Here is a 57,007-nt window from a genome sequence, read left to right as displayed (position 1 = left end):
CTTCCTGTTCGCCGAGTTGGACCGGCTGGGCTACCGGGGCTTCGTCGGCTGCGAATACCGTCCCCGCGCCGGCACGCTCGACGGGCTCGGCTGGTTCGCGTCGCAGCGGAAGACGGAATGATGCCGGAGCCGAAAAGCTTCAACTTTTCGGCTCTGCTACGGCCGCCGCGCGGGCACATGCCCGCGACGCCGAGGCCCGCGGCCCCTTTTGCCCGTGTCGGGCCGCCCGACGTTTGAGGGGCCGGAAAGTGCCGACCGAAGGTCGGAGCGTTCCGGCATTGGCAGGAGGGCGGCGGCCGCCGTCCTGAGCGGCGTCACGTCGGGATCTTTCCGATAATCCCGGCCGCTGGTTTCAGCCGACGATTTCGGTCCGCATCCGCCACACCCCCGGATCAGAGGGTGGAGATGTGAAACTTGTCGACCACACCGACCAAGGCATCCTCGCCGCGCAGGCGCTGCTTGAAATGGCACTCGGCGGCGACGGTGCCGCTCCGACTCAGAATGGAGCGGATCAGTTCGGCATGGCTGTCGGTGGAGGATTTCCGGTACTCGTCGGTTTGCAGGCGCAGGGCCACCATGTGTGCCCGCAAGGCAAAGTCGCGCATCTGGCAGCCGACCTCGTAAAGCTTACGATTGCCCGACAGCCGCATGAGTTCACGGTGGAACATCTCGTCGGCGTCTCCCCAGTCGCTGACGTTGCCGTCGGCGATCGCCTTCTCCATGCGGCGAACGGCTTCGAACAGGGTTTCCAACTGCTCGCTGGACGGGCGGCTGCGGGCGAGCACGGAAACCGCCACCACCTCCAGCCCCGAGATGACCTGATAGATCTCGCGCATGTCGGTACTGGACAGCGGCAGCACCCGGATGCCCTTGCCGCGCCCGATCTCCACGAAACCCTCCGTCTGGAGGCGGAGCAATGCCTCGCGGACAGGGGTACGCGAAATGCCCAGCCGTTTGGCAGTCTCCGCCTCGTCAATCAGCCCACCGGGCGGAACCTCACCCTGCTGAATCCAGCTTTTGATTTCACTGTAGGCGGAATCGGATGCGCGGGGCACGCTCACACTCCAAAACATCAACCGTGGCCGGAGTGACCATACGATGCATATACATATGTTCAAATATATTGCCTAGTGTTTCCCCGATGCGGAAAAGTCGCGTTGGGAGGCGCGAACGCATACCCGGTCGGGATGAAGATACGGTCGCGGCCAAGGACGATCGCATTGAGGGTGATGCCGGGCGCCTGCCTGCCTTCGCCAGCCACTTGTCCCGGTAGCCGAGGTCGCCCAGCGCCGGCTTCGGTCCCGGACGCGTCGAGCGCGTGCCGTCCGCTATCATGCGAGTTCCGTCGACACCTCGTCCACGAGGCGTCGACCTCGGCAAAGGCGTCTTAAAGAGGCCGGAAAGGTCTTGGCGGTTCTGACGGCTTTATGCTTCCAGCGAGTCCGGTCTATGGGCGCCCTGGTGAGGATTCATGGTTCCATCCGGCCCCCGCCAAGGTGACGGTCGGCCTTGGTCAGCGGTTCGGCGATGTCCTCCAGTCCCTTGCCTTCGGCGTCGACGCCGTAGACGAGCGCGACCACCCCGCCGACCATCATCACCACCGATCCCAGCACATAGCCCCAGAACAGCCCGTCGCGCTCCATCCCCTCCCCCACCAGCCAGCCGAACAGCAAGGGGCCGGTGGAGCCGACCACCTGGGCGATGGCGAAGAAATAGGAGATCGCCTGCGCCCGGACCTCCAGCGGGAAGATCTCGCTGACCGTCAGGTAGGCCGAGGACGCCCCGGCCGAGGCGAAGAAGAAGGAGACGCACCAGAAGATCGTGTGCGTGTTCGCCGTCAGCACCCCTTGGCGGAACAGGAAGGCGGAGACCAGCAGCACGCTTCCCGCCAGCAGATAGGTGCCGAAGATCATCCGCCGCCGCCCCACCGTGTCGAACAGCGGCCCCAGCAGCAGCGGCCCGATCAGGTTGCCGGCGGCGAAGGGGAAGAAATAGAGCGCCGTCTGCGACGGATCGAGATGGTAGAAATTCTGCAGCACCAGCGCATAGGTGAAGAAGATCGCGTTGTAGAGAAAGGACTGCGTCACCATCATCGTCACGCCCAGGACCGTGCGCGTCGGGTATTGCCGGAAGAACACGTCGACCAGCTGCGCGTAGGACACCGAATCCTCTGGGAGGATGTGCATGGCCCGCCTGGGGTCGACCGGCGCCAGCGTCTTGCCCTGGTCGCGCACGCTGGCCTCGATGCCGTCGACGATGCGCTCGGCCTCCGCCTCCCTGCCATGGGTGACCATCCAGCGCGGGCTCTCCGGGATGTGCCGGCGCAGCTGGATGATGACCAGTCCCAGGAGCGGACCGATGAAGAAGGCGATGCGCCAGCCGAGATTCTCCGGCACCAGCGCATGGTCGAGCAGGAAGACGCTGCCGACCGCGCCGATCATCGCGCCTGCCCAGTAGGTGCCGTTGACGGCGATGTCGACCCGGCCGCGGAAGCGCGCGGGGATCAGCTCGTCGATGGCGGAATTGACGGCGGCATATTCGCCGCCGATGCCCATCCCGGCGATGAAGCGCCAGAGATAGAGGAACCAGGGGGTCCAGGCGAAGCCGGCGATGCCCGATGCGATCAGGTAGAGCGCCAGCGTGGTGATGAACAGCCGCTTCCGTCCCCAGCGGTCGGTCAGCCGGCCGAAGACCAGCGCGCCCACCACCTGCCCGATCAGGTAGATGGTGCCGGCCAGTCCGACCTCGGCGCTCGACATGCCCAGGCTGTCCTTGTAGCCGGAGGCCGAGATCAGCTGGATTTCGATACCGTCCAGGATCCAGCTCACCCCCAGCCCGACCACCACCATCCAATGGAAGCGCGCCCAGGGCAGCCGGTCCATCCGGGCGGGCACGAGGCTGCTCACGGCGACGGCGCCTTCTCTTGCGGTCATGTCGGGTGGGCTCCTCGATGCTGACGGCCGGACGGCGTTCCGGTGAAACACCGCCTGTAGCCGGAAGGTTTCCGTACGGGCAGGGTCCCATCGAATATCCGGCATGCGAATTGTCGCGCCCCTCCTCATTTCCCGTTGCGCTTTTGGATCGATCCAATTACCGTATCCGGACAGTTGGAACGCAGGGATGACTCCTGTGCTCCGGGTGAGGCTTCCCCGGATCACGAGCCCTGAGCGGACAAAGGCGATCCGCGCGACGCCGGCCCCTTCGACGGGCGGTGCGACGCGGATGCGGAGGAACGCCCGTGACCTACGACTTTCAATTCGACGCGGTGTTCGCGTCGTGGGACTATCTGCTGGACGGCGCTTGGCTGACCGTCCGGCTGTCGTTCGGCGCCATGGCCATCGGCCTGGTGGTCGCCATCCTCTGCGCGCTCGGCAAGACCTCCGGCCCGAGGCCGGTGCGCTGGCTGATCAACGCCTATATCGAGGTCATCCGCAACACGCCCTTCCTGGTGCAGATCTTCCTGATCTTCTTCGGGCTGCCGACCGTCGGGCTCCGGCTGTCGCCGGATATGGCGGCGATGATCGCGATGGTGGTCAATGTCGGTGCCTACGCCACCGAGATCATCCGCGCCGGCATCGAATCCATCCACAAGGGCCAGATCGAAGCGGGGCTGGCGCTGGGCCTGCGGCCGCTCCAGATCTTCCGCTACATCGTGCTGAAGCCGGCCCTGCGCACGGTCTATCCGGCGCTGACCAGCCAGTTCATCCTGCTGATGCTGAGTTCCAGCGTGGTGTCCGCCATCTCCGCCGACGAGCTGACCTCGGTCGCCAACAACATCCAGTCGCAGACCTTCCGCAGTTTCGAGATCTACATCGTGGTGACCGGCATCTATCTGGTGCTGGCGCTGATGTTCTCGGCCCTGTTCGCCGGCATCTACCGGCTGGCCTTCGCCTATACCATTGATCGGCGCTAAGGGCGACCGGCGCTGAAGGGGACCGAGCGATGATCCGCGCCTTCGGGTACAACGAGTTCCTGTTCCTGCTCAGCGCCGTGCAATGGACGCTGATGCTGTCGGTCATCGCCTTCATCGGCGGCGGCATCGTCGGGCTGGTCGTCGCGCTCGGCCGCACGTCGGACGTGAAGCCGCTGCGCTGGCTTTCGACCGGCTACATCCAGATTTTCCAGGGCACGCCGCTGCTGATGCAGCTGTTCCTGGTCTTCTTCGGCGCCACCGTGATCGGCATCGACATGAGCCCATGGGTCGCTGCGGCGGTCGGGCTGACGCTGAACACCAGCGCCTTCCTGGGCGAGATCTGGCGCGGCTGCATCCAGTCGGTACCGCGCGGCCAGTGGGAGGCGGCCTCTTCGCTCGGCCTACGCTATCCCGGCCTGATGCGCTACGTGATCCTGCCGCAGGCGGTGAAGGTCGCGGTGCCGCCGACCGTGGGATATCTGGTCCAGGTCATCAAGGGCACCTCGCTGGCCGCCATCATCGGCTTCGTCGAGCTGACCCGCGCCGGCCAGATCGTCAACAACGCCACCTTCCAGCCCTTCCTGGTCTTCGGCATCGTCGCCGCGATCTATTTCGCGCTGTGCTGGCCTCTCTCGCTGCTGAGCCAGCGGCTGGAAGCCCGCTACGCCGCGCCTTCTCGCTAAGCCTCAAAAAACACCCGCACTCGGAGGAAACACCCATGGCCTTCACCGTCACCCGCCGCCTGATCGTCGCCGGCGCCCTTCTGACCGCCGCCGCTACCGCTTTCGGCGGCCTGACCGCCACGGCGAACGCCCAGAGCGTCGAGGACATCAAGGGCAAGGGCAAGCTGACCATCGGCATGCTGGTCGATTTCCCGCCCTTCGGCATCACCAGCGCCGACGGCAAGCCGGACGGCTACGACGCCGACGTCGCCAAGCTGATGGCCAAGCACATGGGCGTGCCGGTCGACATCGTGCCGGTGACCGGGCCGAACCGCATCCCCTACCTGCTGACCGGCAAGGTCGACGTGCTGGTCGCCTCGCTCGGCGTCACGCCGGAACGGGCCAAGCAGGTCGCCTTCTCCGAGCCCTATGCCGCCATCGAGATCGGGCTGCTGGCCCCGCAGAAGTCGCCGGTCAAGAAGGCGGAAGACCTGTCGGGCAAGAGCGTCGGCGTCGCCCGCGCCAGCACCCAGGACCAGTCGCTGACCGCGGTGGCGCCGAAGGATGCCCGCATCATGCGTTTCGACGACGACGCCAGCGCCGTGCAGGCCCTGCTGTCCGGTCAGGTCGATGCGCTGGGCGTCAGCAACGTCGTGGCCCAGCAGATCAAGACGATGGCGCCGCAGGCCAATTACGAGATGAAGTTCGTCCTGAAGAGCCAGGTGCAGGGCATCGCCCTGCGCCAGGGCCAGGACAAGCTGCTGGGCTGGGTCAACGGCTTCCTCGACACCGTGAAGAAGAACGGCGAGCTGAACGCCATCCATCAGAAGTGGCTGGGCACCGACCTGCCGGCGGCGGTCACCGCCAGCAAGTCGTAAATCAAAGCGATCGTATGTCTCGAGCGTTTGTGTCTCCCGAAAGCAAAGGCTTCTTCGACCGTCATTCCCGCGAAGGCGGGAATCCAGCCACCTCAGCGGCTCAACCGCGAAGTTTTCTGGATCCCCGCCTTCGCGGGGATGACGCGAGGTCGCTCTGTTTCCAGGGGTCCAACTTAGCGCAATCCCCGGTGGAGGGTACGACCATGGCACTGGCGACCGAACCGACGCGCGACGGCGTCGCGCCTCCGATGAGCGCGGATGTCGTCATCCGCATGGAAGGCGTCCAGAAATGGTACGATCAGTTCCAGGTGCTGAAGGACATCGACCTGGAGGTCCACCGGGGCGAGCGCATCGTCATCTGCGGCCCGTCGGGATCGGGCAAATCGACCCTGATCCGCTGCATCAACCAGCTGGAACGCCACCAGAAGGGCCGGATCACCGTCAACGGCGTCGAACTCGGCCCGCACCACCGCCAGCTCGACATGGTGCGGCGGGAGGTCGGCATGGTGTTCCAGAGCTTCAACCTGTTCCCGCATTTGACCGTGCTGGAGAACTGCATGCTGGCGCCGATGAAGGTGCGCGGCACGACCAAGGCCGAGGCGAAGGCAACCGCCCTGCGCTATCTGGAGCGGGTGCGCATCCCCGAGCAGGCCGAGAAGTACCCTGGTCAGCTGTCGGGCGGCCAGCAGCAGCGCGTCGCCATCGCCCGGTCGCTGTGCATGAACCCGAAGGTGATGCTGTTCGACGAGCCGACCTCCGCGCTGGATCCCGAGATGGTCAAGGAGGTGCTGGACACCATGATCGGGCTGGCCGAGGACGGCATGACCATGCTGTGCGTCACCCACGAGATGGGCTTCGCCAAATCGGTCGCCCACCGCGTGATCTTCATGGACCGCGGCGAGATCGTCGAGCAGAACACGCCGGAGGAATTCTTCACCGCCCCGAAATCGGAGCGGACGCGGAGCTTCCTCGGCCAGATCCTGGCCCATTGAGAGTCTTCTGTTCCATCAAGGACGAATTGCGATGAAGCCCGAAATCCTCCCCCCGGAAATTTTGCTCGTCGAACCCATGATGCCCGCCGTCGAGCAGGGTCTGGATGCGGCCTACACCGTCCACCGCCTGTCCGCCGCTGCGGATCGCGACCGGCTGATCGCCGAAGTCGGCGACCGGGTGCGCGCCGTCGTCACCGGCGGCGGGACCGGCGTGAAGAACGCGGTGGTCGACGCGCTGCCCAATCTCGGGATCGTCGCCATCAACGGCGTCGGCACCGACGCGGTCGATCTGGAGCATTGCCGCGGCCGCGGCGTGCGCGTCAGCAACACGCCGGACGTGCTGACCGACGACGTCGCCGACCTCGCGGTCGGGCTGATGATCGCCGCCTCGCGCCGGATGATGGTGGGCGACCGCTTCGTCCGCGCCGGGCAATGGCCGAAGGGCAAGATGCCGCTCGCCCGCAAGGTCAGCGGCAAGCGGCTGGGCGTGCTGGGGCTGGGCCGCATCGGCGAGGCCATCGCCAAGCGCGCCGAAGCCTTCGGCATGACCATCGCCTACACCAACCGCAAGCCGCGCGATGGCGTATCCTACCGCTTCGTCGCCTCGCCGGTCGATCTGGCGCGGGAGAGCGACATCCTGATGGTCGCGGCCTCGGCCGGGCCGGATGCCCGCAACATGGTCGGACGCGCCGTGCTCGACGCGCTGGGGCCGGAGGGTCTGCTGGTCAACGTCGCCCGCGGCAGCGTGGTGGACGAGCCGGAACTGCTGGCCGCCTTGACCGAGGGCCGGCTGGGTGGCGCCGCGCTGGACGTCTTCGCCGACGAGCCGAACGTCCCGGAGGGCTTCTACGGCCTCGACAGCGTCGTGCTCCAGCCGCATCAGGCCAGTGCCACGGTGGAAACGCGGACGGCGATGGGCCAGCTGGTGCTGGACAATCTGGAGGCGTTCTTCGCTGGCCGGCCGCTGCCGACCGCCGTGGTGTGAGGCAGCGTCGCCGTGGCCCCGCCGGCCGATAACGGCAAAGCCGCCGGTCAAAGGACGGGGAGCGTCACCTTGACGGAGGTCGCCGGCCACGCCGGGGTATCGCGCTCGACGGTGTCGCTGGTGCTGCGCGGCAGCCCGCTGGTGGCGGCGGAAACGCGGGAGCGGGTCCAGGCCGCCATGGCGGCGCTCGGCTACATCTACAACCGTGGTGCCGCCACCCTGCGCGCCGCCCGGACCCAGACGGTGGGGCTGCTGGTCTGCGAGTTGAACAACCCCTTCTATGCCGAGATGACGGCGGGGGTCGACGACGTGTTGGACACCGAAGGCTTCGTCGCCTTCATCGCCAACACCGCCGAACAGCCGGACCGCCAGGACCGCTTCCTTCAGCGGATGCGCGAGCACAATGTCGACGGGGTGATCCTCTGCCCCGCCGCCGGCACGCAGAGCGAGCTTCTCGACCGGCTGGACCGCTGGCGATTGCCCTGCGTGCAGGCCCTGCGCTTCGTCTCGGATCGGGGACGGGACTATGCCGGGGTTGATTACCAGGCGGGCATGGAGACGGTCACCGAGCATCTCGTCTCGCTCGGCCACCGGCGGATCGCCTTCGTCGGCGGCACTTTGGACCATTCCGCCTATGCCGGCCGCATCGCCGGCTTCGCCGCGGCGATGCGCCGGCACGGGCTGGCCGACGATCTGGTGCTGCGCTGCCCGCTGACCCGGCGGTCGGGTGCGGAGATTGCCGATGATCTGCTGAATAGGCCGCAGCCTCCGACGGCAGCGCTGTGCTACAACGACGTGGTGGCGCTCGGACTGATGCTGGGGCTGGAAGCGCGCGGTCTCAGGGCCGGGCGCGATCTGGCCGTCACCGGCTTCGACGACGTGCCGGAAGCGGCGCTCAGCCGGCCGGCGCTGACCACCGTCGCCACCTCGGCAAGGCAGATCGGGCAGGACGCCGCCCGGCTGCTGCTGCGCCGGATCGCCGACCCGCTAGGGCCGCCCGAGCGGATCATCCTGCCGAGCCGGCTGGTCGTCCGCGACTCCTGCGGAGCGCCCTCCCCCTCCCTCCACCACAGAGACCTGTCATGACCGATACCGTCGACGCCCTGATCGAGGCGCGCGAGACCCGCCAGTGGCTGACCGGGCTGGACAGCCGCCCCGCGACCGAAGCGGAGGCCTATGAGATCCAGGACGCCGTCGCCCGCCGCCTCGGCCCCGTCACCGCCTGGAAGGTCGGCGCCCGCACGCCCGACGCCGAGCCCTTCCGCGCACCGATCAACGCCGCCACCGTGTTCGAGAACACCGACCATCTGCCGGCGAAAATCTTCCAGGTCATCGGCGTGGAGGCGGAGATCGCCTACCGCTTCGCCCGCGACCTGCCGGTGCGCGAGCAGCCCTACAGCCGCGAGGAGGTTCTGGACGCCGTCGCCTCCGTCCATCCGGCCTGGGAGATCGTCGACACCCGTTTCGCCGGCTTCGGCAGCCAGGACGGGCTGAGCCATATGGCCGACCAGTTCAACCACGGCGCGCTGATCGTCGGCCCGGCCATCGCCGACTGGCGCTCGCTCGACCCGGTGAAGGAAGCGGTGACGCTGGAGGTCGACGGCGAGACCAAGGTGGATGTCGTCGGCGGCAACAGCGCCGGCGATCCGGTCCGCCTGCTGGTGTGGATGGCCAATGTCGGTGCCCGCAGCTTCGGCGGCCTGCATGCCGGCGAGGTGGTGACCACCGGATCCTGCACCGGCACCATCTTCGTCGAGCCGGGCAGCCGGTCGGTCGCCCGCTACGGCACCATGGGCACCATCACGCTGAAGGTGGATTGAGCGGAGGTTGAGCGGGCCGGCACCCACCGGCCCGCGACACACCTCAGGGCAGAAGGTGCCCGAGCCGCTGGCCCAGCGCGGTCAGGCCGCTGGAAGCCGGGACGTCGGCGCCGGCGACCAGATCGACCTCTCGGCGGACGGCGCCGTCAAAGTCGATGCGGAGCCGGCCGACGACGTCGCCGCGATGGACCGGGCTCGGCAGCGGCTCGGCCAGGGTGGCGACGACATGCAGGCTGTTGCGGTCGGCCGGCGCCATGGTCACGGTGACGTCGTCGGCGACCGTCACCGGCACGCTGTCCTCCTCGCCCATCCACACCGGGGCCTGTTCGACCAGTTCGCCCTGGTGCAGCAGGGGATAGAGTCTGAAGCTGTTCCAGGCCCAGTCGAGCAGACGGGTCGGCTCGTCGTTGCGGGCCTGCGGGCTGGGCATGCCGTTGACCACCAGAACCAGCCGGCGCCCGTTGCGCTCCCCCGACGCGGTCAGGCCGTAGCCGCCGACCTCGGTATGGCCGGTCTTGATGCCGTCGACGCTGACGGGATGGTAGAGCAGTGGGTTGCGGTTGCCCTGGCGAATGCCGTTCCAGGTGAAAGTCCGCTCCGATTCGTAATGGTAGAATTGCGGGAAGTCGCGGATCAGATGCGTGGCGAGGGTCGCCAGATCGCGGGCGGTGGTGTAGTGGTCCGGATCGGGCCAGCCGCTGGCGTTCATGAAATGGCTGTCGGTCATTCCCAACTGGCGCGCCTTGGCGTTCATCAGCGCGGCGAAGGCGGATTGGCTGCCGGCCAGCCCCTCGGCCAGCGCCACGGCGGCGTCGTTGCCGCTGTCGATCAGCAGGCCGCGCAGCAGATCCTCCACCCGCACCTGACTGCCCAGCTTCAGGAACATGCGCGAGCCACCCATCTTCCAGGCGGTCTGGCTGACCGGGAAGCCGGTATCCAGCGTCGTCCGGCCATGGACCAGCGCGTCGTAGGTCAAATAGGCCGTCATCATCTTGGTCATCGAGGACGGCGCCATGCGGGTCGTCCCGTTCTTGTCCAGCAGCACGGCGCCGCTGGACAGATCGACCAGATAGGCCTGCTTGGCCGCCGTTTCCGGCTGGGACAGCGCAAGCGCGGGGACCGGGAGCAGGATGGCGGCGGCGAGCGAGAGGCAGGCGGCCAAGCGGCGAATGAGGGCGGTGGAACGGCCTTCCGGCCGCGGATTGACGACGATCACCCTGTGGATCCCCTGAGGCGACGGATGGGTCTTGCGATGGCCGTTTCCATGAACCATCGCCGCACCGGCTTCACCCCTTATTTTCGTATGAACCTCAATTTTAATGTGGGACAGCCGGAAGGTCAGGCCCGGAATTCAGATTGAGAATTCAGGTTGGGAAGTCAGGCGGGGTCGAGCAGCCGTGGCCCGGCACCGCCGTCGCCAAGCTCGTCCCACGGGTTGCGCAGCGGGCAATCGCGGATCGACAGGCAGCCGCAGCCGATGCAGCTGTCCAGATTGTCCCGCAGCCTGGTCAGCTTGGCGATGCGGTCGTCCAGCTCCTCGCGCCAGCGCTCCGACATGCGGCGCCAGTCGGCGGTGCTGGGCGAACGGTCCTGCGGCAGGGCGTTCAGGGCGTCGGCGATGGAGGCCAGCGAGATGCCGAGCCGCTGCGCCACCTTGATGACCGCCACCCGCCGCAGCACGTCGCGGGAGAAGCGGCGCTGATTGCCGGGGTTGCGCCAACTGCGGATCAGCCCCTGCGCCTCGTAGAAATGGATGGTCGAGACCGCCACGCCGGAGCGGCGCGCCACCTCCCCCACCGTCAGATCCTTATCGTAGTCCTCCGGCGACAGCATTCCGGCCCCTCCCCGCTCCTGCAACCCTCCGTCCCGCCAGTCTGAAGGCTTTTCCGCTTGACCTCAAGTTCTGTTGAGGTTTTAGCCTGCCCCGACTTTGCCGCCCGAATGGGCAAAGTGCCGATTGGTTGGTCAGGATTATGGGCCGGAGGGATTGGGAGCGAATGACCAGGGGAAAGCTAGCCGCCTTGCGGGACCGTCTGGCGGGATTGGGTGAGTTCGTGTTCCGGCCGATCCTGCCGGGCGCCACGCTGCGCGACCGCATGATCGCCTGCTGCGGTGCGCTGCTGGGGATCGCCGCAACCGGGCTGCTCTGCCGCAACATGCTGACCTTCATCGCCAGTGCGCCGGTGCTGGTGGCACCGATGGGGGCGTCGGCGGTTCTGCTGTTCGCCGTGCCGGCCAGTCCGCTGGCCCAGCCCTGGTCGATCATCGGCGGCAACACGCTGTCGGCGATCGTCGGGGTGCTGGTCGCCAGCATCATTCCCGACCCGATGCTGGCGGGGGCCGCCGCGGTGGCGCTCGCCATCGCCACCATGTCGCTGACCCGCTGCCTCCATCCCCCCGGCGGGGCCGCCGCCCTCACCGCGGTTCTGGGTGGGCCGGCGGTGACGGAAATGGGCATCAAGTTCGCGTTCTTCCCCGTCGCGGTGAACTCCATCCTGCTGGTCACGGCCGGACTGATGTTCCACCGGCTGTCGGGCCACCGCTATCCGCACAAGGCCGCCAACACCCACCGCACCAATGATCCGCCGCCGCAGCTGCGCCCGGCCCTGATCCAGGGCGACGTGGACGACGCGCTGCGCACGCTGGCCGAGACGCTGGACGTCAGCCGCGACGATCTCGGCGCCCTGCTGGTCAATGCCGAGCTGCATGCGCTGGAGCGGCTGCATGCCGACATCACCTGCCGCGAGATCATGTCGCGCGATCTCGTCACCGTCACGCCGGATACCCATCCGCAGGTGGCCCGCGCCCGCCTGCTGGAGCATGGTTTCCGCACGTTGCCGGTGGTGGATGGGCAGAACATGGTGGTCGGCATCGTCGGGCACGAGCAGCTGTCGCATGGCGACACCCTCCACCACGGATCACGCGTCGCCGCCGTCATGGCGCCGGCCGCCACCGAGCTTCCCGACACGCCGGTCTTCCGCCTGCTCGGCCGCCTGTCCGACGGCCGCACCCATGACGTGGTGATCGTCGACCAGAACCGCCGGATCCTCGGGATGGTCACCCAGACCGACCTGCTGGTGGTGCTGGCCCGCGCCGCTCTGGCGCGTGCGGTGCAGACCGGGGTCGATGGGCTGAACGAGGCCCTGCCGCGCGGTTATCTGCGCGACGTGACGGCGGGGCGGGCATAGCGGCTCCAGGGCCCCCCTTTTTCAACACCAGGTCTGACGGGACCTCACGTCTCAGTCTGTCGTGACAGGAAAAGCTCTCTATGGCTGATTGACCCATGGGCCGGAACGCACCAATGTACATGGCATGTCCATGTCCAATCAGGAGAGTGTCATGGCTGCGACGGCGCGTCTGGTGGTGCAAATGACGCCTGAAGAGAAGAGACGGCTTGAGCGCCGCGCCAAATCCGCCGGCGTTTCGACAGCGGAATTCGTCCGGCGGCGGATCACCGATGATGATCTGGCGGAGCATCGGGAAGAGATCGAAGGGTTGCTCGATGCCCTTTCCGCGGCGGAGCCGGGCATCATCGCCCGCCTCGACGCAGCTCTCGCGGAGACCGAGGCACTGACGGCGGCTTTGCGGGAGCGGCGGGTGCCATGAGTTTCGGCGACAAGATCCTGGGCGGACTGCGATCGATCGTGCTGATCGAGGAGCGGGTGAAGCGGCTGGATGAAAATCTGGGGGCGTTGAAACGAGAGGCGACGTCTGCGGTGGCCGATCACGAAAAGCGCTTGATCCGTCTGGAAACGATCATCGAACTCCATCGGCCAGACGGGACGACGTTGCGCATCGCGCCGCCCGAAGGGCGATAGCGCTGGAGAGAACCCGCTTGAACTCTGGTGACGGGCGTCTGGCGGATGGAAGCGTCACCAGAGTTCAGGATTCCAGAAGATCGGCGTCACCAAAGTTCAGCGCCGGGATTCAGCGGCAAGATCCAGGCGCGTATCAGGCGCGTATCAGGCGATGCGCGCCATCGCCCGCTCGCTGATCGGCGGACGCGACGGGTAGAGGATCAGCCCTTCCCCCGATTCCTCGACCCGGGCGTCCGGGTAGGCGGCCATGGCGTATTTCAGATTCGGGATGAACTTGGTCTTGAACTGGCGCACCAGGGCGTAGCCGGCGCCGAACTGGCCGTGCAGGGCCGCCCAGGTGATCGGCGTCGGCTTGTCCAGCGAATGGAGGCGGTAGGCGAGCCAGATATAGACGTCGAGCGCCATCGACTTGCCACTGATCGCTTTCAGCGCCTCTTCCGCCACCGGCACCGGATGTTCGCGCAGGGCCTTGAAGAAGCTGTCGCTCAGCCGGACCGTCTCGGTGAACAGGGTTCCCTGGCGGTCGTCGGGACGGCGCAGCTGGATGGCGTCGGCGACGATCGATTCCTTGCTCTGCCGCCGGCCGCCGTCGGCGTCGGTGAAGAAGGTCAGGTGGCAGGCGGATAGCCTTGCGGCCTGATCCTCCACGTCGCGATAGGCCTTGCCGCAGATCGGGATGTCCATGCGTTTCAGCCAGTCATGCATGGAACCGCCCAGCTCCACCTCCGGATTGCCGGTCTGGATGGAGCGGGTCTGCAGATAGAGCAGGATCATGCGCGCCCGGCTGCCATAGGGAACGCCGATTCGGCGGGTGACGCCGTTGCGGTCCTCGATCACGCCGGGCTGGATCACCAGCTTCACCTTGTGGCCCGGCCGTTCCCAATGCTGGTCGTCGGGAAGCTGGCGATGTGGCAGTGCGGTCTGGCAGAATCCGGCGTAAGTGATGCCGAGCTTGCCATTTTCCGCGGCCTGGACCGCGGCGGCGATGTCGATCAGCGGCCGTTCCTCGTCCGAAACGAGTGCCAGCGCGCCGTCTCGTCCGTGAGTCTCGATCAAACGATGAATGCTGCCCATGCCGACCTCCAGCTTTTGGCCCACCGTGACGGTGCTGTGACCGTCCAGTGACCGAACCTGCCAGATACAACACCCCGGATCGCGCCGAAGGCAATTTGAACCTTGGTGACGCAGGCTAATTGGAAGCTATTTGGAACCAACTATTAGATTCGTCACCAAGGTTCAGGGGATAACTCCGAGTCGCGTCACCAGAGTTCAAGGCAGGCGTCACCAGAGTTCATGGGGGAGAATCGGCGGCCTGTGGACGAATCGCGCCGGTGGAGTGCCTGACGATTTGAACCTTGGTGACGCTCGGCTTGTCGATTCGGCGAGAATCGGGATGACGGACCCTACGGGGCGTCACCAAAGTTCAAGGATTCCAGCAGGCGCGATGGGTGGCGTTTCAGGCCTGCGAGAGGAGGCGGGTCGGTGGCCCGGGCTGCGGGCCATTGGACAGGGTGGACTTCCCGTTACCCCCGCGAAGACGGGCATCCGGGGAAATTGGCGGATAAGCGATTGAATTCTCTGGATTCCTGTCTTCGCGGGAATGACTCCGCCATGCGTGGAGGCTCGTCACGCGGCTCATCATTGACCGGGATTGCCCAGGCGTCACCAAAGTTCAAACGCCCGTTCGAGTCGATTCGGGGTGCCGGGCGGCGCCTGGGCGTCACCAAAGTTCAAGGCCATGGACGGCTCCGCGGCACCTTGGCGTCACCAAAGTTCAGGAGTCATGCCGAGTCGGTCGGGCTGCGTGCGTCACCAAAGTTCAAATCCGGGACGGTCGTTCCGCCCGGGGAGCGTCACCAAGGTTCAGGAGTCCCGCCGGCAGGGAACAGGCCGACCGCGCGGGAGTTGTCTTGCCCTGAGGCCTGATGGGGGGAGGAGACGCCATGGCGCGGCAAACGGCGGGATCGATGGGAGCGGCGTCGGGGGCAGAAGAAGAAGACCGGGAATCGGGAAAGGTCGTCTTCGCCGCCATCGCGGCCAATCTGGCGATCACCGTCACCAAATTCATCGCGGCGCTCCTCACCGGCAGTGCATCGATGCTGAGCGAGGCGGTCCATTCCCTGGTCGACACCGGGAACGAGGCGCTGATGCTGGTCGGGCTGAAGCGGTCGAAGAAGCCGCCCGACGAACGCCACCCCTTCGGCTATGCGCGCGAGCTGTATTTCTGGACCTTCGTCGTGGCGCTGGTGATCTTCGCCGGCGGTGCGGTGGTCTCCCTCTATGAAGGGGTGGAGAAAATCCTGCATCCGCAGCCGGTCGAGCAGGCCTGGATCAACTTCGTCGTGCTGGGCGTCGCCCTCGTGATGGAGGGGATCAGCTGGGTGGTGGCGCTGCGGGCCTTCAATGCCGACCGCGGCGAGGCCGGCGTGTTCGAGACCGTCCATGCCAGCAAGGATCCGACCGTCTTCATCGTGCTGTTCGAGGACAGCGCCGCCCTGGTCGGCCTCGTCATCGCCGCCGCCTGCCTGTCGGCCGACCTGCTGCTGGACCAGCCGGTCTATGACGGCGTCGGCTCGGTGCTGATCGGGCTGGTGCTGGCGGCCACCGCCGGCTTCCTCGCCTATGAGACCAAGAGCCTGCTGATCGGCGAGGCCGCCAGTCCCGACTTGGTGCGCGGGGTGCGCGCCCTGGTGCGGGAGGAACACGCCGTCGACCACGTGAACGAGGTGCTGACCATCCATCTCGGCCCGAAGGTGGTGATCGTCAATCTCAGCGTAGATGTGCGGGACGAGGTCAGCGCCGGGCAGGTGGAGCAGGCGCTGGCCCGCATCGAACGGCGGGTGAAGGAGCGGTTTCCCGAGATCCGGCGCGTCTTCACCGAGGTGAGGGCGGCGGGCGAACCGGCGAACCTTGCAAACAGCCGAGCCCACACCACTTGACCGGCAGCGCGCAATCAGGATGGAGCAACCCTGCCCGGCAGGCGGGGACCCGATGAACTCTTCGCCAAGCGGCCCCAGGTGGCCGCGGGGGACCGAATTTTCGGTCGTCCGCGGCGTATCCCCATCTTTCTGCATGGACGATCCGGTCGTTATCATGCGGCCCTGGGCGGCCGATGCCTGACGCGCTTTACGCTGCCGGCTCTCCTTTCCTCACTGGTCCTGTCGAACGCGGGGCGCCACCGGGCGCCGGCCGCGCGATGACTCATGCTCATTCTTTCAGGGAATCCTTGGATGCTCTCGTTTGAGATCGCCATCATCGTCGCGTTGACGCTCCTCAACGGGGTGTTCGCCATGTCCGAACTGGCCGTCGTCTCCTCGCGCAAGGCCCGGCTCCAGCATCTGGCCGACCAGGGCGACCGCGGCGCCCGGACGGCGCTACGGCTGATCGAGGAGCCGAGCCGCTTTCTCAGCACCGTCCAGATCGGCATCACCCTGGTCGGCGTCGTCGCCGGCGCCTATGGCGGCGCCACGCTGGGCGACCGGCTGGGCCAGTGGCTGGAGGGCTTCCCCGTTCTGGCCGGGAACGGCGAGATCCTCGGCGTCGGCGGCGTGCTGGTGGTCATCACCTATCTGTCCATCGTGCTGGGCGAGCTGATCCCGAAGCGCATCGCCCTGAAGAACCCGGAGCGGGTCGCCGCCCTGATCGCGCCGCCGATGCGCATGCTGTCCCGCATCGCCGGCCCCTTCGTCTGGCTGCTCGGCGCCTCGACCGACCTGCTGCTGCGGCTGCTTGGCCTGCATGGCGCCCGCGAGGAGACGGTCACCGAGGAGGAGGTCCGCTCGATGATCTCCGAAGGCACCCAGACCGGGGTCTTCGCCCCGGCCGAGAAGGAGATGATCGACGGCGTGCTGCGGCTGGCCGACCGTTCGGTGCGCAGCATCATGGTCCCCCGCCCGGACGTCGCCTGGCTCGACCTGGGCAAGCCGCAGGCCGAGCTGCTGGAGGCGATCCGCAGCTTCGGGCATTCGCGCTATCCGGTGTGCCGCGGCACGCTCGACGAGCTGGTCGGCGTCGTCCACACCCGCGACCTGCTGGGCGCCGTCGTCCAGGGCCGCCCCTTCGACCTGGAGGCCGGAGCCGCCAAGCCGCTGGTGGTGCATGACGGCACGCCGATCCTGAAGCTGCTCGACCTGATGAAGAACTCGGGCCACCATCTGGCGATGGTGGTCGACGAGTATGGCAGCATCGAGGGGCTGGTCACCCTGACTGACATCCTCGAGATCATCGCCGGCGACCTGCCGGAGGCCGGCGAGGCGGTGGAGACCGCGGCGATCCGGCGCGAGGACGGCTCCTGGCTTGTCGAGGGCTGGATGCCGGTGGACGAGTTCGAGGACATTGTCGGCGTGCGCGGACTGCGCGATGCGGGGGACTTCCACACGGTGGCGGGGTTGGTTCTGCACCGGCTGGGCCATGTGCCGCAGGCGGGCGAGATCTTCGACTGGAACGGCGTCCGCTTCGAAGTGGTCGACATGGACGGACGCCGCATCGACAAGGTGCTGGTGATGCCCAGGGTCGAGCAGCCGGACGAAACCGGGGGGTGAGACCCGCGGCCGGGCGATGGGGCGGGGTTGCATCTGTTGTTGCAACTCCGCACGGGCTCCATTGACAAAGTTCCGGCAACTTGCTCAGACTCCGCGCGGCCGCCGACGGGGGGCCGGAGTCCGGGGGAATGACGGGAGTGCTGTCGATGGGGAGCGGGGGCGACGACATGCGCCAGCTGCGCGAGCGCCGCGGCGAGAACCAGACGCAGTTCGCCGAATGGCTGAATGGGCAGCTCGGCCGCAGCTATACCAAGGCGCGGATCAGCCGCTGGGAAAGCGGGGCAGAACGGATCCCGCAGCAGCTCGTCGATTTCCTGACCCGCCACAAGGCGGACGAGCGGCCGCGGGTCGCCACATATCTGGCCGTCGCCAACCAGAAGGGCGGCGTCGGCAAGACGGCGACCGCCGTCAACCTCGCCTACGCCCTGACCGAGGGCGGGGCGCGGGTGCTGCTGATCGACTGCGATTCGCAGAGCAACGCCACCGTCCATGTCGGCATCGGCAACGCCGCCATCGTCGCTTTGGAGCAGCAGCGCAAGACACTTTATTACGTCCTGCGGTCGGAAGAGCCGCTGACCTCGGTCATCATGCCGACGACGGAGAGCGGGCTGGACCTGGCGCCGGCCGGGCTGTCGCTGGCCGATGCCGACGTCGAGCTGGCGGCCGATTCCACCGGCGGGCTGATCCTGCGCGAGAAGCTGGACGAGGTGCGCCACTCCTACGATTACGTGGTGATGGACTGCGCGCCCAACCTGGGGCTGGTGACCGCCAACGCCCTGTCGGCGGCCGAGCTGGTGGTGGTGCCGGTGCAGACGGAGGCGCTGGCTCTGCTGGGCGTCAAGCGGCTGATCGACACCATCGGCCGCATCCGCCGCCGGGTGAACCCGGCCCTGCGCATCGCCGGCATCATTCCGACCATGTACAACGACCGGCTGACCCAGGACCGCGCGACGTTGCAGGAACTGCACGAATCCTACGCCGGTCAGGTGCCGGTCTTCGACCCGATCCCGCGTGCCACCGTCTATGGCAAGGCCGCCGCCGCCGGCATGATCACGCTGGCCGGCGATCCCAAGGCGCCGGGGGCCGAGACCTTCCGCGAGGTGGCGCGCCAGATCCGCGCCTATGCCCAGAACCGGGAGACGTCGCATGTCGCGTAAGTTCGAACGCAAGACCCGCGAACTGCTGGGAACCGCCGCCGAGCCGGGCGGCGCCGCGATGGGCGGCGGGCTGACGGTGGGCACCGACCGGCTGTTCGGCACCTCGGCCGGCTTCCCGCACGTGGTGGAGCTGGACCTCGCCCGCGTCCACCGCAACCCCGATCAGCCGCGCCGCCATTTCGACGAGGCGGAGCTGCGCAGCCTCGCCTCCTCCATCGAGCGGCACGGGCTTCAGAACCCGATCCTGGTGCGCCCGCTGCCCCAGGGCGAGTATCTGCTGATCGGCGGCGAGCGGCGGGTGCGCGCGCACGAGATGCTGGGCCGCAAGACGGTCTTCGCCATCCTGACCTCCGGCGACCCGGACGAGATCGGGCTGATCGACAATGTCCAGCGCGTCGACCTGAATGCGGTGGAATATGCGGCGGCGCTGGCCCGGCTGATCGACAAGCACGGCTACACCCATGACGAGCTGGCCGCCGTGGTCGGGCGCGACCGCACCGACGTGACCAAGCTGCTGGCGATCATGGGCCTGCCGGGAGAGATCCGGGAGGAGTATGCGACCGAGTTCGCCCATGTCTCCCGTTCCGTGATGATCGAGATCGCCGCCGCCCCGGCCGAGCTGCAGGACCGGCTGTGGGAGCGCGCCAAGGAGGGCGCCAGCGTCAAGGCGGTGCGGCAGGCCAAGCGCGACCATGCCAAGGGCGGTGCCGATGCCGACGCTCCGCAGGAGGACACGGCCGGGGACGCGGATGCGAAGGAGGCGGTGCGGAGCCTGCAGGCCAGCGTGAAGCGCATCCTGCGCGACGTCGCCGTGGTGCGCGAGCAGCGCCGCTACCTCGACCCCGACAACCGCGACCGGCTGGTGCGGCTGCGGGCCGAGATCGATGCGATCCTCGATGGGGAGGAGGGCAACTAGACGCCCTCTCCCAGCAGCGTCTTGGGCTCCAGGAAGGCGTCCAAGCCGAAGCTGCCGTACTCGCGGCCGATGCCGGACTGCTTGAAGCCGCCGAAGGGGGCCTTCGGGTCGTGGGCCAGGCTGTTGATCAGCACCCGGCCGGCAACGATGCGGTCCGCCACGCGGCGGGCGCGGGCGGTGTCGCCCGACAGCACATAGGCCTGAAGGCCATAGATGGTGTCGTTGGCGATGGCGACCGCCTCCTCCTCGTCCCCATAGGGGATGATGGAGAGGACCGGGCCGAAGATCTCCTCGCGCGCGATGGTCATGTCGTTGCGGACGGCGGTGAACAGGGTCGGCCGCACGAACCAGCCGCCGACGCTTTGTCCCTCCGGCCGCCCTTCCCCGCCGGCCAGCAGGACTGCGCCCTCCTCCATTCCGATGCGGATGTAGCGCTGGACCCGCTCCCACTGGGTCCGGCTGACCATCGGGCCGACGGTGGTTTCGGGATCGCGCGGATCCCCGGCGCGCACCGTCTCGACCGCCGCCTTGGCCAAAGACTCGATCTCGGCAAGCCGGCTGCGCGGGGCGAGCAGGCGGGTGCCGGCAATGCAGGCCTGACCGCTGTTCATGAAGGCGGCGCTCACCGCCAGCGGGATCGCCCGGGACAGGTCGGCGTCGTCGAGGATGACGGTCGGCGACTTGCCGCCCAGCTCCAGCGTCACCCGCTTCAGCGTGTCGACCGCCGCGCGCAGGATCGCCTTGCCGGTGGCGGTGGAGCCGGTGAAGGAGATCTTGGCGACATCCGCATGGCTGGAGATCGCCGCCCCCACCCGGTCGCCGCGGCCGGTGACGATGTTGAACAGGCCGGGGGCCAAGCCGGCGGCATGCAGGGCCTCGGTGACGATCCGCGTCTGGCGGGCGCTCATCTCGCTGGGCTTGATCACCGCGGTGCAGCCGGCGGCGATGGCGGTGGCGAGCTTGCCGCAGATGAAGCCGGCGTCGCTGTTCCACGGCGTGATCAGCCCGGCGACGCCGAGCGGCTCCATGCTGACTTCGGCCGTACCCATCCGCCGGACAAAGGGATAGTCGGCCAGCAGGTCGGCGGCCTCGCGCAGGACGTTGACCGGGTGATCGGCCATGAAGGCGGCGCGCGAGACCGGAGCGCCGTATTCGTCGATTATGGCATCGAGCAAGTCGCCGCGCCGCTCGGCGACGGCATCGGCCATCCGCTGCAGCATCGCGATCCGCCCCGCCTTGTCGGTCCGGGAAAAGGCTGGGAAGGCCCGTTTGGCGGCGGCGATGGCGGCGCGTGCGTCCTCTTCGTCGGCGAGGCGGACACGACCGGTCACGGCGCCAGTCGCCGGGTTGTGCAGATCGAACAGCTCGGTTCCATGGGGGGTGACGAAGCGGCCGTCGATATAGATGGTGTCGATGTCGAGGATGTCTTCGTGGGGCATGACGGGTCTCACTGAATGGCCTGTGGGTGTCTGCCCATCCAGGTGGCATGGGGTCCGTCGGGTGATAAGATGGACAATCCTGCATGAATCGGTGAATGGACCGGGACAATGGCAAGCAGCGGGCTGGTGATTCCGGGGGTGGCGGAACTGGAGGCCGTGCAGGCCGTCGCCCGTCACCGCGGTTTCCGGGCCGCCGCGGTCGAACTCGGAATGTCGCGGTCGGCGCTCAGCCATGCCATCGCGGCGTTGGAGGAGCGGCTGGGGGTGCGGCTGTTCCACCGCACGACACGCAGCGTCGCCCTGACCCAGGCGGGGGAGCAGTTCGTTGCCGACACCGCCCCTGCCCTGCGCGACATCCGCGCGGCCATCGACCGGCTGGGCGACCACCGGGCGACGCCCACCGGAACGCTGCGGATCAACGGTTCGGCCGGTGCGGCGCGGATGATCATGAAGCCGGTCATCCTGGAATTTCTGCGCCGCTATCCCGCGATGACGGTGGACATCGTCACCGAAGGGAAGCTGGTCGATGTCGTGCTGGAAGGCTTCGATGCCGGCATCCGGTTGGCGGAGCAGGTTCCACAGGACATGATCGCCATCCCGCTCGGTCCCGACCTGCGCTTCGCGGTCGTCGGAACGCCGGACTATTTCGCTGGCCGCCCCCTGCCGGTGACGCCGGGCGACCTTGCCCGGCATCGCTGCATCCGCAGCCGCCTGCCGAGCGGCGGCCTCTATCGCTGGGAGTTCGAACGCCATGGCGAGACGGTCGCCATCGACGGCAGCGGCCCGCTGATCCTCGACGATCCGCTTCTGATGCTCGACGCGGTCCGGGCGGGGCTGGGGGTGGGGTATCTCGCCGAGTGGCATGTCGCCGAAGACATCGCCGCCGGCCGTCTGCTGCGCGTGCTGGAGGACTGGACGCCGCCGTTCCCTGGACTGTGCCTCTATTATCCGGGCCGGCGCCATCTGCCGCCGGGGCTGCGGGCGCTGGTGGATCTGGTGCGGGAACTCGGGGGTGGGCGATAGGGGGCGGGCGATAGGGGGCGATGTGGGACGTCCCACAGTTCCTTCTCCCCCCTGGGGAGAAGGTTAGGATGAGGGGGTTCGGCGCAGCCGAAGAGATCCTCGAAGCGGATCCCCCTCACCCCGACCCTCTCCCCGGGGGGGAGAGGGGGAATGTCAGCCGGCGGCTCCAGAAGGGGCGGTCTTGCCAGCGGCGTTCCAGCCCGTACCAAGCGTGCAGGTGGGCGCGGTAGGCGTCGCGGATCGGAGCCAGGCTTGCGGCATAGCCGGGCAGCGCGCCGGGATCGCCGGACAGGTGGCGGTCGGCGGCCTCCGCGGCGGCCAGACCGGTGTAGAGCGCATTGAAGAGGCCCTGCGACGACAGCGGGTCGAAGCCCAGGGCGGCGTCGCCGACCGCCAGCCAGCCGTCGCCCGAGGTGGGGGACAGGGTGCTGCTGTGGGCGGCGCAGAAACCGCCCCTCCCCTCCCCCTGCCCGTCCGGTTCGAAGCCGCAGGCGCGTAGCGATCCCGCAAGCACGTTGCAGCCGGACAGCCGGCGCAGAAGCTGTCCGACGTCGCGGGCATCGGCCGCAGCGGGGAGGTCGGCGTCGGTGTGGAAGGCGACCACCCGGCGGCTGGCGGGCAGCGGGGCGCTGTACCACCAGCCGTCCGGTTCCGCCTCGATCCAGGTCAGGCCGGACTGGCGGCCGGGAGCGTCCCGGCCGTGGACCCAGCCGCAGACCAACCGGTCCGACACCGTCCGCCGGGCGCCGAATCGCTTGGCCAGCGGCGAGCCGCGCCCTCCGGCATCGACCAGCAGGCGGGTGCGGACGGGGAAGCGGCGGCCAGCATTTTCCACCTCCAGCAGCCAACCGTCACCGTTGCGGGTCACCGACAGCGGCTGGGCCGGGACCAGCAGGGCGGCGCCCCGCGAGGCCGCCACCCGGCGCAGCCAGCCGTCGAACCGGCCGCGGTCGAGATGCCAGCCCGGCCCGTCGAGGTCGCGCAAATTGTCGGCCTCGACCGGCAGCGGCCCGCCCCAGACCGACCGGCCGCCATGGCAGGGGGAATGGCCTTCGGCCAGGAAGGCCTCCCACAGCCCCATGTCGGTCAGCAGCCGGCGCGCCGCCGGGGCCAGCGATTCGCCGATGCGGACAGCGGGGCCGTCCCGCCGGTCCAGCACCAGCACCCGGTGCAGCGGTGCGAGGTTGAGGGCGAAGGCGGCCCCGGCGGGGCCGGCCCCGATTACGACCGCATCCGCCTCGACCACACCCGTCAGTGTCAACGCAGCCCGCGCGGGAAGCGGCGGACCTTGTCGATCCGGCTGATGTCCACCGGCTGGGTCGCCCGCAGCCCGGCAGCGCTGCCCGAGGCGGCCGGCGCCCTGGACGCCAGGGTGCGGTGGGCGGCTCGGACCGCCTTGGTCCCTGCCTTGGTATCGACCGTGTCATCGACGTCGGGGATGAGGATATGCCGGTCCTCCACCTCGATCAGCGGCGGGAACAGCTTGGCCCCCTCCGGATCGGTCGGGCCGGAATGGACCTCGACCACGCCGAGATGGTCGAAGTGATGGATCATGTTGTTGATCTGGTCGGTGTAGCTGGTGGTGCCCAGCGGCGCGATCCAGGCGGCCCGGTTGGCGAAGGCGGCCAGACGCACCTGGGGCGGCTGGTCGGCATCCATCACGATCCGGTAATTCTCCCTGGTCAGCACCTCGTTGGGGACGCGGGCCGGCCAGAAGGTGGGGACGTTGGGATCGTAGCTGGAATCGTAGCCCGAGCGGCAGCTTGCCGTGTCGGTCTGCCACGGCACCGCCATCCAGCGGGTGATGCCGCCGGGAAGCTGGCCATAGAGCGGGCCGTTGGGGATGGTCACGGTATCGCTGGACAGGATGGCGCCCATGCCCGGTTCCACCCAGCCCTTGGGCGCATGGGCGAAGCGGAACGGCTCCATGTACATGCTGGAGGCGCGGACCGGCCACGTCATCTCGCAGCCGGGATGGAAGGCGTCGGCGAGGCAGAAGTCCAGCGCGGCCTTGGTCAGCACCTCGCCCTGCTCTTCCAGCGGAACCTGATCGAACGCGGTGTAGACCGGGACCTTGCCCCAGTCGTCCTCGAAATCTCCGGCGACCCACTGGTCGAGGAATCCGAGCTGCGTCTGGGTCAGCGACGTGTACTGGCGCGGCGTCGGGGCCGGCGGGATGCTCATCGCGTCGCCATAGACCCAAGGCCAGGGCATCGGCGACCAGCTGTCCACCGCGTCGTGGCGGAAGGAGTTCTTCAGCACCCGCCGGGTTTCCTGGTTGGCGAGGCTGCGGTCGCTGAGCCGCGCGATCCACTCCGGCCTGGTGAAGTCGTTGGCGGAATTCCAGCCGAACCCGGCGGCGAAGCCGGCATTGACCCATTGCAGCCCGGTCATCCGCTCGAACACCGGGTAGATGTCGCGGGTGAAGGAGGGGCGCGCCGGCTTGGGCAGGGTGCCCGCCTGGATCGCCACGTCGCGCATCAGGTCCCACATGGTGCGGACCGACTTGCGCTGCGGCCCGTAATTGGGCGGGGCGACCACGATCCAGGCCGGGGTGACCGGCAGCTCCATGCCGTTCAGCGTGACGACGGCATCGACCGGCCCGTCCGACACGTCGTCGTGCCAGCCTTCGTTGTTGCCGAAGGTGATCGCCTTGGTGCCGTTGCAGGAGGAGGAAAAGCCCCGACCACCGGTGACCAGCAGGCGGTGGTCGCCCTCCTCGCACCACATGCGGCCGAGATAGACCGGCTCACCCTGATGCATGAACTTGCCGGCGACCAGCTTGCGGCTCTGCTTGCCATGGCCGGCATGGATCTCGTGCTCGCCGGCATCGAGCACCAGCGCCTCGCGGTCGGTGACCGTCGGGTTGCGCAGCGTGGTGGGATCGACCGACGCCGCCTCGGGGATGTCGAGCGCGAGCTGAAAGCCGTACCAGGCCGATTTCCGGTTGGCGAGATGGACCTTCCAGGTGATGTCCGCCCCGCTGTCCGCCGCGGTCAGCTCGCGGACGATGCGGCCCATGGCATCGACGCCATAGATGCGGAAGCGCGCCGCCTGCGGCAGGAGCCGGCCTTCGGCGTCGCGGTAGGGGTTGCGCGCCGGATCGTCGCCGACGACCGCCGGTTCCGGGTTCGGCACCTCGGGACCGACGACATGGCCTTTCGGCGCATTGCCGACGCGGGCGACGCCGATGGCGGGATGGATCACCGCCTTGACGATGCAGGTGTCTTCCCTGGGCGGCGGCGGCGCCTGGTCGCGCGGCTGCGTCGGCTGTTCCAGCGGCTGGCCGTTGGCCTGATGGCGGACGGCGGCGCCGTGGTTGTAGACGAGCTTGCGCACCGCGGCGATGCTGCCCTGCGGCGCCTGTTCCACCGGCGTGCGCCAGATGTTGAAGGCCAGCTCCTGCCCATAGTCGCCCTGGCCCGGCGCGCAGACATCCTGCCGGTGCAGGACCAGCGTCGCCACCCGCTGGTAGGGATACTGGTCGGTCGGCCATTCCTGCGTCGCCTTGTCGAGCGGATAGCCGGCGCTCTTCGGCACCACCTGCACCAGGAAGGTGAAGCGGTATTCGTCGTCCAGCAGCCGGTTGGCGAGGTCGGTGGCGAGATAGTTCTTGTCGTCCGTGGGCACGTTGACCGCCGGATGGCCGGGCGGCGGCGTCTCCGGCACCAGGGAGTATTTGGCGTAATGGTCGGGGCCGAAGTCGAAGGGCAGGATCGCCCAGTATTGGGTGGTCAGCACGCTGCCGTCCACCTGGGCCGACATGGCGTTCAGGATGCCGTCGGTCTTCGGATGTTTGGCGAGATAGCCGGGATAATCCTTCAGGACCACACCGGCATAGGTGAACTCGCACATCTCCTCCGCATCGTCGACGAAGAAGACCGGGTAGTTCTGCATGATGAAGTCAGCGACATCGCCCTCTTCGCCCAGGGCGTTGACCCCGTCGACACCCCAGAGCTTCAGCCCGATGCCGAGCGTGGAGCCGAGATCGGGCGAGGTCGGGCCGGTGTCGCTGGAAAAGCGCATCCAGGCCGTCAGGTCGTCCCTGGCGAAGACGCCGACGCGCAACGATTCCGGCCGGTTCGGGTCCATCACCAGACGGCCGTGGGCAACGCCGTGCAGCTTGCGGAACACCGCGCGTTCCGCCGGCTTCTGGCCCAGCGCGATCCGCTTCATCTGGCCCATGGCGATGAACATCTCGTCCAGCCGCTGGGTGGCGTTGGTCGCGCAGTCGAAGCAGGGGGGACTCTTGGTGGGGTCGCTGGCCGTCATTCGCTCCGTCTCCTGGTTCGTCCGGCGGCGCTGCCGGGGCGGGTGGGTAAGCGGGGAAGGGGTGGCAGGTTGTTCTGCGTTCGTGTTTTTCCCGTTCCTTCCATCGTGCTTACGCGAGCAGTTCAGGAGTTTCCACCGCAAATAATCAGCCAATTTCACAATCTGTGACTTTCGGAGAGTGAATTGTGACGACGCTTTCCATGGGTTGGTAAAGGAAGGGATTTGTTCATTGTGCCGATGCCTGCCGGGGATCGGCTGGCGGTTCGGCGGCCATGTGGGACGTCCCACAATCCCCGCCCCTCTTGACCCCTGCCCTGCTCGCTCCTGCCTGCCGGCCGTGTATGATGGGCGGACCGTTCCGCAGGGATCCGATGAGAATGACCGACAACTTCTTCGACATCGTCGCCGCGCGCTTTCCCGCCGATGCCGACACCTCCTTCATCGAGTTGGAGTCCGGCCGCCGCTACAGCTATGGCGACCTGATGGAGATCAGCGGCCGTTATGCCCGGCTGCTGACCGGATTGGGCGTCGCCAAGGGCGACCGCGTGGCGGTGCAGGTGGAGAAGTCTCCCGAGGCGGTTTTCCTCTATCTCGCCTGCTTGCGCGCCGGGGCGGCCTATCTGCCGCTGAACACCGCCTATACCAAGGCGGAGGTCGGCTATTTCCTCGGCGATGCGGAGCCGAAGGTGTTCGTCTGCACGCCGGCCAGCGAGGCGGCGTTGGCCGAGACCGCAAGGGCTGCCGGAGTGGGCGCGCTGCTGACCCTGGGCGGCGATGGCGATGGCAGCCTGGCTGAGCGGGCGGCGGGGCTGGACCCGGCGTTCGACACGGTGCCCTGCGCGGCGGACGATCTGGCGGCGATCCTCTACACCTCCGGCACCACCGGGCGGTCTAAGGGAGCGATGCTGAGCCACCGCAACCTGTCTTCCAACGCCGCGACCTTGCACCGCATCTGGGGGTTCCGGCCGGACGACGTGCTGCTGCACGCCCTGCCGATCTTCCACACCCATGGCCTGTTCGTCGCCACCAACTGCGTGCTGATGAACGGCAGCGGCATGCTGTTCCTGCCCAGGTTCGACGCGGACGCCGTGTTCCGCCTGCTGCCGCGGGCGACGGTGATGATGGGGGTACCGACCTTCTACACCCGCCTGCTGGCCGACCCACGGCTGACGCCGGCGGCGGCGGCGCATATGCGGCTGTTCATCTCCGGTTCCGCCCCGCTGCTGGCCGACACCCACCGGGAATTCCGCGAGCGCACCGGCCACGCCATCCTGGAACGCTACGGCATGACCGAGACCGGGATGCTGACCTCCAACCCGCTGGACGGCGACCGCATTCCCGGCACCGTCGGCTTCCCGCTGCCCAAGGTGTCGGTGCGGGTCGCCGACGAGAAGACGGGGGAGCCGGTGCCGGATGGCGATGTCGGCGTGCTGGAGGTGAAGGGGCCGAACGTATTTTCCGGCTATTGGCGGATGCCGGAGAAGACGGCGCAGGAAATCCGGCCCGGCGGCTGGTTCATCACCGGCGATGTCGGCCGGATCGACGCGCGCGGCTATGTCCACATCATCGGCCGGGCCAAGGATCTGGTGATCTCCGGCGGCTTCAACGTCTACCCCAAGGAGGTCGAGACGGTGATCGACGCCATCGACGGGGTGGTGGAATCGGCGGTGATCGGCATTCCGCATCCGGACTTCGGCGAGGCGGTGATGGCGGTGGTGCTGAAGCGGCCGCGGAGGGCTGGCGGGACGGTGGACGAGGCGGCGGTGATCGGCGCCTGCAAGGAGCAGCTGGCGAACTTCAAGGTGCCGAAGGCGGTGGCCTTCGTCGACGAGCTTCCGCGCAACGCCATGGGCAAGGTACAGAAGGCCCTGCTGCGCGAGACGTACAAGGACAGGTTCGGGAGATGAGCGGCATGCTGCATCAACGCTGGGACGCGATCATTTTCGACTTCGACGGCGTGCTGGCCGATTCCAACGGCCTGAAGGGGGAGGCCTTCGTCACGCTCTACGCCGACGAGGGGCCGGAGGTGCAGGATGCCATCCGCGCCTATCATCGCGCCAACGGCGGCATGCCGCGGCGGGAGAAGCTGATGCGCTTCGAACGCGAGGTGCTCGGACGTGACATTGCGGAGGAGCGGCTGGACCGGCTGGTCGAGGATTTCGCCTTGGCGGTCGAGCAGGCGGTGATCGCCTGCGCCGAGATCCCCGGCGCGGCGGATTTCCTCGCCGCGCATGCCGGCCGGCCATCCCTGTTCGTCATCTCGGCGACGCCGCACGAGGAGATGCTGCGGATCGTCGCCGGTCGGGGCATGGGCGACCGCTTCGTGTCGGTGCATGGCAGTCCGCCACGCAAGGCGGAAACGGCGGCTATGCTGCTGGCCCATCATGGCTTCCGGCGGGAGCGCGTGGCCTTCGTCGGCGATGCCGTGCAGGATTACGCGGCGGCGTCGGAGCTGTCGCTGGCCTTCGTCGGCGTGCGCGACGCGTTCGGCAAACACCCCTTTCCTGACGCGACGCTCACCATCGCCAACCTGCATGAACTGCCGGCGGCGCTGGCGGCGCTGTAGATCCTACTGCGTTGACGAGTGGTTGGCCGGTCGCGTCATGGAGCGTCGGCGCGATGCGGCTCCGTCACGCGCCGATTGGCGGGCTGGACGACCACGGTTGCCGATCTCGTGGAAGGAGAGGGCGGAGTTCCCTCTCTGCCACGGTGCCACGACCGGCATTTTGCAAATCAACTTGAGAATAACTATCAATATCACTATGCAGAAAGGCGGAGCGTGATCGCTCCGGCAGGCTTGCCATGAAAACGATCCAGCGAAGGAACGGACGGCCATCAAATGCTAATAATTATTAATTGCATTTCAGAGCCGTCTGTTCCCGGCACTGGAACGGTGTTGGGACGCCGACGGGGGGAGCATCGCCAATCAATGGGCAAATCGACATCGGTACAGTGACGAGTGGGGGATCATCGGAATGAGGGAAATCGGGCAGTCTGGATGCTTCGGGGGGCGGAGCAGGGGGCGGGTTGTCCTGTCGGCGTCGGTCGCGGCCGTGGCCCTGCTGCTGCCGGTCGCCGCCTTGGCGCAAGCGACGACGTCCGGCAATGGAAGCGCTTCCGGGAGCGCGGCGTCGTCCGGATCGATGACCCTGCCGGCGATCGACGTCAGCGCCGAGCGCCAGCGCGACGCCAACCCGCCGACCAGCGTCGGCTCCAAGCTGCCGCTCGCCCCGCGCGAGGTGCCGCAGACCGTCACCACGGTGCCGCGCGAGCGCATCGAGGAGCAGAAGCTCATCACGCTCGAAGACGCCATGAAGCAGACGCCGGGCGTCACGGTGGAGCCGATCGACGGCAACCGCCTGCAGTTCTACTCGCGCGGCTTCGAGATGACGAACCTGCAGTTCGACGGCGTGCCGACCACGCTGGACAGCCGCATCTTCGCCTCGCCCGATCTGGCGATGTATGAGCGGGTGGAGGTGCTGAAGGGACCGGCCGGGCTGCTGAACGGCATGGGCGGTCCGGGCGGCGCCATCAATCTCGTCCGCAAGACGCCGAAGAAGACGCTGGAAGGCTATGGCGAGCTGACCGCCGGTTCCTATGCCAATTACCGCGGCGAAGGCGACATCACCGGGCCGCTGAACCAGTCCGGCAGCCTGCGCGGCCGCTTCGTCGGCGCCTATCAGGACCGCAACGGCTTTCAGGACTGGACGAAACAGGACCGGGCGGTGGCCTATGGCAGCATCGCCGCCGACCTGACCCCCGACACCACCCTGACCGCCGGCGCCTGGTATCAGCGCATGAGCTACCAGGGTGCCTGGAACCTGCCGGGCTATGCCTCGGTGGTGGGCGGGCAGGCGCAGTTGCGGCTGCTCGACGTCGACCGCTCGACCTCGCTGGGCGAGACGTGGAACGAGGATGTCTTCACCACCAAGGGCGGCTTCGCCGATCTGGAGCACCGGTTCGACAATGGCTGGGCGGTGAAGCTGGCCACCCATTACATCGACAATGAGATGGACCGGAAGATGGCCTACGCCTATTCGCCGGTCACGCCGGGGGTCAACCGGACGACGCTCTACGCCCAGAAGGTCCGCTACGACCAGGATCAGATCGGCGCCGACCTGTCGGCCAGCGGCAATTTCGGGCTGTTCGGACGGACCCACGAGGCGGTGGTCGGCGCCAACTACGAGCGGTGGACCTTCCGCCACCGCGCGGCCAATCCGGTCGGCACATGGTCGGTGACGCAGAACATCTTCTCGCCCGACGCCTCGGCGCCCGAACCGGCTTGGCGGGACTGGCAGAGGGACACCAGGACCACCACCGACAGCTGGGGCACCTATGGCGTCCTGCGCCTGAAGCTGGCCGAGCCGCTGAAGCTGATCGTCGGCGGGCGGATGAACTGGTGGCAGACCAAGGTGGATGCCGACCGGCTCGCCGGCACCGCGGAAAGCAGCGCGTCGGTGCGCGGCAAGGTCACGCCCTATGCCGGCCTCGTCTACGACGTCAACTCCACCTATGCGCTCTACACCAGCGTGACGCAGATGTACCAGTCGCAATCCTTCGTGGATGCGTCGGGCAAGGTGCTGGAGCCGCTGAAGGGGCGGCAGTACGAGGCCGGCGTCAAGGCCGACTATTTCGGCGGGCGCCTGCACGCCACCGCGTCGGTCTTCCACATCGAGGAGGAGAACCGGCCGCAGTCCGACCCGCGCTTCCCCAACCAGTCGATCTACATCTCCAGCGGCAAGGCGCAGAGCCGCGGTTTCGAGCTGGACGTTTCCGGCGAGATCCTGCCGGGCTGGGACGCCTATGCCGGCTACACCTTCACCCGGGCCAAGAGCCTGGACAGCAGCGCCAACTCCGGCAGCGCCTTCACCGCCATCGCGCCGACGCATCAGGTCAAGCTGTGGACCAACTACCGCCTGCCGGAGAGCATCGACGACCGGCTGAGCGTCGGCGGCGGCGTGACCGCCCAGACCTCGATGTACAACGAGTTCCCGTCGCTGAATTATGCCCGCCTGACCCAGGGCGGCTATGCGACGGTGGACGCCCGCGTCGGTTATGACGTGACCGAGAAGGTCACGGCGGCGGTCAACGTCAAGAACCTGTTCGACCGCAGCTATTACCAGCGTGTCGGCACGCCTCAATCGGGCAACATCTATGGCGAGCCGCGCACCGTGCTGCTGACCCTGCGGGCGAAGCTGTAAGAGCCGGTTTCGGGACCTGCGGGGGGCGTCTCCCCCCGCAGGTGTGGCGGCCCGAGATCGGGGCACCGGCCCACAATCTCAGCGCCTCGGGCGGCCGCCGACGAGCAGTAGGCCGGCGATGGCGATTGCCGCGAAGCCGGCGCCGGCGAGAAAGGTCCCCTGCGGGCCGGTCGCATCCCACAGCGCACCCGCGACGACGCTGGCCAGCAGCAGGGACAAGCCGGTGATCATATTGAACAGGCCGAACGCCGTGCCGCGCAGCTCCGCTGGCGCGGCCTCGGCGACGAGCGTCGCCAGCAGCCCCTGCGTGAAGCCCATGTGCAGCCCCCAAAGCGCGACGCCGAGGCCGAGGCCTGCGAAGCCGGATGCAAAGGCCAGCACGACATCGGCGAGGATCAGCACGACCAAGCCCAGGGTCAGGAGGGTCACGCGATTGACGCGGTCGGAGAGGACGCCGACCGGATAGGCCGACAGCGCGTAGGCGAGACCCATGATCACCAGCACGATCGGAACCAAGGCGAGCGGCAGGCCGAGCGACTGGGCGCGCAGGATGAGGAAGGCTTCGCTGAAGCGGGCGAGGGTGAATATGGCCGCCACCGCCACCACCCGCCAGTAGGCCGCGTCCAGGCGGCCGAGTTCGTCGCGATGAAGCGGCAGGCGGACCCGGCGCAGTTCCTTTGTTCGCTCCGGTTCCGTCACGGCGAACAATATCACTCCCACCGACAGGATGGCCGGGATGACGGCGATCCAGAAGACCGCCTGGAAATGGTCGGCCGTCAGCCACATCAGTCCGATGGCGAGAAGCGGGCCGGCAAAGGCACCGATCGTGTCGAGCGACTGACGCAGGCCAAAGCAGGCTCCGCGCAGATGCGCCGGGGCAAGGTCGGCGACCAGTGCGTCGCGCGGTGCCCCGCGGATGCCTTTGCCAATCCGGTCGATAAAACGGGCGGCGACGACCCACTCAAGCGAGGCCGCCAAGGGGAAGACCGGTTTGGTGAGGGCGGCGAGCCCGTAGCCGAGGACGGCCAGGAGCTTGCGCCTGCCGAGCCAGTCGCTGAGCACCCCGGAAAAGACCTTCGTGATCGATGCGGTGGCCTCGGCGATGCCTTCGATGATGCCGACGGCCAGCGTCGAGGTGCCTAGCACAGTCACCATGTAGACCGGCAGAAGCGCGTGGATCATCTCGGAGGAGATGTCCATCAGCATGGACACAAAGCCGAGCGCCCACACGCCGGTCGGGATGCCCCGGTGCGCCGCGGCTGCTCCGGGTGTCTCCGGTGCGGCCGTACCGGCCTTGTCCTGACGGGTCATCTCACCTGTTCTCGTCATGGGCATCGAACACGCGCCGGGCGTAGCTGTCGAGCAACGTCTCGCAGGCACGCAAGCGCGCCGCGGCTTCCCCGGCGAGGTCGGCGCCGTAGAAGTCGAGCTTCCGGATCTTCTCCAGCCAGCCCTGGAGTTTCTTGAGATCCGTGTCCTCCTCCTCGAGCTCCGCGTAGGTGAATTTTTCAATGGCGATCTCCTTGGCGATCTCCGCCTCGAAGTCGGCGCAACGGCCCAGGAACTCACGGTACTGCTCGTCGCGATCCGCCTTGAAGCGGGCGGTCACCTTCTCCTCCTGGGCTCGGTCGAGCGCGGCCGTTTCCAGAATCACGGCTTCGCCGCCCATCGTGGTCACATCGTTCTCCAGCATCTTCAGCCGACGGACGTGGTCGTCGGTTTTCGGCAGAAGGCAGACGCCGTTTTGCAGATAGATCGCCCCCATCCCCTTCAGCTTCCGCCACAACGCGATGCGCTTGGCCGATGGTTCGGGCGGAACCTTGTAAGTCAGGAGTAGCCAGGACAGGACGACCATGTTGCACCGTTGCTGTAACCATCGTTACATATAACCAAGCGAGATCTCCGTCAACGTGCCCCCCTCGCAGGTCCGCAATAAATCGCTTGTCCATCGCGGCGGGCGGGCGCAAAGCTCGGTCCTCTGCCGAACCTGCCCCTTTCGAGGGGAGGAGCGGCGCCGACCTCTGCCCAAGTGTTTCCGCGATGATGACCCTGTTCCGCCGTGCCGTCCTGCCGCTGGGGCTGGCGGCCGCCCTATTCGTCCTGCCGTCCGCCGTGCCGGCCGGGCAGCGCAGCTATGCCGCCACCCATGGTGCGGCTCCCTTCGTGACCGAGCATCTGATCCCCGGATCGGATCTCGACCTCGCCCAGGTGGATTTGACCCTGCCGGCGGCGAAGGTGGTGGCGCTGACCATCGACGACGGGCCGGACGCCAACGATCCGCAGATCCTCGACATCCTGCGGGCGCATGGGGCGAAGGCGACCTTCTTCTACATCGGCGCCAAGATCCCGGAGCATCACGGGATCGCCAGGCTGGTGGCGGCGTCCGGCAACGAGGTCGGCAGCCACACCCAGACCCACCCGATGACCACCGACTTGAAGCCGACAGAGCGCGAGTGGAACCTGGCGCAGGCGGAAAAGGCCCTGGCATCGGTCGGCGTGCAGGCGGCATGGTTTCGCCCGCCCTACGGCGACGTCGACGGCGCGCTGGCGGCGCTGGCACGCCATCACGGCATGGCGACGGTGCTGTGGACCGCCGACAGCCAGGACTGGAAGGACACCGGTCCCGACGTGATCCGCCACCGCATCGTCGAACGGCTGGCGCCGGGCGCCGTCGTGCTGATGCACAGCACCAAGGCGGCGACCGTCGCGGCGCTGCCGGCGATCCTGGAGGAGGGGGAGCGGCGCGGCCTGCGCTTCGTCACCATGAGCGAATGGGAGGCGGCGATGCGCCAGTCGGTGACCCCGGAACTGGCGCTGCTGCATCCGGCCCCGCGTCGGCACTGAGCACTACCAGCTCCCTCTCCCCCCGGGGAGAGGGTCGGGGTGAGGGGGATGCACTGCATGCCTTTCCCGAAAATCCTGCCGCGCGACCCCCTCACCCTAACCCTCTCCCCGGGGGGGAGAGGGGATCTTCCCGGCCTCAAGAGGCATCGGGAGGCATGACCGGAGGCATGCAAGGATGTCCCATCGGCGGCGGGAGCCCGCCGGTGTAGGATGGCGCTGAGCGGGGCCGGTTCACCGAGGCCGCCGCCGGGAATACCGCCATGCCCGTCATACCCATCGAACCCTTCACCCTGGTCCTCTCCCTGCTTCAGCAGATGTGCGTCTATCTGGTGATCGCGTATCTGCTGAGCCGGACGCCGCTGTTCCTGCCGCTGACCCATGTGACGGTGCGCTGGCCGCACAAGCTGGCCTGCTACGTGATCTTCTCGATCTTCTGCATCATGGGGACCTATTTCGGCCTGCACATCGATGATTCCATCGCCAACACCCGCGCCATCGGCGCGGTGCTGGGCGGCATCTTCGGCGGGCCTTCGGTGGGGTTGGCGGTCGGACTGACCGGCGGCCTGCACCGCTATTCGCTGGGTGGCATGTCGGCGCTGGCCTGTGCCATCTCCACCATGGCGGAGGGGCTGATCGGCGGGCTGGTCCACCGCTACATGGTGCGCCACGGCCGGATCGAGCCGTTGTTCAACCCGCTGCGCGTCGGCGCCGTCACCTTCGTCGCCGAGCTGGTGCAGATGCTGATCATCCTGGCGGTGGCCCGGCCGTTCGAGGCGGCGCTGCATCTGGTCGAGGTGGTGGCGGCGCCGATGATCGTCGCCAACACGGTCGGGGCCGCGCTGTTCATGCGCATCCTGCTGGAGCGCCGGGTGCTGGACGAGAAGCAGTCCAGTGCCTTTTCGGCCAAGGCGCTGAAGATCGCCGCGCGCTGCGACGGCGTGCTGCGCGGCGGCTTCAACAGCGAGAATAGCACCCGCGTCGCCCGCATCATCTATGAGGAGACCGGGGTCGGCGCCGTCGCCATCACCGACCGGGAGAAGCTGCTGGCCTTCATCGGCATCGGCGACGACCATCATCTGCCCGGCACGCCGATCAGCTCGCCGCAGACGCATCAGGCCATCGCCAGCAATCAGGTCATCTATGCCGACGGCAACGAGGTGGCCTATCGCTGCTCGATCAGCTCGGCCTGCCGGCTGGGGGCGGCGCTGGTCATCCCGCTGGTGGGCGAGGATGGCGGGGTGATCGGCACCATCAAGCTGTACGAGCCGCGCACCAAGATCTTCTCCACCATCAACCGGACGCTGGGGGAGGGCGTGGCGCGGCTGCTGTCCAACCAGATCCTGGCCGGGCGGTACGAGCAGCAGAAGGCGCTGTTGGCGCAGTCGGAGATCAAGCTTCTGCATGCCCAGGTGAACCCGCATTTCCTGTTCAACGCGCTGAACACCATCTCCGCCGTCATCCGCAACGATCCGGAACGGGCGCGGCAGCTGGTGCAGAACCTGTCGACCTTCTTCCGCAAGAACCTGAAGCGCCCCAGCCAGATGGCGACGCTGGCCGACGAGGTCGAGCATGTCAGCGCCTATCTCCAGATCGAGCTGGCCCGCTTCACCGGGCGGCTGGCGGTGGAGATCGAGGTGCCGGACAACCTTCGCCATGCCCGGCTGCCGGCCTTCTCGCTCCAGCCGCTGGTCGAGAACGCGATCAAGCACGGCACGGCGCAGCTTCTCGGCGACGGCCGGGTGCGCATCGCGGCCCGGCGCGACGGCGGCGACCTGCTGCTGTCGGTGGAGGACAATGCCGGGCTCTACGAGGCCAAGCCGGGCGGCGACGGGCTGGGCATGACCATCGTCGACCGCCGCATCCGCAACCGCTACGGCGAGGCCTACGGCGTCTCGGTCGCCTGCGATCCCGACGCCTCCACCCGCGTCACTTTGCGCCTGCCGCTGGAAGAGCCCGTGCCTGCATGATGGCGACCATGATCTCTCCTGCCATGACCGTCCTGATCGTCGACGACGAGCCGCTGGCGCGCGAGGAGCTGCGCCGGATGCTGGAGGAGGCCGCCGACATCCGCATCCTCGGCGAATGCGCCAACGCCATCGAGGCGATCGGCGCCATCAACCGGCAGGCGCCCGACGTGGTCTTCCTCGACATCCAGATGCCGCGGGTCAGCGGGCTGGAGATGCTGGGCATGCTCGATCCCGAGCGGATGCCGCGCATCGTCTTCCTGACCGCCCATGACGAGTATGCCGTCCAGGCCTTCGAGGAGCATGCCTTCGACTATCTGCTGAAGCCGGCCGATCCGGCGCGGCTGGAGAAGACCCTGCAGCGCCTGCGCCGGCAGCGCGCGCCCCAGGAGGTCTCCGTCCTGCCGGGGGCGGCGGAGCTGCGCCACATCCCCTGCACCGGGGTCAACCGCATCACCCTGATGAAGCTGGCCGATGTCGAGTATGTCGTCTCCCGCCCCGCCGGCGTCTATGTGGTGGGGGAGGACGGGCAGGAGCGCTTCACCGAGCTGACGCTCCACACCATCCAGGAGAAGAGTCCGCTGTTCCGCTGCCACCGCCAGCATCTGGTCAACCCGGAGCGCATCCGGGAAATCCGCTTCGCCGATGGCGGGCTGGCGGAGATCCAGACCACCGGCGGCCATGCGGTGCCGGTCAGCCGGCGCTTCCTGGGAGCGCTCAAGGAGCGGCTGGGGATGGGGTGAAGCCGGCGATGGCCAGTTCCACCGCCGCCTCGGCATGGATGGCGGTGGTGTCGAACAGCGGGACGGCGCTGTCCTCCGGCTTCACCAGCAGCATGATCTCGGTGCAGCCGAGGATGACGGCCTCGGCGCCGCGCTCGACCAGCCGGGCGATCACCTCGCGGTAGGCTTGGCGGGAGGCGGGGTCGACCCGGCCCTGCACCAGTTCCTCGTAGATGATGCGGTGGACGATGGCGCGGTCGGCCTCGTCGGGGACCAGCACCTCCAGCCCATGCCGCTCTGCCAGCCGACCCTTGTAGAAGTCCTGTTCCATGGTGAAGGCGGTGCCGAGCAGCCCGACGCGGCGGTGGCCGGCGGAGCGGATGCGCTCGGCCGTGGGGTCGGCGATGTGCAGCAGCGGGATGGCGACGGCGGCCTGAACCTCGGCCGCCATGCGGTGCATGGTGTTGGTGCAGATCAGCAGGAAGTCGGCGCCGCCGCGCTCCAGCCGGCGGGCGGCGTCGATCATCAGGGCGGTGGCGTCGTCCCAGCGGCCGGCATGCTGCAGCGCCTCGACCTCGGCGAAGTCGAAGGACCACATCAGGCAGCGGGCCGAGCGCAGCCCGCCCAGCCGGTCGCGGACGCCTTCGTTGACGATGCGGTAATATTCGGCGGAGCTTTCCCAGCTCATGCCCCCGATCAGGCCGATCACCTTCTGCGACACCGGGCGGATCTCCTGGCTTGATGGATGAAGTGCGTGGATGGAACGTTTGGAACGCCGTGAAACGGTTTTCGGCCCGCTGTTCACCGTTCAACGGCGGCCGATCGGCGGATCCCGTCCGCCGACTCCTTCTTCCTACCACGGGTCGGCGGGGGCGGGTAGGGCAGGGTGAAACGGCCGTCCGAGGCCCCCGGCATGACCGAATGACCGCCGCCGGTGTTACCGGAGGAATGGTCCGGGACGGGGAGGGCGGCGATGGGCGGCGTGCGGCGGGGATGGGCGATCGTGGTCGATGCGGCCTATGGCTGGATGAACGACGATGCGATGAGCATGGCGGCGTCCATCGCCTTCTACACCATCTTCTCGCTGGCGCCGCTGGCGATCCTGGTGATCGCGCTGGCCGGGCTGGTGTTCGGCGACGAGGCGGCGCGCGGCGCGCTGGTCGACCAGCTGACGGCGCTGGTCGGGCACGATGCCGGGCAGACCCTGCAGGACCTGATCGCGCGCGCCGGGGCGCGGGAGACCGGGATCGTCGCCAGCGTCATCGGCATCGGCACCATCCTGGTCGGCGCCACCACCGTCTTCGTCGAGCTTCAGGCCGGGCTGAACCGCATCTGGCGGGTGGCGGCGCCGCAGGAATCGACCATCACCTGGCTGGTGCGGGTGCGGCTGAAGGCGCTGGCGCTGATCGGCGCCATCGGCTTCCTGCTGATCGTCTCGCTGGTGGTCAGCGCCGGCTTGGCGGCGGCCGGCCACTGGGCCGCAGGCTACCTGCCGGCGATGCCGTCGCTCTTGTGGCTGGTCGACGTGGTGGTGTCCTGGACGGTGCTGACCGGCCTGTTCGCGCTGATCTACCGCATCCTGCCCGACACCTACATCCGCTGGGCCGACGTGTGGCTGGGAGCAGCGGTGAACGCCTTCCTGTTCGCGATGGGCAAGTTCCTGATCGGCTTCTACATCGCCACCAGCGGTGTGGTGTCGGTCTATGGCGCGGCAGGGTCCTTCGTGCTGATCCTGCTGTGGGTCTATTATTCGGCGGTGATCTTCCTGTTCGGGGCGGAACTGACCCGCGCCTATTCGGAACGCAGCGGCAGCCGGGCGCGGCTGCCCGGCCTGAAGCCCGAAGCTGGTCCCGGCCCTGGCCCCGGTCCGGGAGAGCCGGCTACCGCCCGCAGCAGCCGCGTCCCAGGGTCATCAGGATCTGTCGGGTCTTGAAGGCCCGGCGGTCGAGCGGCGGTTCATCGGGGGCGAGGCGGGCCTGGGCCTCGCGGTAGCGCTCGTAGGAATCGTCATTGAACAGGCGACGGAGATTGGAGGATCTTGCGCAGGGAGGTGCGGGGGCAGGGAGCGTTCATCGGAGATCTCTGGCGGGAGCCGGCATTGTGGGACGTCCCACCCTAATCAACGATTCGCGGTTCGGCCAACCGCCATGACGCCGCCGCCGGCTGGTCCCGCTCGGGGTCCACGGTGGCGAACAGTTCGTCCTGGCAAATCGTCCCCAGCTCGTCGCGGAGGCGGAGAACGGCCGTGCCTTTGGGAAAGGCGGCCCGCGCGACGGTCGCGGCCGTCTCGGGCACTGGCGGAATGGTCTGCGGCTTGAGCGACATGATCGGCCTCCTTCATTGAGGATGTCTCATCGACAGCCGCCATTCCCAGACCGCGCCGCGGCCCCCGATTTCGCCAGCAGTGTCCATTGCTTCCGGAACCCCGATGACCATGCCAGGACTGGACGATCGGGCGCGGTATGCGCGCGCGGCTGCAAAAGCCTGTCCGAGGAAGCACGGGTTCACTCGGCAACCCCCGTCCCTGCGGCCGTTCCGATCGTCAGAGTCGCCGACATGCCGACACGAATGCGCTGTTTCTGCGCTTCGGACAGGGGCGGCAGCGCTACGCGAACGGCGAAGGATGCGCCGGTCGACGCCCCGCCGTCACCGACCGTCGCCTGCTGCGCGACCCAGGCGACCCGTCCGGGCAACGGACTGTCGGGGAAGGCTTCGCCGGTCACGCCGACCAATTGACCGACACGCAGACTGTTGACGTCCATCTCGTCGACCTGTGCCGCGACCGCCAGGCTTTCCATCTCGCCGATCAGGAACAGGCTCTGGTTTTGGGACAGGCCGGCGCCGACCTCGACCGCCGCGACACCGGGCGTATTGGCCGAAGAGGCGGTCGGCGCCTTCATGACCATGCCGGAGGCCGGCGCCCTCACCACCGCACGTTCCACTTGCCGGCGCAGATCCTCGAGCTTCGCCAGGGCGCCCGTGTGCTCCAGTTCAGCCATGCGGACGGCGTCGCGCCCGCCCCTCTTCGCGGTGGTGGCCAGTTCCTCTTCCGCCGCCAGACGGTTGAGGGCCTGTGCTTCGGCCTGTCTCAGCAGATCCTCATGCTCCTGCCGCGGAATGATGCCCTGGGCAATAAGCGGCTTGGCATCCTGCACACGGCGTTGCGCCTGCTCGGCCTCCCGCCGCGCGGCGGCCACCTGCCGCTGCGCACGCGCCATCTCCGCGCCGGTCGCCCAGTTCCGGACCTCGTCCAGATGCTGCGCGGCCTTGAGAAGGGCGGCCTCCGCATCGCGCACCCGCATATCCATATCGAAGCCGTCGATGACCAGCAGAACCTGACCGGCTTCGACCCGCTGGCCATAATCGAACCGCTTTTCCTTCACCGATCCGGCAAAGGGGGCCACCACCGTCACCGTGCGGCCCGGTTCGACCGTTCCGGCCACGGACAGGACGACAGGGGGCTGCACAGCGATGTCCCGTTCGACCTCCCGCGGCGTCGCCGCGGCCTTGCCGGAGACGCGGCTTCGCGACAGCATTGCCTGCGCATCCTCGAACCAGGACGGGCCGCTGAGGACGAGGCCGGCGCATAAAGCGCCACCGCAGAACCACGCAAGCCTGTCCAGAACACGCCGCCGCGATCCGCCGCCAGCCGATCGGGGTGCCTGCACGCTCATCGGCCCGCTCCTTGCCCTCGTTCCGACCGCATCGGCGTTCACTCTCCGCGCAAGGCCGCGACCGGCTCCAAGCGGGACGCCTGCACCGCCGGGTAAAGCCCGAAGAACAGCCCGACCCCACTGGACATGCCAAGCCCCAGCGGCAGCGACGGGACGGACGGCGCGAACGCCCAGCCCGCATTCCAGGCATAGACCGCCGCCGCCGCAAGGCCCAGAAGGACGCCGGCCACCCCCCCGCTGAGCGAAAGGGCCAGCGCTTCGGCCAGGAACATCGCGCAGACATCGATGGGCCGGGCGCCCAAGGCCATGCGCAAGCCGATTTCGCGCCGCCGCTCGACCACGCCCATCAGCATCACATTCATCACGCCGACTCCGCCGACGATCAACGACACGCCGCCGATGGCGGCCAGCAGCAGAGTGTGAACCCGCGCCTGATCGGTCATGGCGATGATCAGCTGGCGGGCGCTCTGCACCATGACCGGGCGGGGATGAGGACCGCCGGAGAAATGGTCGCTCAGAGACTGCCGCACCGCCTGATCGGTGGCGCCCGGCATCTTGCGGACCACGAGGTTGGTGATGTCGCTGTTGGCCGACACCCGCCGCGCGCCGGACAGCGGCACGAAGGCCGTGCTGTCGACATCCAGCGGCAGCACCGGGTTCGGCGTGCTGCCGGCGAGAACGCCGACCACCGTATGGTTGTATCCACCCATCCGCAGCAGGCTGCCCGGCACCGGGGGTTGACCGTCTTCCGCCAGCCGGCGGGCCAGCCCGGCCCCGAGAACGACGACGGTCGCGGCGCGGTCCCCCTCCGTCAGCGTCCGGCCCTGCGCCGCTTTGGCCTGGACCAGCGCAAAGAACTCCGGCGTGACGCCGGCGACGGCGCTGGGCAGGCGGGTGCGCCCCTGGCGGATCTCCACCCCCAGCATCGCCAGCGGCGCGACCTCCTCGACACCGGGAAGCGCCCGCAGCCGGTCGACATCGGCACGGGTCAGGACCGCCGGCCGGCCGGACAGGCTGAAATCCTTCTGGACCGTCAGGATGTCCGCCCCCATGGCGAGGAACTGGCGCATGGAATGTTCCCTGGCATTCTCGCCGATGGAGATCAGGGCGACCACCGCCGCCGTTCCGATGGCGATGCCGAGCAGGGCCAGGAGCGAGCGCTGCCGCATCGCTCCCAGGTTGCGCAACGCGTCCGCCGCCAGCGCCCGCCACCGGCGTCCGCCGCTTTCCCCGTCATCCAGCGGCCTCGCGGGCTTGACGTGGCCGGCGCGCCTCATGCGACGGCCCCGGGCGCCGCGCTGTCCAGCCGTCCGTCCCGCATCACCAATCGACGCCCGCACCGCGCCGCGATGGCGGGATCATGGGTGACGAGCGCCACGGTCACCCCGAGATCGGCGTTCAGGGCGAAGAACAGGTCGATGATCTGCCGCGCGGTGGCGCTGTCGAGATTTCCCGTCGGCTCGTCGGCCAGCAGCAGGGCGGGATCGCCGACCACCGCGCGGGCAACCGCGACGCGCTGGCGCTGGCCGCCCGACATCTCCTCCGGCCGGTGATGCAGCCGGTCGCCCAGCCCGACCCGCTCCAGCATCGATGCCGCACGGTCGCGGCCCAGGCGCGGCGGCACGCCGCGGTACAGGAACGGCAGGGCGACATTCTCCAGCGCCGTCAGCCGGGGCAGCAGATGGAAGGCCTGGAAGACGAAGCCGATGCGGCGGTTGCGCAGCGCCGCCAGCCGATCCGCCGAGGCCGTACCGACCTCCTCCCCCTCGAAGCGGAGCCGCCCGGAGTCGGGACGGTCCAGCAGACCCATCAGCGAGAGCAGCGTCGATTTTCCCGACCCCGAAGACCCGACGATGGCGCAGACCTCGCCCTGCCGGATGTCCAGCGACACGTCGCGCAGCACCTGCACCGCGCCTGCCGCGCGGCCGTGGCTCTTATGCACGCCGTCGAGAGCGAGGATGGTCATGCGGGGCCTCACGGACCGGCGGCGGGCATGTCGGCGGGCGACGCCAGCCGGAGGGAGACCCCCGCCTCGCCGGTGGGGCGGGCGTAGGCCGCCAGCGGCAGCCCGCCGGTGGAAGCCGCCAGTGCCGGCGCCGCGATGTCGGGCGCGGCAACGGGGGGAAGCGCGATCCCGGGCGGCGTGCAGCCGCCGGCCGCCAGCGCGCACAGCAGCGCCGGGAGCAGCGCCGGCCTCGGCCGGAGCGTGAGGATGGATGGGCGCATCACGGTGGCGGATCGTTCAGCTGGATGCCCCAGGTGTCGATGGTGGTGCCGACCTGCAAATCCAGCAGGACGAGCGCATCGAGATAGGCCACCAGGGCCGTCAGCTCGCCGCTTTCGGCGGAGCGCAGCTGGTCCTGGAACGACACGACCTGGAAATTGCTCGACCGTCCGGCGCGCAGCTTGGCCATCTCCCCGGCCAGCGTCCGTTCGCCCAGTTCCCGCACCTGCCGGCTGAGCATGTATTGACGCCACATGGCGTCGACCGTCCGCACCCCGTCGCGCACCTGCTGATCGACCTGGGCGCGCAGCTGTTCCAGCACGACCTCGTTCTGTCGCAGGCCGACGCCGGCCTGGACCTCCTGCTGTTTCAGGGATAGGTCGTTGATGGGGATGTTGAGCTGAAGCCCGGCCCGTAGATCGGTCTTGGTGGCGGGCAGCTTTTCCGACGCCCGCCAGCCGCTGCGCCCGGCCCCCGGCACGCTCACCCCGGCGACCACCGAAACATCCCACAGCCTTTGATTGCGGGCAACGTCCAGCCCGATGCGCGCGCTTTCGATGGCGATCAGCTGCGACAGGTAATCCGGGCGGTTGTCGAAGGCCAGCGCCCTCACCTCGTTCACGTCGATCCGCACCGGCTTCGCCGTCAGCCGGTCGGCGGGAACGATCCGCGTGTCGAGATCGAGCGCCAGCAGCGCCAGCAGTGCGAGCCGCGCGGCATCGAACGCGCTTTGCGCCTGCAACAGCGCCAGTTCCTGGGCCGCCGTGGTCGCCTGGGCCTGGAACAGTTCGACCGCGGCCATCCGTCCGGCGGCGATCAGGGCGCGGTTGGTCGCCTCCAGATCGCGGGCGCGTTGCAGGGCGCCGTCGGCCAGGGCGATCTGCTGGCGGGTTTGAACGAACTGGTGATAGGCGCGGGCGATGTCGGTCACGGTGTTGGCGACCGCGGTCTTCAGGCGAAGCCGGTTGTAGCGCTCCTGCAACCGCGCGATGCGCACCGGTGCCATCGTGGTGTCGTAGCCGGCCCCCTTCAGCAGCGGTTGGATGACCGACAGGGTGAGCGCCGACTCCCCCCGCGACAGCCCGTCGTTCGGTTGCCGCCGGCTGCTCTGCCGCAGGTCCCAGCCGAACGCGATGACGGTTCCCAGCGGCGTCAGCGTTTGCACCGTCGGCGTCAGGTCGATGGCGATCCCGCGGCTGCCGCCGGTGCGGTCGCCATCGATGGTGGACAGCAGATTTCCGCGGGGGGTGAAGGCGGATTCCGCGACATGCAGGTTGTAGGCGTCGAGAACCCGTTGCAGATAGGCCGTCCGGACCCCGTTGTTCCGCCGCAGCCCGAGATAGACCGCCTCAGGCAGGGTCAGGCGCAGTTCGGGACCGGTTGCCGGCGGCGGCGGTCCGGAGCCATCATGGGCATAGCGGGGTTGCGGAGCCATCTGCGCGTGTGCGCCCTCCGCACCGCCAACGGCGGTTCCCAGAGCCAGGGCGACCGCCATGCAGCGTATGATCGCAGGACATGCGTTCATGGCACTCGGAACCGCCACAGAGACACCTTTGACACAACCATAACTGTCCATATCATACGCAATGTGCCATGGACAGGAAAAGGGCGGGCGGCACGGGCGACGATGCCGATCCTCGCCAGCTGTGTCGGGCCTTGGATGCGGAGATCCGTCCTGCCGGCTGGCTTCTTCCCTCCGGTGGGGCCGTGTTCAGGTCTTCAGATCGACAGGCTTGTACGAGGGCGGAGGCGACACTTTGTCTGCGGTCTGGGCGGAGGATTTGTCGGCGGCGGGATCGGTGAGCGAGGAAGCCAGCCAGTGTGCGGTACCATTCGCCTCCGACTGGTCGCGCCCGGTCACGCCCTTCAGCAGCCTTTCGGCCAGTTGCGCCCCGTCCTCGCTCCGTGCCTTCATGCGGTCAAGCCGCGTGCCGTTATCAAGTGCCGGAGAGGACGCATCACCTTTCTCCCCACGCAACTCTCTCTGCTGAGCTTCGTAGGCCGCTTTGGATTTCTTTATGCCTTGAACGACTTTTTCATACTGATCTGATGGAAAATTATCTTTAACATATTGAAGCTCTTCTTCTTCTGTCATTTTTGACGATTTTGTACCAATAATTGCATTCATTTTGTCCATACTTGAAAGGAAGCTATCAACGCCGTCCCCGCTGTCCGTTATTCCTTGAACACCTGCTCCATGAGATACTTGGTATTCTCCATCTTTTGTATCAACTTCATAGAAAAGACCATAGCCAGATTTTCTACTATCATCAGTCATGGCCTTCGATGTAATTTTGACAGAAATCTCGCCGTCAGCAGATGTAAATCCTGCCTTAAATCCCTCGATGTTTCCTGTATCCTCAATTTTCTTCTTGGCGGCAACGCTGGTGCTTTCCATGAATTTCTTCAGGGCAGAGCCACCCGCAAGCGTGACGTTGGGGCCGTTGTAATCCGTGATCGCTCCAGCCATTTTTCACGCTCCGTTATTGGGATGATCGACCTACACCGCCATGTGAGGTGCGTCCGATGCCTTTTGTGTCGGGGGGTAGGGGAAGAGCGTGGATGCGTTCAGGATCCAGATACCGAACGCATGAGACCATTTACACAGTCAGGTCTTCAGATCGACGGGCTTGTACGATGGCGGAGGCGACGCTTTGTCTGCGGTCTGGGCGGAGGATTTGTCGGTGGCAGGATCGGTGAGGGAGGAAGCCAGCCAATGCGCAGGGCCATTCGCCTCCGATTGGTCGCGCCCGGTCACGCCCTTCAGCAGCCGCTCGGCAAGCTGCGCCGCATCCTCGCTCCGCGCCTTCATCCGGTCAAGCCGCGTGCCGCCGCCAGACGCCGGAGAGGACGCATCGCCCTTCTCCCCTCGCAACTCCCTCTGCTGAGCTTCGTAGGCCGCTTTGGATTCCTTTATGCCTTGAACGAATTTTTCGTATTGTTCTGGCGGAAGATTTTCTTTTACATATTTAAGCTCTTCTTCTTCTGTCATTTTCCCAGATTTTGTGCCAACTGAGTCATTCATCTTACCTACGGTCGATACAAACTGATCGATATCATCTCCACTGTCGGCGACGTTACTGCCACCTTCGCCGCCACCAACTTGAACGCCTTTATCTGTTGTCTCCAGGCGATAGGATAAGGCATAGCCAGACTTTCCATTCAAATCAGTTCCAAAATCTGATGTGATGTTTACGGAAATCTCGCCATCGGCAGACCTGAAGTCTGCTTTGAATCCCGCGACGCTTCCGGTCTCCTCGATTTTTTTCTTGGCGGCAGCGGCGGTGTGTTCCATGAATTTCTTCAAAGCGGAACCGCCCGCAAGCGTGACGTTGGGGCCGTTGTAATCCGTGATCGCTCCAGCCATTTTCGGCACTCCGTCAGCGGGATGACTGGCGGGCATCACAAATGGATGCCCGCCATTGCATGTTACTGGATCGTGAACTTCACGTTACCCGAGCAGGTGGGAGAGGGCTGCTGGCTCACCACCACATTGTTGCAACTCCAAGAGCCCACTCCAAGCTTCGTCGAGAAACTTGTCAACGTCCCGCAGAGCGGGCCGTTCTTGACCTGCTGCCCCGGCCGCGACCACGAGAAGCTGCAAGACTTCCCGCCCCCCGACACGGTCAAGACGCCGCTGTCCGGCTGACCGGAGGAAAAGCTGGACGTGCCCGTTCCCGAACTGCCGTTGTTGATCGAACTCGGCAGGCCGATGCTGGTCCCCGACACCGTGACGGTTTGGCCGGACAGGTTCTGCACGACGACGCCGGTGCTTCCCGCCAGAGCCGGCATGGCGAACAGCAGGGAAGCCGCAAAGCCCATTGCTCCGGCAAATTTGACTGACATTGAAAGTCCTCCAGTTTTTGGTCTCGACACCGAAAAACTCCCGGCATGGTGGTTTTACGGATCGGCGACAACACCTATATAGCGCATTCTTGGCCGACGGACCATGTTAAAAAGTAGAAAATCAGGATATATCAAACCTATAGATAGCAAACTTAGTATTTTCACTCCTGTCATCCATGCCCTGCCCCCTTTCCCGATTCCTGTCCAATCGACACGTGCCGGCGGAAACGCCCCGGCAGCTTTCGGACTTCCAAATCGATGGGTTCAGACGAGCGAAGGGTGCCAGGGCGTGCCGGCCGCGCTGATCGGCTGGGACGGGAAGCCGGGCATCTCGACGTGGGTCTGGGCAGAACCTGTGTTGCGCTGGTGGAGGATTCGAAGCCCCGCATCGACCGGTGTCAGGCGACATCCCAATCTGCCCCCCTGGCGGCACGAGCGCTGCCCCGTCTGCCCTCGTTACCGCAGCACGGGCTTCAGGCTGTCCCGGTAGTCCATAGGCTTGATCCGACGGGCAGTTCTCCAGCCCGAGGAGGATCAAGCCTGTGGGTCCATCGAGACAACCGGGGGGATCGGATTTGAGAACCATATTTCTTTGAAATGACTTTCGTCATCCCCGCGGAGGCGGGGAACCAGGATTTCCAACACAAGTGCTTGTGAAGGCTGGATTCCCGCCTCCGCGGGGATGACGGCCGAAGAAAGCGCACGATGCGATCCAACGCGACGTGGTTCGAACTTGGGGCTTCTCTCAGCGAGTCACCGATTTCTTCACAAACACGAAGGCGGGAATCCAGACTTTGCAAGTGCTTGTATTGGCAACTCTCAATCCCCGCCTTCGCGGGGATGATGGGAAGTCCTAAAATCAAGACCAAGGCCCTTCACCCGATTGCCCTGTGATAAAGGACATGGCTCTTGCAGAAATCCGGGGTGGCGGCGGCCGGCCGCTGGGCCGCTGGCTATGCGATGCCGTCGCTGCTGTGGCTGGTCGACGTGGTGGTGTCCTGGACGGTGCTGACCGGCCTGTTCGCGGTGGGCAAGTTCCTGATCGGCTTCTACATCGCCACCAGCGGTGTGGTGTCGGTCTATGGCGCGGCGGGATCCTTGGTGCTGATCCTGCTGTGGGTCCATTATTCGGCGGTGATCTTCCTGTTCGGGGCGGAGCTGACCCGCGCCTATTCGGAGCGCAGCGGCAGCCGGGCGCGGCTGCCCGGCCTGAACCCGGAGGCTGGCCCCGGACCGGGGGAGCCGGCTAGCGGCCGCAGCAGCCGCGTCCCAGAGTCATCAGGATCTGCCGGGCCTTGAAGGACCGGCGGTCGAGCGGTTCCTCCTCCGGGGCGAGCCGGGCCTGGGCCTCGCGGTAGCGGTCGTAGCTGTCGTCGTTGAACAGGCGCCGGAGGTTGGCGAGGGCCTTGCGCAGGGAGGTGCGGGGGCAGGGTGTGGTCATCTGAGATCTCTGGCGGGAGCCGGCATTGTGGGACGTCCCACGCTAACGCCATTGCGGTACGCGCCGGGCCGGTTTCCGGCGAGCGGCGGTTTGACCGCTTGAGCGGCGCATTCCGGGGCTTAAGCGGTTCAAGGAGCATCCTGAAGACCAAGATCGCAGGGATATCCATAGGTGCGATAATTTGGCAGCGCTGGCGCGGATGATTGTTTGTTTCCAAAAAAAACGCCAAATCAGGTATTATATCGGAGAGAACGCAACCGAGAAATTTGGCCGTGCTGCATCCCGTTCCGGCTCCCTATGAGTTCCGTCTCGTCGATTCCGGACCGTACCGTATGTGCGTGACCGATATATCCATCGACCTCGAACTGGAATGGAACATCTCGGCGGCGGCCGGTCTTCAGGATATGGGCGACGGCCGGCACGAACTGGTTCATGGCATCTATGTCTACGACATGGATTTGGATACCGACTGGATGGTCTTCGACCGCAGGAAGGCCAGGGCGACCTACCATCCCGACGTTAAGCCGGTCGTGCTCGACCTCTTTCACGAGGCGACGAAGCGTCTCCTCGATCTTCACAGGCCAGTGACGATCATGTGCAAGACCGAAGAGCCGATGCCGCTCGACGAATTGCCCGAGCGCTTCAAGGCCACGATCCGCTTCCTGGAGAACAACGGCTATCCGCAGACCTATATTTATCAGGCCGACGATCTGCGCTGGCATTGGGAGCATGATCGTCGGTGATCGACCGTAAGTCCACGATCTTCCGGCTGCTGCCTGGGGGTTGGAGGATGCGCTTATCCCCCTATATAGGCGCGAAACCCTCATGAACTGCGACGAAGCAGGATGAACCTCGCTACCCGTCGAGCGTTAATTGTGGTATCAATCCCACAGGGGTGGAGTTCCGATTGTAGCAAGGAGGCGTCGATGGCCATAGCACAGCGAAAGCCTCAGGAGGCCCCGCAAAGCCTCATGGATTTCGTCGCTGCCCATGACGGCCGGCTTCCCGAAGAGCTGTCGGCCGCGATGAAGCAGTCTTCCCGTGAAGCATTCCTGCGTCTGCGCGAGCGGCTCGGCAAGTAGGCTCGGTTTCATTGCTTCTGGCTTGAAGGCCGGCGAGCGCCAAAGCTCCCGGCCTTTTTCATTGTCCCCCCGGAGCCTGAGCGCCGCCGCTCGCCCCCCGACGGCTGCCGCTCAGCACCTCCCGGCTACCGCTCGCGGCATTCCACCCCACGGGGCGCCGCGGCGGGCGTACACCGGCGGCATATCCTTTTCAGGAGAGCCGTCATGGATCACGCCCTAACCTTTGTGATCGCGACACTCTGCATTCTTGCGCTCTGCTACCGCTTCTACGGCGTGTTCTTCGTGCGCAAGGTTCTCCGTGCCGACGATTCGGAAGTCACCCCGTCCCATATGCTGGAGGACGGCAAGAACTATGTGCCCACCAAGAAATGGGTGAATGCCGGGCAGCATTTCGCCGCCATCGCCGCCGCCGGCCCGCTGGTCGGTCCGGTGCTGGCCGCCCAGTTCGGCTATCTGCCGAGCTTCCTGTGGCTGCTGATCGGCTGCGTCGTCGGTGGCGCGGTGCACGACACCGTCGTGCTGTTCGCCTCGATGAAGCACAAGGGACAGTCGCTGTCCGAGGTCGCCAAGGCCGAACTCGGCCCGGTGGCCGGCTGGTGCACCGGTCTGGCGATGCTGTTCATCATCACCATCACCATGGCCGGCCTGTCGATGGTCGTCGTCCATGCGCTGGAACGCAACGCCTGGGGCGCCTTCGCGGTGTTCATGACGATCCCGATCGCCGTCGCGCTCGGCCTCTATGAACGCGTCACCGGCTCGTCCAAGGGCGCCACCCAGGTCGGCATCGCCGCCATCGCCGCGTCGGTCTTCGCCGGCCCCTACATCGAGGGCACGCTGCTGGGCGAATGGCTGACGCTGCATGCCGAGACGGTCGCCGTCATCCTGCCGATCTACGCCTTCTTCGCCACGGCGCTGCCGGTGTGGCTGCTGCTGACCCCGCGCGGCTACCTGTCCAGCTTCATGAAGGTCGGCGTGTTCGGCGCACTGGTCGTCGGCGTCGTCTTCATCAACCCGGAGATCCGCTTCCCCGCCCTGACCGACTTCATCCATGGCGGCGGCCCGGTGCTGAACGGCCCGGTCTGGCCCTTCATCTCGATCACCATCGCCTGCGGCGCCATCTCCGGCTTCCATGCCTTCATCGGTTCGGGCACCACGCCCAAGCTGATCGACAAGTGGAGCGACATCCGTCCGGTGGCCTTCGGCGGCATGCTGGCGGAATGCCTGGTCGGCGTCATGGCGCTGATCGCCGCCACCTCGCTGCATCCGGCCGACTATTTCGCCATCAACTCCGCGCCGGCCGCTTTCAAGGCCCTGGGCATGGACGTGGTGGACCTGCCGCGGCTGAGCCAGGAGATCGGCCTCGACCTCTATGGCCGGACCGGCGGCGCGGTGACACTGGCGGTCGGCATGACCGAGATCTTCACCCGCGTGCCGTGGTTCAACAGCCTCGCCTCCTACTTCTTCCAGTTCGTCGTGATGTTCGAGGCGGTGTTCATCCTGACCGCCGTCGACAGCGGCACCCGCGTCGCCCGTTACCTGATCCAGGACCTGCTGGGCGACGTCTATGCCCCGATGAAGCGGCTGGACTGGGTCCCCGGTTCGATCGTCGCCAGCGTCATCGCCTGCGTGGCCTGGGGATATCTGCTGACCTCGGGAGACATCAACTCGGTGTGGGCGCTGTTCGGGGTGTCGAACCAGCTGATGGCCTCGGTCGGCCTGATCATCGGCGCCACCATCATCCTGCGGCTGGCGCAGAAGCGGGTCTATGTGCTGACCTGCCTGATCCCGCTGGCCTACCTGTTCGTCACGGTGAACGCCGCCGGCTACTGGATGATCGCCAACGTCTATCTGAACAAGGCGGCCAAGGGCTACAATCCCTTCAACGCCGGCATCTCGATCATCATGCTGGTGCTTGGCTTCATCATCCTGATCGCCGCGCTGAAGAAGTGGAAGGAGCTGTTCCAGGCCCGTGCCATCGAGGTTCCGATGGTCGCCACCCCGGCCGAATGACGGTTCCAGCGTTGTAGAAAAGCGAACGGGTCCCGTGGAGCGTTCCACGGGACCCGTTCGCTTTTGGTGTGTCAGGCGCCTTGGTCGGAAGAAGCAGCCCCTCTCCCGCGAAGGGGAGAAGGGCTTTTGTCATCAGGCCGCGACCACCAGCGTCTCTTCCACCGTCGCTTCGGCCGGGACCCAGGAGATCAGGTCCCGCCCGGTGTTGGCGAGGCGCTTGGGCTCGATGCGGCCGACCACGCGGGTGCCTTCCTTGGCGATGCGCAGGATGTCGCCATCCTCCGGAACCAGGGCGCGTTCGACACCGCAGGCGCGGGCGAGGCGGGCGTGGGCTTCCATATGCTCGATGGTGCCATGGACCGGGACGGCGAAGCGCGGGCGGACCATCCCGTACATCCGGGCGAGGTCGTCGCGCTTCGGATGGCCGGAGACATGGACCGGCGCGTCGGCCGGGGTGACGATCTCCACCCCCATGCCGCGCAGATGCTCGTGGATGTCGGCGAGAACCTCCTCGTTTCCGGGGATGGCGCGGGCGGAGAAGATGACGGTGTCGCCCTCTTCCAGCCACAGCTCGCGGTGTTCGTTGCGGGCCAGACGGCTGAGCGCCGCCCGTTCCTCGCCCTGGCTGCCGGTGCACAGGAACACGAGATTCTCGCGCGGGGTCCAGGAGGCCTCGCGGACATCCATGAAGTCCGGAACATGGTCGAGATAGCCGCAGGCCTGCGCCGCCTTCTCCATGCGCAGCATGGAGCGGCCGACCAGGACCACCTTGCGCCCGACCGCCGCCGCCGCTTCCGCCACCGCGGTCATGCGGGCGACGTTGGAGGCGAAGCCGGTGACGGCGATGGCGCCGGTGCGGCCGGCGAAGGCGCCGATCAGGCCGGCGCGGGCGTCGGCTTCGGACCCGGTGGAACCGGGGACGTCGGCGTTGGTGCTGTCGCACATCATGGCGAGCAGGCCCTCGTCGCCCAGGCGCTTCAGCGCGGCGAAATCGGTGCTGCGGCCGACCAGCGGGTTGGGATCGAACTTCCAGTCGCCGGTGTGCAGGACCGTCCCGGCCGCCGTGCGGATGGCCAGCGACATCGGTTCGGGGATCGAATGGGTGACGGCGATGGTCTCGATCCGGAACGGACCGATGGTCAGCGTGTCGCCGATGTCGAAGGTCTGCACCTTGGCCGCCCGGTGCGCGCCCTTTTCCTTCAGCCGGTCCCGGATAATGTGGGAAGCGAAGGGGCTGGCGTAGATCGGGCAGCGCAGGCGCGGCCACAGATGGTGGATCGCGCCGATATGGTCCTCGTGGGCGTGGGTCACCACCAGCCCGACGACGTCCTGCATCCGCTCTTCGATGAAGGCCGGATCGGCCATCAGGCTGTCGATGCCCGGCGCCTCGTCGCCCATGAAGGCGACGCCGGCGTCGACGATCAGCCATTTGCCGGCATGGCCGTAGAGCGCCATGTTCATGCCGATGCGCGAACAGCCGCCCAGCGGAAGGAACAGGATCTCGTCCTTGCCCGGAACCGGACCGGTGGGGCCGCCGCCATGGACCGTGCTGGTCGCCGGACGGGAATTGTCGATGTCAGCACGCGGACGCGGGTTGCGTGCGCGGTTGTTCGGCGCCATCCGGCGCCGCTTTGAATCAAACGTCATGCCTCTGTCGTACGTCTCATCTAAGCCGGCATTCGACGCTGCCGGACGGGCGTGCATCGCTCGTCGATGCGGATTCCGTGGTGGGTATGGGGTTGGAGCGGACCCGGCCGGAGGCGCCGTGCGGCGGCCGTCGGACGGCTGGGCGGGGAAGATGACGTCAGCTCCGAGAGCGGTTCCGGGCGGCAAGCCGTCCTGAGCCCTGGATGCGTCGTGGATGTTTCGTCAGCCTTATGTGGGCAAAGGGCCGTACAGGTCAAGGGCGCAGATGAGAAGTCACACGGATTGGTAGGACATTGCTGGGGTGCGTGGTCGAAGGGAGGCGCGCTTCCTCCCGCCAAGGCTCTCCATCGCATGCCCTGCCGGCAATGCCCGCGCGTCAGGCCTTCCAGCTGCCGAGCAGCACCTCCAGGAAGCGTGCCGCCATCGGCGAGAGGATGGCGCCATGCCGCCGGACCACGCCGATCGTCCGGGAAATCTTCGGGTGGCCAAGCGGGATGGTGCGGATGATCGGGTGGCCGGAGGCCGGCGTGGCGAGCTTGGGGAGCACCGCGACGCCCAGCCCGGCCTCCACCAGCCCGAGCGAGCTTGCGAGGTGGGTGATCTCGTAGGACCAGTCGAGCTTCAGGCCGTGCTGCGCCAGCGCATTGTCGATCAGCGCCCGGTTGCCGCTGGTCCGGCCGACGGTGATGACCCGGTGGGCGGCCAGTTCCTCCCAGGCCACCACCCGCTGGGAGGCCAGCGGATGATCGTGACGGCAGGCGATGACGAACGGATCCTCGGCCAGCGGCGCGAACTCGATGTCCGGGTGCGAGGTGCCGATGAAATTGATGCCGAAATCGGCCTCGCCGCGGGCCACCGCCTCCAGCCCCTCGTTGGCGCCGAGATCGAGGATGCGGATGCGGATGCGCGGGAAGGCGGCGCTGAAGCGGCTGATCGCGTTCGGCAGGAAATAGAACACCGCGGTGGGGACGGAGGCGATGGTGATCTGGCCGCTGCTCCGCGCGCCGAGATCGCTGATCCCCAGCAGCGAGGTTTCGAACTCGTCCAGGAAGCGCCGGACCTTGGGCATGAAGTCGCGCCCCACCATGGTCAGCGCGACATGGCGGGTCGAACGCTCGAACAGCGCGACGCCCAGCGTGTCCTCCAGCTTCTGGATGCGGCGGCTCAGCGCCGGCTGCGAGAGGTTCAGCAGCTCGGCGGCGCGATTGAAGCTGCCCAGCTCGGCGACCGCCACGAACGCCTTCAGATCGACCAGTTCGAAATTCATGCGGGCTCCGCCGGGCCATGAGCATTGATGCGTGAAATGGAATAATACTGCGAATCATTGCATTTCACAAATACGGTTCGCAGCCGGAATATCGGCCCATCGGCTTTCTTCGCTCGCACGGCGAAATCAAGAGAAACCAAGCGCCATGACCCATCCCATCAGCCATCCGATGACCCATCCGGTGAACCGCCAGATCGGCATTCCCTGCGTGATGATGCGCGGCGGGACCTCCCGCGGGCCCTTCTTCCTGGCCTCCGACCTGCCGGCCGTCCCGGCCGAGCGCGACGCCCTCCTGCTCTCGGTGATGGGGGCGGGGAACGATCTGGGCATCGACGGCATCGGCGGCGGCAACCCGCTGACCAGCAAGGTCGCCATCGTCGGCCCCGCCACCCGGGCCGGTGCGGATGTCGATTACCTGTTCGCCCAGGTCCGGGTCCAGGAAGGGGTGGTCGACACCTCGCCCAACTGCGGCAACATGCTGGCCGCGGTCGGCCCCTTCGCCATCGAGTCCGGGCTGGTCCGGGCCGTAGACGGCGTGACCGTGGTGCGCATCCACAACGTCAACACCGGCAAGCTGATCGAGGCGCGCATCCAGACCCCCGGGGCGCAGGTGGCCTATGAGGGCGAGGCCGTCATCGACGGCGTGCCCGGCACCGCGGCGCCGATCCATCTCGCCTTTCTCGATGCGGCCGGCGCCAACACCGGCCGGCTGCTGCCCACCGGGTCGCCCACCGACCTGATCGACGGCATCGCGGTGTCCTGCATCGACGCCGCCATCCCGGTGATGCTGGTCCGCGCCGCCGACCTCGGCAAGACGGGCTACGAGCCGACGGACGGCTTCCGGTCCGACCGCGCGTTCATGGCCCGGCTGGAGGCGCTGCGCGTCGAGGCTGGCCGCCGCATGGGCTTTCCCAATGCGGCCGGCATGGTGATCCCCAAGCCGGTCCTGCTGGCGCCGCCGACGCGCGGCGGCACGCTGTCCGTGCGCTATTTCATGCCGCACGACTGCCACCGGGCGATGGCCATCACCGGCGCCGTCGCCACCGCCACCGCCTGCACGGTTCCGGGAACCGTGGCCGCCGCCCTGCTGGGCGGACCGCTCGCCATGCCCGGCGACGTCACCTTCGAACATCCGGCCGGACGCCTGACCGTCCGCCTCGAGGCGGGTGCCGGCGCATCAGGTCCCGGCCAATCGGCCCCCGTCGCCGGCATCCTGCGCACCGCGCGGCGGCTGTTCGAGGGAACCGTGTTCGCACGGCCCTCGACCCCGCCGCGGGCCGCCATGGCGGCCTGATCCCACAGCATTAGAGAGGAGGAAACGCCATGCGTCTACAAACGGGAAGCCAAACCCCGGCGCCGGCCAAGTCCAAGGCCATCTACAAGGCCCTGTATTTCCAGGTCGTCGTCGGCCTGACCCTGGGCATCCTGGCCGGTCATTTCTGGCCGGACCTCGGGGCCTCCCTGAAGCCGCTGGGCGACGGGTTCGTCAAGCTGGTCAAGATGATGATCGCGCCGGTGGTCTTCTGCACCATCGTCAGCGGCATCACCAGCCTCAACGACACCCGCGAGATCGGCAAGACGCTGGTCAAGTCGATGGCGCTGTTCTACGCGCTGACGGTGGCGGCGCTCGTCATCGGACTGGCCGCGGTCCTGATCATCGAGCCCGGCGTCGGCATGCACGTCTCGCCCTCGTCGCTCGATCCCGCGGTGGCGGCGCGCTTCGCCAAGCAAGCGGCGCCGGTCGGCTTCACCGACTTCCTGCTGCACATCATCCCGCATTCCTTCTTCGGCGCCTTCGCCGAGGGCGAGGTGCTGCCGGTGCTGCTCATCTCCGTCCTGGTCGGCTTCGGGCTGACGCGCGTCGGCAAGGCCGGCGAGCCGGTGGTGCAGGGCATCGAGGCCTTCTCCCACGTCCTGTTCGCCGCCTTCGGCTTCATCATGAAGCTGGCCCCGATCGGCGCCTTCGGCGCGATGGCCTTCACCGTCGGCAAATACGGCATCGACAGCATCGGCTCGCTCGGCCTGCTGATCCTCACCTTCTACGTCGCCTGCGGCGTCTTCCTGGTGGCGATCATCGGCACGCTGGCCCGGCTGCACGGCTTCAGCCTGTGGAAGGTCCTGCGCTACTTCCGCGAGGAGCTGCTGATCGTGCTCGGCACCTCGTCCTCCGAGCCGGTCCTGCCGCGCGTGCTGCAGAAGCTGGAGGCGCTGGGCTGCAAGAAGGGCGTCTCCGGCCTCGTGCTGCCGATGGGCTACTCGTTCAACCTGGACGGCACGGCGATCTACCTGACGCTCGCTTCGCTGTTCATCGCCCAGGCCTGCGACATCCACCTGTCGGCCGGCCAGATCTTCGCCATGCTCGGCGTCATGCTGCTGACCTCGAAGGGGGCGGCCGGCGTCACCGGCAGCGGCTTCGTCGCCCTGGTCGCCACGCTGACGGTGATGCCCGACCTGCCGGTGGCCGGCGTCGCGCTGCTGGTCGGCATCGACCGCTTCATGTCCGAGGCCCGCGCCCTGACCAGCATTATCAGCAACTGCGTCGCCAGCATCGTCGTCTCGATCTGGGAGAATGCCTGCGACCGCGAGGTCCTGCACCGCGAGCTGAACCAGTCCTATGCCAGCACCGAGCGGACCCTGGAGGAGAAGGGCGACATCGCCGCCTTGCAGAT

General features: G+C 67.3%; 52 protein-coding genes (2 of these 52 running past the window's edge). 29 read left to right on the top strand and 23 right to left on the bottom strand.

Translation table 11 applies throughout. The annotated features are described in order from the left end of the window. Nucleotides 1-121, top strand: the 3' portion of a protein-coding gene (gene otnI, locus JHL17_RS20485) for a 2-oxo-tetronate isomerase (protein WP_200195861.1). The gene continues 659 nt to the left of window position 1, outside the view; the window shows 121 of its 780 coding nt (coding positions 660-780); the start codon falls outside the window, past its left edge; the stop codon is at nt 119-121. A gap of 271 nt (nt 122-392) precedes the next feature. Here otnI and JHL17_RS20480 read toward each other — a convergent pair whose 3' ends face one another. Together JHL17_RS20480 and JHL17_RS20475 are read right to left on the bottom strand one after the other, a co-directional pair. After that, entirely contained in the window at nt 393-1,055 is a 663-nt protein-coding gene (locus JHL17_RS20480; protein WP_200195859.1) for an FCD domain-containing protein, read from the bottom strand. A gap of 414 nt (nt 1,056-1,469) precedes the next feature. Further along, nucleotides 1,470-2,933, bottom strand: coding sequence for an MFS transporter (locus JHL17_RS20475; protein WP_200195857.1), 1,464 nt, complete (start codon nt 2,931-2,933; stop codon nt 1,470-1,472). A gap of 305 nt (nt 2,934-3,238) precedes the next feature. On the opposite strand from JHL17_RS20475, the gene JHL17_RS20470 reads away from it, so the two are divergent. The 7 genes from JHL17_RS20470 to JHL17_RS20440 all read left to right on the top strand — a co-directional run bounded on the left by JHL17_RS20470 (nt 3,239) and on the right by JHL17_RS20440 (nt 9,250). Beyond that, complete coding sequence (locus JHL17_RS20470) at nt 3,239-3,913, top strand: ABC transporter permease subunit (RefSeq protein WP_200195855.1); 675 nt, start codon at nt 3,239-3,241, stop codon at nt 3,911-3,913. A 29-nt stretch (nt 3,914-3,942) separates the two neighbouring features. Continuing rightward, on the top strand, nt 3,943-4,596 hold the full coding sequence (locus tag JHL17_RS20465) for an amino acid ABC transporter permease (RefSeq protein WP_200195853.1): 654 nt from the start codon (nt 3,943-3,945) through the stop codon (nt 4,594-4,596). Between the two features lie 35 nt (nt 4,597-4,631). After that, entirely contained in the window at nt 4,632-5,453 is an 822-nt protein-coding gene (locus JHL17_RS20460; protein WP_200195851.1) for a transporter substrate-binding domain-containing protein, read from the top strand. A 203-nt stretch (nt 5,454-5,656) separates the two neighbouring features. Further along, complete coding sequence (locus JHL17_RS20455) at nt 5,657-6,445, top strand: amino acid ABC transporter ATP-binding protein (RefSeq protein ID WP_282189335.1); 789 nt, start codon at nt 5,657-5,659, stop codon at nt 6,443-6,445. Nucleotides 6,446-6,476: 31 nt separating this feature from the next. Then, a complete protein-coding gene (locus JHL17_RS20450; protein ID WP_200195849.1) occupies nt 6,477-7,430 on the top strand; it encodes a 2-hydroxyacid dehydrogenase in 954 nt (317 codons plus the stop codon). Between the two features lie 69 nt (nt 7,431-7,499). Next, on the top strand, nt 7,500-8,516 hold the full coding sequence (locus JHL17_RS20445) for a LacI family DNA-binding transcriptional regulator (RefSeq protein ID WP_211113480.1): 1,017 nt from the start codon (nt 7,500-7,502) through the stop codon (nt 8,514-8,516). Continuing rightward, nucleotides 8,513-9,250 carry a 2-keto-4-pentenoate hydratase gene (locus JHL17_RS20440; RefSeq protein WP_200195845.1) on the top strand — a complete coding sequence of 246 codons (738 nt, stop codon included), beginning with the start codon at nt 8,513-8,515 and terminating at the stop codon, nt 9,248-9,250. Before JHL17_RS20445 ends, JHL17_RS20440 begins: the two co-directional genes overlap by 4 nt. Before the next feature lie 43 nt (nt 9,251-9,293). Here JHL17_RS20440 and JHL17_RS20435 read toward each other — a convergent pair whose 3' ends face one another. Together JHL17_RS20435 and soxR are read right to left on the bottom strand one after the other, a co-directional pair. Further along, on the bottom strand, nt 9,294-10,466 hold the full coding sequence (locus JHL17_RS20435; protein WP_200195843.1) for a serine hydrolase: 1,173 nt from the start codon (nt 10,464-10,466) through the stop codon (nt 9,294-9,296). A 161-nt stretch (nt 10,467-10,627) separates the two neighbouring features. Then, nucleotides 10,628-11,083 (bottom strand): redox-sensitive transcriptional activator SoxR, encoded by a 456-nt coding sequence (gene soxR, locus JHL17_RS20430; protein WP_200195841.1) that lies wholly within the window; start codon nt 11,081-11,083, stop codon nt 10,628-10,630. A 164-nt stretch (nt 11,084-11,247) separates the two neighbouring features. Here soxR and JHL17_RS20425 point away from each other — a divergent pair, with 164 nt between their 5' ends. From JHL17_RS20425 to JHL17_RS20415, 3 genes are all read left to right on the top strand, one after another. Beyond that, complete coding sequence (locus tag JHL17_RS20425) at nt 11,248-12,438, top strand: HPP family protein (RefSeq protein WP_200195840.1); 1,191 nt, start codon at nt 11,248-11,250, stop codon at nt 12,436-12,438. 151 nt (nt 12,439-12,589) lie between these two features. Beyond that, nucleotides 12,590-12,856, top strand: coding sequence for a plasmid mobilization protein (locus JHL17_RS20420; RefSeq protein WP_200195838.1), 267 nt, complete (start codon nt 12,590-12,592; stop codon nt 12,854-12,856). Beyond that, on the top strand, nt 12,853-13,068 hold the full coding sequence (locus JHL17_RS20415) for a hypothetical protein (RefSeq protein WP_200195836.1): 216 nt from the start codon (nt 12,853-12,855) through the stop codon (nt 13,066-13,068). The genes JHL17_RS20420 and JHL17_RS20415 overlap by 4 nt, the downstream gene beginning before the upstream one ends. 144 nt (nt 13,069-13,212) lie before the next feature. On the opposite strand, the gene JHL17_RS20410 is transcribed toward JHL17_RS20415, so the two are convergent. After that, nucleotides 13,213-14,142: a replication protein RepA gene (locus tag JHL17_RS20410; protein ID WP_200195834.1), complete on the bottom strand. Its 930-nt coding sequence runs from the start codon at nt 14,140-14,142 to the stop codon at nt 13,213-13,215. Nucleotides 14,143-15,011: 869 nt separating this feature from the next. Here JHL17_RS20410 and JHL17_RS20405 point away from each other — a divergent pair. The 4 genes from JHL17_RS20405 to JHL17_RS20390 all read left to right on the top strand — a co-directional run bounded on the left by JHL17_RS20405 (nt 15,012) and on the right by JHL17_RS20390 (nt 19,682). Further along, nucleotides 15,012-16,007, top strand: coding sequence for a cation diffusion facilitator family transporter (locus JHL17_RS20405; RefSeq protein WP_345773845.1), 996 nt, complete (start codon nt 15,012-15,014; stop codon nt 16,005-16,007). A gap of 291 nt (nt 16,008-16,298) precedes the next feature. Beyond that, nucleotides 16,299-17,609, top strand: a complete 1,311-nt coding sequence (locus JHL17_RS20400) for a hemolysin family protein (RefSeq protein WP_200195833.1) — start codon at nt 16,299-16,301, stop codon at nt 17,607-17,609. A gap of 128 nt (nt 17,610-17,737) precedes the next feature. Next, nucleotides 17,738-18,766: an AAA family ATPase gene (locus tag JHL17_RS20395; RefSeq protein WP_200195831.1), complete on the top strand. Its 1,029-nt coding sequence runs from the start codon at nt 17,738-17,740 to the stop codon at nt 18,764-18,766. Further along, nucleotides 18,756-19,682, top strand: a complete 927-nt coding sequence (locus JHL17_RS20390) for a ParB/RepB/Spo0J family partition protein (RefSeq protein WP_200195829.1) — start codon at nt 18,756-18,758, stop codon at nt 19,680-19,682. Before JHL17_RS20395 ends, JHL17_RS20390 begins: the two co-directional genes overlap by 11 nt. Here the strand turns inward: JHL17_RS20390 and JHL17_RS20385 are convergent. Beyond that, nucleotides 19,679-21,121, bottom strand: coding sequence for an aldehyde dehydrogenase family protein (locus JHL17_RS20385; protein WP_211113479.1), 1,443 nt, complete (start codon nt 21,119-21,121; stop codon nt 19,679-19,681). The two genes, JHL17_RS20390 and JHL17_RS20385, sit on opposite strands and share 4 nt — an antisense overlap. 108 nt (nt 21,122-21,229) lie before the next feature. On the opposite strand from JHL17_RS20385, the gene JHL17_RS20380 reads away from it, so the two are divergent. After that, complete coding sequence (locus tag JHL17_RS20380) at nt 21,230-22,144, top strand: LysR family transcriptional regulator (RefSeq protein ID WP_247893683.1); 915 nt, start codon at nt 21,230-21,232, stop codon at nt 22,142-22,144. A gap of 115 nt (nt 22,145-22,259) precedes the next feature. On the opposite strand, the gene JHL17_RS20375 is transcribed toward JHL17_RS20380, so the two are convergent. After that, nucleotides 22,260-23,405, bottom strand: a complete 1,146-nt coding sequence (locus JHL17_RS20375; protein WP_200195827.1) for an NAD(P)/FAD-dependent oxidoreductase — start codon at nt 23,403-23,405, stop codon at nt 22,260-22,262. Further along, a complete protein-coding gene (locus JHL17_RS20370) occupies nt 23,402-26,416 on the bottom strand; it encodes a LodA/GoxA family CTQ-dependent oxidase (protein WP_200195825.1) in 3,015 nt (1,004 codons plus the stop codon). The genes JHL17_RS20375 and JHL17_RS20370 overlap by 4 nt, the downstream gene beginning before the upstream one ends. A 377-nt stretch (nt 26,417-26,793) precedes the next feature. On the opposite strand from JHL17_RS20370, the gene JHL17_RS20365 reads away from it, so the two are divergent. The 3 genes from JHL17_RS20365 (at nt 26,794) to JHL17_RS20355 (ending at nt 31,617) form a co-directional block, all read left to right on the top strand. Continuing rightward, nucleotides 26,794-28,323, top strand: coding sequence for a malonate--CoA ligase (locus tag JHL17_RS20365; RefSeq protein WP_200195823.1), 1,530 nt, complete (start codon nt 26,794-26,796; stop codon nt 28,321-28,323). Between the two features lie 5 nt (nt 28,324-28,328). Further along, nucleotides 28,329-28,982, top strand: a complete 654-nt coding sequence (locus JHL17_RS20360) for an HAD family hydrolase (RefSeq protein ID WP_247893682.1) — start codon at nt 28,329-28,331, stop codon at nt 28,980-28,982. A 487-nt stretch (nt 28,983-29,469) separates the two neighbouring features. After that, a complete protein-coding gene (locus tag JHL17_RS20355; protein WP_200195820.1) occupies nt 29,470-31,617 on the top strand; it encodes a TonB-dependent siderophore receptor in 2,148 nt (715 codons plus the stop codon). Between the two features lie 78 nt (nt 31,618-31,695). Here JHL17_RS20355 and JHL17_RS20350 read toward each other — a convergent pair whose 3' ends face one another. Beyond that, entirely contained in the window at nt 31,696-32,928 is a 1,233-nt protein-coding gene (locus JHL17_RS20350; protein WP_200195818.1) for an MFS transporter, read from the bottom strand. 1 nt (nt 32,929) lies between these two features. Continuing rightward, the gene (locus tag JHL17_RS20345; RefSeq protein ID WP_200195816.1) at nt 32,930-33,472 is read right to left on the bottom strand and encodes a Chromate resistance protein ChrB; all 543 of its coding nucleotides are present in this window, start codon (nt 33,470-33,472) and stop codon (nt 32,930-32,932) included. Between the two features lie 185 nt (nt 33,473-33,657). Between JHL17_RS20345 and JHL17_RS20340 the strand changes: the two genes are divergently transcribed. The 3 genes from JHL17_RS20340 (at nt 33,658) to btsR (ending at nt 37,168) form a co-directional block, all read left to right on the top strand. Next, nucleotides 33,658-34,461 carry a polysaccharide deacetylase family protein gene (locus tag JHL17_RS20340; RefSeq protein ID WP_200195814.1) on the top strand — a complete coding sequence of 268 codons (804 nt, stop codon included), beginning with the start codon at nt 33,658-33,660 and terminating at the stop codon, nt 34,459-34,461. Nucleotides 34,462-34,721: 260 nt separating this feature from the next. Beyond that, the gene (locus JHL17_RS20335) at nt 34,722-36,428 is read left to right on the top strand and encodes a sensor histidine kinase (RefSeq protein WP_211113478.1); all 1,707 of its coding nucleotides are present in this window, start codon (nt 34,722-34,724) and stop codon (nt 36,426-36,428) included. 23 nt (nt 36,429-36,451) lie between these two features. Continuing rightward, entirely contained in the window at nt 36,452-37,168 is a 717-nt protein-coding gene (gene btsR, locus JHL17_RS20330) for a two-component system response regulator BtsR (RefSeq protein WP_200195944.1), read from the top strand. On the opposite strand, the gene JHL17_RS20325 is transcribed toward btsR, so the two are convergent. Further along, on the bottom strand, nt 37,143-37,868 hold the full coding sequence (locus tag JHL17_RS20325) for an aspartate/glutamate racemase family protein (RefSeq protein WP_345773844.1): 726 nt from the start codon (nt 37,866-37,868) through the stop codon (nt 37,143-37,145). The genes btsR and JHL17_RS20325 overlap by 26 nt on opposite strands. Before the next feature lie 252 nt (nt 37,869-38,120). Between JHL17_RS20325 and JHL17_RS20320 the strand changes: the two genes are divergently transcribed. Then, nucleotides 38,121-39,080 carry a YihY/virulence factor BrkB family protein gene (locus JHL17_RS20320; RefSeq protein ID WP_200195812.1) on the top strand — a complete coding sequence of 320 codons (960 nt, stop codon included), beginning with the start codon at nt 38,121-38,123 and terminating at the stop codon, nt 39,078-39,080. A gap of 182 nt (nt 39,081-39,262) precedes the next feature. On the opposite strand, the gene JHL17_RS20315 is transcribed toward JHL17_RS20320, so the two are convergent. The 9 genes from JHL17_RS20315 to JHL17_RS20275 all read right to left on the bottom strand — a co-directional run bounded on the left by JHL17_RS20315 (nt 39,263) and on the right by JHL17_RS20275 (nt 46,891). After that, nucleotides 39,263-39,472 (bottom strand): hypothetical protein, encoded by a 210-nt coding sequence (locus JHL17_RS20315; protein WP_200195810.1) that lies wholly within the window; start codon nt 39,470-39,472, stop codon nt 39,263-39,265. Nucleotides 39,473-39,651: 179 nt separating this feature from the next. Beyond that, entirely contained in the window at nt 39,652-40,821 is a 1,170-nt protein-coding gene (locus JHL17_RS20310) for an HlyD family secretion protein (protein WP_200195808.1), read from the bottom strand. A gap of 38 nt (nt 40,822-40,859) precedes the next feature. Further along, complete coding sequence (locus JHL17_RS20305) at nt 40,860-42,098, bottom strand: ABC transporter permease (protein WP_200195806.1); 1,239 nt, start codon at nt 42,096-42,098, stop codon at nt 40,860-40,862. Then, nucleotides 42,095-42,787 (bottom strand): ABC transporter ATP-binding protein, encoded by a 693-nt coding sequence (locus JHL17_RS20300; protein ID WP_247893681.1) that lies wholly within the window; start codon nt 42,785-42,787, stop codon nt 42,095-42,097. The genes JHL17_RS20305 and JHL17_RS20300 overlap by 4 nt, the downstream gene beginning before the upstream one ends. An 8-nt stretch (nt 42,788-42,795) precedes the next feature. After that, complete coding sequence (locus tag JHL17_RS20295) at nt 42,796-43,050, bottom strand: hypothetical protein (RefSeq protein ID WP_200195805.1); 255 nt, start codon at nt 43,048-43,050, stop codon at nt 42,796-42,798. Continuing rightward, nucleotides 43,047-44,480 carry a TolC family protein gene (locus JHL17_RS20290; RefSeq protein WP_247893680.1) on the bottom strand — a complete coding sequence of 478 codons (1,434 nt, stop codon included), beginning with the start codon at nt 44,478-44,480 and terminating at the stop codon, nt 43,047-43,049. Before JHL17_RS20290 ends, JHL17_RS20295 begins: the two co-directional genes overlap by 4 nt. A gap of 276 nt (nt 44,481-44,756) precedes the next feature. Beyond that, nucleotides 44,757-45,515: a hypothetical protein gene (locus JHL17_RS20285; protein WP_247893679.1), complete on the bottom strand. Its 759-nt coding sequence runs from the start codon at nt 45,513-45,515 to the stop codon at nt 44,757-44,759. Nucleotides 45,516-45,653: 138 nt separating this feature from the next. Then, nucleotides 45,654-46,412: a hypothetical protein gene (locus JHL17_RS20280; protein WP_247893678.1), complete on the bottom strand. Its 759-nt coding sequence runs from the start codon at nt 46,410-46,412 to the stop codon at nt 45,654-45,656. Between the two features lie 62 nt (nt 46,413-46,474). Beyond that, complete coding sequence (locus JHL17_RS20275) at nt 46,475-46,891, bottom strand: hypothetical protein (RefSeq protein ID WP_200195799.1); 417 nt, start codon at nt 46,889-46,891, stop codon at nt 46,475-46,477. Nucleotides 46,892-47,800: 909 nt separating this feature from the next. On the opposite strand from JHL17_RS20275, the gene JHL17_RS20270 reads away from it, so the two are divergent. Continuing rightward, nucleotides 47,801-48,190, top strand: a complete 390-nt coding sequence (locus JHL17_RS20270) for a YhjD/YihY/BrkB family envelope integrity protein (protein ID WP_247893677.1) — start codon at nt 47,801-47,803, stop codon at nt 48,188-48,190. Here the strand turns inward: JHL17_RS20270 and JHL17_RS20265 are convergent. After that, entirely contained in the window at nt 48,138-48,332 is a 195-nt protein-coding gene (locus tag JHL17_RS20265) for a hypothetical protein (protein ID WP_200195797.1), read from the bottom strand. The two genes, JHL17_RS20270 and JHL17_RS20265, sit on opposite strands and share 53 nt — an antisense overlap. Nucleotides 48,333-48,604: 272 nt before the next feature. Here JHL17_RS20265 and JHL17_RS20260 point away from each other — a divergent pair, with 272 nt between their 5' ends. From JHL17_RS20260 to JHL17_RS20250, 3 genes are all read left to right on the top strand, one after another. Continuing rightward, on the top strand, nt 48,605-49,075 hold the full coding sequence (locus JHL17_RS20260; protein ID WP_200195795.1) for a hypothetical protein: 471 nt from the start codon (nt 48,605-48,607) through the stop codon (nt 49,073-49,075). Nucleotides 49,076-49,258: 183 nt separating this feature from the next. Continuing rightward, nucleotides 49,259-49,414, top strand: a complete 156-nt coding sequence (locus JHL17_RS20255; RefSeq protein ID WP_200195793.1) for a hypothetical protein — start codon at nt 49,259-49,261, stop codon at nt 49,412-49,414. A 204-nt stretch (nt 49,415-49,618) separates the two neighbouring features. Beyond that, a complete protein-coding gene (locus JHL17_RS20250; protein WP_200195791.1) occupies nt 49,619-51,424 on the top strand; it encodes a carbon starvation CstA family protein in 1,806 nt (601 codons plus the stop codon). Nucleotides 51,425-51,556: 132 nt separating this feature from the next. Here the strand turns inward: JHL17_RS20250 and JHL17_RS20245 are convergent, their stop codons facing one another. Then, nucleotides 51,557-53,071, bottom strand: a complete 1,515-nt coding sequence (locus JHL17_RS20245) for a ribonuclease J (RefSeq protein WP_247893676.1) — start codon at nt 53,069-53,071, stop codon at nt 51,557-51,559. Nucleotides 53,072-53,447: 376 nt separating this feature from the next. Next, nucleotides 53,448-54,338 carry a LysR family transcriptional regulator gene (locus JHL17_RS20240; RefSeq protein ID WP_200195789.1) on the bottom strand — a complete coding sequence of 297 codons (891 nt, stop codon included), beginning with the start codon at nt 54,336-54,338 and terminating at the stop codon, nt 53,448-53,450. A 145-nt stretch (nt 54,339-54,483) separates the two neighbouring features. Between JHL17_RS20240 and JHL17_RS20235 the strand changes: the two genes are divergently transcribed. Further along, nucleotides 54,484-55,632 carry a 4-oxalomesaconate tautomerase gene (locus JHL17_RS20235; RefSeq protein WP_247893675.1) on the top strand — a complete coding sequence of 383 codons (1,149 nt, stop codon included), beginning with the start codon at nt 54,484-54,486 and terminating at the stop codon, nt 55,630-55,632. A gap of 29 nt (nt 55,633-55,661) precedes the next feature. Next, nucleotides 55,662-57,007, top strand: the 5' portion of a protein-coding gene (dctA, locus tag JHL17_RS20230; protein WP_200195787.1) for a C4-dicarboxylate transporter DctA. 34 nt of this gene lie beyond the right edge of the window; 1,346 of the gene's 1,380 nt are visible here — the first part of the coding sequence; the start codon lies at nt 55,662-55,664; the stop codon falls past the right edge of the window.

The organism is Azospirillum endophyticum, assembly GCF_016595245.1.
Taxonomy (GTDB): Bacteria; Pseudomonadota; Alphaproteobacteria; order Azospirillales; family Azospirillaceae; genus Azospirillum; species Azospirillum endophyticum.
The sequence above is the reverse complement of the archived record's forward strand: the minus strand, read 5'-3'. Positions and strand labels throughout refer to the sequence as shown.

Coding starts and splice junctions, on each gene's coding strand:
- JHL17_RS20305 (WP_200195806.1), bottom strand. CDS start 42,098: ATGAGGCGCGCCGGCCACGTCAAGCCCGCGAGGCCGCTGGATGACGGG.
- JHL17_RS20450 (WP_200195849.1), top strand. CDS start 6,477: ATGAAGCCCGAAATCCTCCCCCCGGAAATTTTGCTCGTCGAACCCATG.
- JHL17_RS20290 (WP_247893680.1), bottom strand. CDS start 44,480: ATGGCTCCGCAACCCCGCTATGCCCATGATGGCTCCGGACCGCCGCCG.
- JHL17_RS20460 (WP_200195851.1), top strand. CDS start 4,632: ATGGCCTTCACCGTCACCCGCCGCCTGATCGTCGCCGGCGCCCTTCTG.
- JHL17_RS20360 (WP_247893682.1), top strand. CDS start 28,329: ATGCTGCATCAACGCTGGGACGCGATCATTTTCGACTTCGACGGCGTG.
- JHL17_RS20380 (WP_247893683.1), top strand. CDS start 21,230: ATGGCAAGCAGCGGGCTGGTGATTCCGGGGGTGGCGGAACTGGAGGCC.
- JHL17_RS20280 (WP_247893678.1), bottom strand. CDS start 46,412: ATGGCTGGAGCGATCACGGATTACAACGGCCCCAACGTCACGCTTGCG.
- JHL17_RS20250 (WP_200195791.1), top strand. CDS start 49,619: ATGGATCACGCCCTAACCTTTGTGATCGCGACACTCTGCATTCTTGCG.
- JHL17_RS20425 (WP_200195840.1), top strand. CDS start 11,248: ATGACCAGGGGAAAGCTAGCCGCCTTGCGGGACCGTCTGGCGGGATTG.
- JHL17_RS20440 (WP_200195845.1), top strand. CDS start 8,513: ATGACCGATACCGTCGACGCCCTGATCGAGGCGCGCGAGACCCGCCAG.
- JHL17_RS20370 (WP_200195825.1), bottom strand. CDS start 26,416: ATGACGGCCAGCGACCCCACCAAGAGTCCCCCCTGCTTCGACTGCGCG.
- JHL17_RS20310 (WP_200195808.1), bottom strand. CDS start 40,821: ATGAGCGTGCAGGCACCCCGATCGGCTGGCGGCGGATCGCGGCGGCGT.
- JHL17_RS20345 (WP_200195816.1), bottom strand. CDS start 33,472: ATGGTCGTCCTGTCCTGGCTACTCCTGACTTACAAGGTTCCGCCCGAA.
- JHL17_RS20245 (WP_247893676.1), bottom strand. CDS start 53,071: ATGACGTTTGATTCAAAGCGGCGCCGGATGGCGCCGAACAACCGCGCA.
- JHL17_RS20235 (WP_247893675.1), top strand. CDS start 54,484: ATGACCCATCCCATCAGCCATCCGATGACCCATCCGGTGAACCGCCAG.
- JHL17_RS20335 (WP_211113478.1), top strand. CDS start 34,722: ATGCCCGTCATACCCATCGAACCCTTCACCCTGGTCCTCTCCCTGCTT.
- JHL17_RS20405 (WP_345773845.1), top strand. CDS start 15,012: ATGGCGCGGCAAACGGCGGGATCGATGGGAGCGGCGTCGGGGGCAGAA.
- JHL17_RS20395 (WP_200195831.1), top strand. CDS start 17,738: ATGACGGGAGTGCTGTCGATGGGGAGCGGGGGCGACGACATGCGCCAG.
- JHL17_RS20415 (WP_200195836.1), top strand. CDS start 12,853: ATGAGTTTCGGCGACAAGATCCTGGGCGGACTGCGATCGATCGTGCTG.
- JHL17_RS20365 (WP_200195823.1), top strand. CDS start 26,794: ATGACCGACAACTTCTTCGACATCGTCGCCGCGCGCTTTCCCGCCGAT.
- JHL17_RS20275 (WP_200195799.1), bottom strand. CDS start 46,891: ATGTCAGTCAAATTTGCCGGAGCAATGGGCTTTGCGGCTTCCCTGCTG.
- JHL17_RS20390 (WP_200195829.1), top strand. CDS start 18,756: ATGTCGCGTAAGTTCGAACGCAAGACCCGCGAACTGCTGGGAACCGCC.
- JHL17_RS20320 (WP_200195812.1), top strand. CDS start 38,121: ATGGGCGGCGTGCGGCGGGGATGGGCGATCGTGGTCGATGCGGCCTAT.
- JHL17_RS20465 (WP_200195853.1), top strand. CDS start 3,943: ATGATCCGCGCCTTCGGGTACAACGAGTTCCTGTTCCTGCTCAGCGCC.
- JHL17_RS20475 (WP_200195857.1), bottom strand. CDS start 2,933: ATGACCGCAAGAGAAGGCGCCGTCGCCGTGAGCAGCCTCGTGCCCGCC.
- btsR (WP_200195944.1), top strand. CDS start 36,452: ATGACCGTCCTGATCGTCGACGACGAGCCGCTGGCGCGCGAGGAGCTG.
- JHL17_RS20340 (WP_200195814.1), top strand. CDS start 33,658: ATGATGACCCTGTTCCGCCGTGCCGTCCTGCCGCTGGGGCTGGCGGCC.
- JHL17_RS20385 (WP_211113479.1), bottom strand. CDS start 21,121: ATGCCCCACGAAGACATCCTCGACATCGACACCATCTATATCGACGGC.
- JHL17_RS20300 (WP_247893681.1), bottom strand. CDS start 42,787: ATGACCATCCTCGCTCTCGACGGCGTGCATAAGAGCCACGGCCGCGCG.
- JHL17_RS20350 (WP_200195818.1), bottom strand. CDS start 32,928: ATGACCCGTCAGGACAAGGCCGGTACGGCCGCACCGGAGACACCCGGA.
- JHL17_RS20255 (WP_200195793.1), top strand. CDS start 49,259: ATGGCCATAGCACAGCGAAAGCCTCAGGAGGCCCCGCAAAGCCTCATG.
- JHL17_RS20410 (WP_200195834.1), bottom strand. CDS start 14,142: ATGGGCAGCATTCATCGTTTGATCGAGACTCACGGACGAGACGGCGCG.
- JHL17_RS20315 (WP_200195810.1), bottom strand. CDS start 39,472: ATGTCGCTCAAGCCGCAGACCATTCCGCCAGTGCCCGAGACGGCCGCG.
- JHL17_RS20265 (WP_200195797.1), bottom strand. CDS start 48,332: ATGACCACACCCTGCCCCCGCACCTCCCTGCGCAAGGCCCTCGCCAAC.
- JHL17_RS20285 (WP_247893679.1), bottom strand. CDS start 45,515: ATGGCTGGAGCGATCACGGATTACAACGGCCCCAACGTCACGCTTGCG.
- soxR (WP_200195841.1), bottom strand. CDS start 11,083: ATGCTGTCGCCGGAGGACTACGATAAGGATCTGACGGTGGGGGAGGTG.
- JHL17_RS20420 (WP_200195838.1), top strand. CDS start 12,590: ATGGCTGCGACGGCGCGTCTGGTGGTGCAAATGACGCCTGAAGAGAAG.
- JHL17_RS20400 (WP_200195833.1), top strand. CDS start 16,299: ATGCTCTCGTTTGAGATCGCCATCATCGTCGCGTTGACGCTCCTCAAC.
- JHL17_RS20455 (WP_282189335.1), top strand. CDS start 5,657: ATGGCACTGGCGACCGAACCGACGCGCGACGGCGTCGCGCCTCCGATG.
- JHL17_RS20240 (WP_200195789.1), bottom strand. CDS start 54,338: ATGAATTTCGAACTGGTCGATCTGAAGGCGTTCGTGGCGGTCGCCGAG.